Here is a 57,671-nt window from a genome sequence, read left to right as displayed (position 1 = left end):
AAAAGATCACAGCCTGCGCCAGAGCGCCTGCGCTGGGCAGGCCACATTGGGAAATGTGCCGATACCAATGACCGGGCGAGGCTGGCAAACTGTGGCATCGCTAGGGCGGAGTCAAACATGAAAGACTGGCTGGACGAAATCAAATGGGACAACGATGGCCTGGTGCCGGCGATTGCCCAAGACTACAAAACCGGGCGCGTGCTGATGATGGCGTGGATGAACCGCGAGGCCCTGAGCCTGACGGCGACCGAGAATCGTGCCATTTACTGGTCACGCTCGCGTGGCAAACTGTGGCGCAAGGGTGAAGAATCAGGCCACGTGCAAAAACTGCATGAAATGCGCCTGGACTGTGACGCTGACGTCATCATCCTCATGGTTGAGCAAATCGGTGACATCGCTTGCCATACCGGCCGTCAGAGCTGCTTCTACCGCGTGTACGAAAACGCCGAGTGGAAGACCGTTGATCCAGTGCTTAAAGACCCGAACGCCATTTACCACGCAGGCCATTCTCATGACTGACACCCTAAGCCGCGTCGCTCAAGTGCTCGAAGAGCGCAAAGGCGCCTCGCCAGACAGCTCCTATGTCGCCAGCCTGTACCACAAGGGCCTGAACAAGATTCTGGAGAAAGTCGGCGAAGAGTCGGTCGAAACCATCATCGCCGCCAAAGATGCCGCCATCAGTGGTGATTGCAGCGATGTGATTTATGAAACAGCTGACTTATGGTTCCACAGCATGATCATGCTCGCCCAGTTGGGTCAGCATCCTCAGGCCGTACTGGATGAACTGGAACGCCGCATCGGCACCTCCGGACACGTGGAAAAGGCCTCGCGGCCGTCCGCCTAACCCTTTTTCAAGGAGCACAGCATGGGCATTTTTGACTGGAAACACTGGATCGTCATTCTGGTAGTCGTGGTCCTGGTCTTCGGCACCAAAAAACTGAAAAACCTGGGCACTGACGTCGGCGAATCGATCAAGGGCTTTCGCAAAGCCATGAACGACGACGAAAAGCCTGCAGAGCCTGTGGTTCCACCTGCACAGCCGACTGCTGCGCCAACCCCGCACACCACATCGACCCTGAATGAGCCGCACACGATCGACGTGCAGGCACAAAAAGTCGAAGAGCCAACCCGTAAAGACGTGTGAGCCAAAACTAATGTTCGGTATCAGCTTCGGTGAACTGCTACTCGTCGGCCTGGTGGCGCTGCTGGTGCTCGGCCCCGAGCGCCTGCCCGGCGCTGCGCGTACGGCGGGCCTGTGGATCGGGCGCTTGAAACGCAGTTTCAATGCGATCAAACAGGAAGTTGAACGTGAAATCGGCGCAGACGAAATACGTCGCCAGTTGCACAACGAACACATCTTGTCGATGGAAGAGGAGGCCAAGAAGATCCTGGCCCCGCTCCAGCCGCCTGTGCCGCCCGTGGTGCCGACAGAGCCCGTGATCGCGCCTGAGGTTACGCCTGTAACCCCACCGCCGCCTGCAGAGCCTGCCAGCCCTGCACCGATCAGCCTGAGCAAGACCGAGTCCGAGCCTGCGCCTCAACCGCCAGCGCCACACGACCCAACCCTGCCCCCGCGAGCCCCTTAAGCGCATGAGCGAATCCTCCCGAAACGAGCAGCCCGAACACGACCAGCCCATGCCGCTGGTTTCGCATCTCACCGAGCTGCGCACCCGCTTGTTGCGCTGTATTGCGGCGATCTTTCTGATCTTCGTCGCCTTGTTTTCCTTCACGCAGCAGATCTACACCCTGGTCTCCACGCCGCTGCGCGAATACCTGCCGGTGGGCGCCACGATGATCGCCACCGACGTGGCCTCGCCGTTCCTTACCCCGCTCAAGCTGACGATGATGGTCTCGCTGTTTATTGCGATCCCGGTGATCCTGCACCAGATCTGGGGGTTCATTGCACCCGGCCTGTACAAGCACGAAAAGCGCATTGCCGTGCCGCTGCTGATCTCCAGCATCTTTCTGTTCTACGCCGGTATGGCCTTCGCCTATTTCCTGGTGTTCCCGCTGGTGTTCAAGTTCTTCGCCGCCGCCACCCCCGAAGGCGTGGCGATGATGACCGACATCAGCAGCTACCTTGATTTCGTCATGACCCTGTTCTTCGCCTTTGGCGTGGCCTTTGAAATTCCGGTGGCGGTGGTGCTGCTGGTCTGGATCGGCATCGTCGACGTCAAATACCTGCGCAAGATTCGCCCCTATGTGATCATCGGCTGCTTCGTGGTCGGCATGATCCTGACCCCGCCGGACATCTTCTCGCAGACCCTGCTGGCCGTTCCGATGTGGATGCTGTTCGAAATCGGCATTTTGTTTGGCAGCCTGATCACCAAAAACAAACGCAGCGATCATGAAGAACCGGCTGACAGTGACTCCAACGCTCAACCGCCAGCACCTCAAGCATGAACCTGCTGCTCCTCGAAGAGGCTGACTTCATAGCTGCCGACCGCGTGATCCTGCGCGACCGGCGCCTGACGCACATGCAGGACGTACACCGCGCAGCCGTAGGCGACAGCCTGCGGGTGGGGCGCATTGGCGGGTTGATGGGCACTGCAGAACTGGTGCGCCTTGAGGCCAAAGAGGCTGAACTGGTGATCCACAGCCTCGACCAGCCACCGCCGGAAAAACTTCCGCTGACCCTGCTGCTGGCCCTGCCGCGTCCGAAAATGCTGCGCCGGGTGCTGCAAACCGTGGCGTCGATGGGCGTGCCCAAAGTGGTGCTGGTCAACAGTTACCGAGTTGAAAAAAGTTTCTGGCAGACACCCTTTCTGGAACCCGACGCGATTCGCGAGCAGCTTGTGCTGGGCTTGGAGCAAGCCCGCGACAGCGTACTGCCTGAAATCATCATCGAAAAACGTTTCAAACCGTTTGTCGAAGACCGCCTGCCAGCCATGGTCGAGGGCACCCTGGGTCTGGTCGGCCACCCCGGCGATTATCCGGGCTGCCCTCGCGGCCTCAACGAAGCTGTGACGCTGGCCATCGGCCCGGAAGGTGGCTGGATTCCTTACGAAATCGACCTGCTGGCCAAGGCGGGCCTGCAACCGGTGCAACTCGGCGCTCGCATACTGCGGGTCGAAACTGCCGTCACCGCCCTTCTCGCTCGCCTGTTCTAAGCGCCAGAAGCTCGCGATTTCTTAAAGATCAAAAGATCGCAGCCTGCGCCAGCTCCCACGGGAGCGTGTGGCCCCCAAGGCTTAGCGCCCCCCTTCAGGGTTGTATAGATACCTATGCCCTACAGTGGTTGAGGCAACTTCCTGCGACCTGCGTCACACATTCGACGAGTGCCCTTCAGTTCTCTCCTATGACGCCGATGCTCTTTTAATCCATGAGCACCGCAAAGCAATGGACCGCTTTCGCCTAGCGACCCGCGTCAATAAAGGAGCAACACCATGTACCGTCGTTTAGCCCAACTACTCGGCAATATCAGCGTCAATCGCAAACTCGGGTTGGGCTTCGGCCTGGTATTGGTCCTGACACTGCTGATCGCTGCCACCGGCTGGAATGGCTTGGTTTCAGTCATTGATCGAGGCGACAAGCTGGCCAACATTTCAAAGATCATCGGGCAGACCAAAGACTTGCGCATTGCCCGGCTCGACTATCAGACAAGCCAGTCCGATAACGACTACCGCGAAGTCAATGAGCGACTGGCCGATCTGGACGCCTCGCTGGAGCTCTCGCGCAAAACACTGACTGCCCCCAATGATCTGGCCTTGGTCGATCAGCAACTCAAGGCGGCGGCTGAGTACAAACAGGTTTTCACTGACCTCACCCAAACCAGCCAAGGGCACGAGCAAGCGTTGCAGCGCCTGCACGTTCTAGGCAATGACCTGATCGAACTCAGCCAAAAATTGTCGTCGATACAAACCGCCAAACGTGACCAAGACAGCCAGCACGCGAAGGTGCTACTGGTCAGTTGCGCCCTGCTGGCACTGGTGATCGGAATCATCGCCGCCTGGATCATTACCCGTCAGATCGTTATCCCACTGCAACGCTCGCTTAAAACCGTTGAGCTGGTCGCCGCAGGTGATCTGACCCGTAACATCCAGACGGATCGCCGTGATGAATTGGGCCAACTGCAAACAGCCATCCACAGGATGACCGAGGGCCTGCGCGAGTTGATTGGCGGGATCAGCGAGGGCGTGACCCAAATCGCCAGTGCCGCCGAGGAGCTTTCGGCGGTCACCGAGCAAACCAGCGCCGGGGTCAACAATCAGAAAGTCGAAACCGATCAGGTAGCCACAGCCATGAACGAAATGGCCGCGACCGTGCAAGAAGTCGCACGTAATGCCGAAGAAGCGTCCGAAGCCGCAGCCGCGGCTGACCAGCAAGCCCGCGAAGGCGATAACGTGGTCGCCCAGGCTATCGCACAGATTGAAAAACTGGCGGTTGAGGTCGGCCACTCCACCGAGGCCATGGGCCATCTCAAGCGTGAAAGCGACAAGATTGGCAGCGTGCTCGACGTGATCAAATCCGTGGCCCAACAAACCAACCTGCTAGCGCTCAACGCCGCGATTGAGGCCGCTCGAGCCGGTGAAGCCGGACGGGGTTTTGCCGTAGTGGCCGATGAAGTGCGCAGCCTTGCCCAGCGTACGCAAAAATCCACGGAAGAAATCGAAGAGCTGATAGCCGGCCTGCAAAGCGGCACCTTGCAAGTGTCCAGCAGCATGGACAGCAGCCGCACCCTGACTGACAGCAGCGTCGACCTGACGCGTCGCGCAGGCGAGTCATTGGGCAATATTACCCGCACCGTGTCCACCATTCAGGCCATGAACCAACAAATCGCGGCGGCGGCCGAGCAACAAAGCGCCGTGGCCGAGGAGATCAACCGCAGCGTACTGAACGTGCGTGATGTGTCGGAGCAAACGGCCGCTGCCAGCGAAGAAACAGCAGCGTCGAGCATTGAGCTGGCGCGACTGGGCACGCACCTGCAAACGTTAGTGGGACGGTTTCGGGTTTAGGGACAGCGGCAAGCGGCAAGCGGCAAGCTCAGAGCAAACGCAGATCGGCTCCAGCTTGCGGCTGCCTCTTGCAACGGCTCCTCTACAACACCTGACGCAAGAACGCTTGGGCGCGCAGGTCTTTAGGCGAGTTGAAGAAGTCCTCAGGGGCCGAATCTTCCAGCAATTTGCCATGATCGAAGAACAGCACCCGGTTGGCCACTTCTCGGGCAAAGCCCATTTCATGAGTTACGCAGACCATGGTCATGCCTTCCTGCGCCAGGGTCTTCATCACGTCCAGCACTTCGCCGACCATCTCCGGGTCGAGCGCCGAAGTCGGCTCATCGAACAACATGACCTTGGGGTCCATCGCCAGCGCACGGGCAATGGCCACGCGCTGTTGCTGGCCGCCCGAAAGGCGCGAGGGGTACTCGTTGGCCTTTTGCCCGATCCCGACCTTCTCCAGCAACTCACGGGCCTTGGCCTCGCGCTCGGCCTTGCCACGCTTGCGCACGACTTTCTGCGCCAGGCACAGGTTTTCGAGCACGGTCATATGCGGGAACAAGTTGAAATGCTGGAACACCATGCCGACTTCACGCCGGTAAGCATTAACGTCCGTTCTGGGGTTGGCCAAATCCACGCCATCGATGCTGACCGAACCGGAGTCGAATTCTTCCAGGCCGTTGAGGCAACGCAGAAAGGTCGACTTGCCGGAACCGGACGGGCCGATTACCACCAACACTTCGCCCTTGGCAACCTGGGTGGTCACGTTATCGACCGCACGCACGATGTGCCCGCGAGTATCGAAGACTTTTACCAGTTTGCGAACTTCAATCACTTTGCGCGAGCCTCCGCTCAAGCCGGCTGGCCAAATGCGACAGCGGCAGGTTGATCAACAAGTACAGGCCCGCCACACAGAACAGAATTTCGAACGGCGAGAACGAGGTGGTGATGACTTCACGGCCACTTTTAAGCAGCTCGGTAATGGCAATCACCGACACCAGCGAGGTGTCTTTGACCAGGCTGATAAATTGCCCGGCCAAAGGCGGCAGTACCCGTTTGAAGGCTTGCGGCAGTACCACGTGGCGCATCGACTGGCTGGCATTGAGGCCCAGCGAGCGTGCTGCTTCACTCTGTCCACGGGCGATGGACTGTACGCCCGAACGCACAATTTCGGCCACGTACGCACCGGTGAACAACGACAAGGCGGCAATGCCGGCAAATTCGCGAGACAGGTTGAGTACGGTGCCAATAAAGAAGTAGAAGATGAAAATCTGTACCAGCAGCGGCGTACCGCGCACCAGTTCGACATACAGGGTCGAGAGGTCGCGCAAGGTCGGGTTATTCGACAGCCGGCACAGCCCGGTGGCCAGTCCGATTATCAAGCCCAGCACGCCAGACACCAGGGACAGCCAAACGGTAGTCCACAAGCCCAGAAGCAGCGGACCTGCTGCCCAATGGCGGTTGACACCGACCACATCGCCTTCGGCCACATCGTCGCCTTCGGCCAGTTGCAGGCTGTTGTCAGCCACGGTCAGACGCTGTTCGGCGCCATCGTCGCCGCGCAGCACGACTTCGGCCTTACCGCCGTTACGTATCACTTCAATGACGGTCGAGGTTTCAGCGGCTCGTTGAGCTTCTTCTGCCTGATAGGCGAAGTACTGAGGGACTCGGTTCCAGCGCCACTCGTAGGACATCAGCGAAGTGGCGTAATACAACGCACCCGCCAGACCGATGAGTATCAGCACGGTTAATACGTGCCAGGGCCACTGGGCTTTTTTCTGTTTGATCACTTTGCAATATTTCCGTCAGGGTCACGCGGTCAGCTTTTTTGTAGCCGCTGCCGAAGGCTGCGATGGGCTGCAGAGCAGCCCTGAAATCCTGAAGCCCCTTCGGGGCTTATCGCAGCCTGCGTCAGCGGCTACAAGGAATCGCGCTTATTCCATGTCTTTGAGCCAAGCAGTGTCTTTGAACCACTTGTCATGGATGCGATCGTAGGTGCCGTCTTCGTGGATCTGGTGCAGGAAGTTGTTGATGAAGTTAATGCTGTCGTAGTCGCCTTTCTTCAGACCAAAGGCCAACGGCTCGTAGGTGAACGGCTTGTCGAGGAATTCCAGCTTGCCGTTGCCGAACTTGTTGACCGCCACAACGTTGTAAGGCGCGTCGTAGATAAAGGCATCAGCTTTGCCGTTAACCACGTCAAGAACGGCTTCAGGCTCGTTGTCATAACCGTGGTACTGGGCTTTGGACATCAGCTTGCGAGCAACGATTTCACCTGTAGTACCGATTTTCGAGGTCAGGCGGTATTGCGGGTCGTTAAGGTCCTTGTAGGACTTGATCTTGTCTGCCAGTTCCTTGCGAATCAGCAGGGTCTGGCCGACCACGATGAAGGGTTCGCTGAAGTTCAGGCGCAGGTTGCGCTCCTGAGTCAGGGTCATGCCGCTGCCGATCATGTCGAATTTGTTGGTCATCAAGGCCGGGATGATGCCGTCGTAGCCAGTGGACACCAGCTCAAGCTTGACGCCCATGGACTTGGCCATGGCTTTGAGTAAGTCGACTTCAAAGCCAATGATCTGACCGCGCTTGTTGGTCATTTCGAAAGGCATGTATGTCGGATCCATGCCCACTTTCAATGTGCCGCGCTTGACCGCGTCTTCAATGGCGCCGGCATGGGCTGCGCTTACCGCCAATAATGCAGCGACGCCGCACAGCAGTTTCGAGACAAACTTCTTCATCATCCACTCCCCTCAACCTACTCAATAAAGGTGTTGGCCTGCGGCGGGCTCGATTCATAAAGCCAATAAAGCCGGGCACTCACCCATTCGGGGACGGATGCTAACTCACAGAAGGTTAGGAGACGAGTTTTGAGAGAGAAAAGCATGACAAGCGGGGTTTAACCTGTGGGAGCGGGCTGGCTCGAGATTAAAGCGACGCGGTGTATCAGAAGGGCCGAGGTGATGGCATCGCGAGCAAGCCCGCTCCCACAAAAGCAGAAGCGGGTTTCTCACGTCAGATCACGCCGCGGGTTGCAACGGCAGCAAAGGCGCGTGGGCCTGCGCCGCCATGGTTTCACGCCAGGCGTTGAGCCAGTCTTCGTGACCTTCACTCCACACCAGCGCATGCAGGCGGGCCAACGCCACAGGGTCGCTCAACAACGCCATACGCTCGTTGTTGCTCAGGCCTTGCGGGCCGACCTTGAGCGCCTGACGTACCCGTTCGGTACGCAGCCATTCAATCGGCTCGGCTTCACGGTGACGCGAAGTCGCCAAAGCACAGGCCAAAGCGTTCTGCTGCGGGTCGACCACGGCACGGATAAAGCCGTCGTTGAGCGCGTGGTAGCGGTTCTCGTGGGTGTACTCAGCGGTAGCCGACAATTCACGCGGCGGGGCGTACTCCTCAGGAATCAGGAACAGGCTTTCGTCACGAGATTTGAGGCCCAGCTTGACCCGGCTGGAGATCACCGATACCGGAATCGACAGCATCAGCGAACCGACAATCGGCACCAGCCACCACAGAAAGCTGGGGTTTAACCACAACACCAACGCCGCCCAGGCTGCACCCAGCAGGGTTTGCGGGCCGTGACGACGCACCGCTTCGCTCCACGGCGTGGAGTCGTCGTCACGTTGTGGCGAGTTCCAGGTCGCGGCCCAGCCGAGGAATGCGGCCAGTACGAAACGGGTGTGGAAGATCATGCGCACGGGTGCCAGCAGCATCGAAAAGAGCATTTCGAGCAGCATCGACAGCGTGACCTTGAACTTGCCACCGAACTCTTTCGCGCCCTTGGCCCAGATCAGGATAATGCTCAACAACTTAGGCAAGAACAGCAACACGATGGTGGTCGAGAACAACGCAACCGCTTTGTCCGGGTGCCATTGAGGCCACAGCGGATAGAGCTGGCGAGGTTCCATGAAGTACTGCGGCTCCATCAGCGTGTTGACCGCCAGCAAGGCCGTCGACAGCAGCAGGAAGAAGAACCACAAGGGCGCCGACAGGTACGACATCACGCCCGTCAGGAACACCGCACGGTGAACCGGGTGCATGCCTTTGACCAGGAACAGGCGGAAGTTCATCAAGTTGCCATGGCACCAACGACGGTCACGCTTGAGTTCGTCCAGCAAGTTGGGCGGCAGTTCTTCGTAGCTGCCCGGCAGATCGTAAGCAATCCACACGCCCCAACCGGCACGACGCATCAACGCCGCTTCGACGAAGTCGTGAGACAGGATCGCGCCCGCAAATGCGCCCTTACCCGGCAGCGGCGCCAAGGCGCAGTGCTCGATAAACGGCTTCATGCGGATGATTGCGTTGTGGCCCCAGTAGTGAGATTCACCCAACTGCCAGAAGTGCAAACCGGCGGTGAACAGCGGCCCGTAGACCCGCGTAGCAAACTGCTGCATGCGCGCATACAAAGTGTCCATACCCGACGCCCGGGGCGCGGTCTGGATGATGCCTGCGTCTGGCGTGGCTTCCATCAAGCGCACCAGGCTGGTCAGGCATTCGCCGCTCATGACGCTGTCAGCGTCAAGCACGACCATGTACTTGTAATCACCGCCCCAGCGACGGCAGAAGTCATCGAGGTTGCCGCTTTTACGCTTCACACGACGGCGGCGACGGCGATAGAAAATCCGCCCAAAGCCTTCTGTTTCGCGGCAAACATCCAACCAGGCCTGCTGTTCGGCAACGCAAATGTCAGGGTCGTTACTGTCGCTGAGGACGAAGAAGTCAAAGCGGTCCAGATCACCCGTGGCCGCAACCGATTCGTAAGTCGCGCGCAGGCCCGCAAACACACGGGTCACGTCTTCGTTACAGATCGGCATCACCAGCGCAGTACGCGCCTGCTCCGGGATCGGCTCACTGCCAGCGCTAGCGCCGGAAATGCGGTATTTGTCGTGCCCGGTCAGCAGCTCAAGGAAGCCCATGAGGGCGGTCCAGAACCCCGCCGAAACCCAGCAGAACAGAATCCCGAACAGAATCAGGATGCTGGTTTGCAAGGCATACGGCAGTACTTGCTGCGCGGTCTGCATCAGAGGCTGATGCATAACTTCGTCCAGATCAACGAACGACCAGCCCTGGTACGGCATGATGCCTTTCATGTACCAGCCAGCAACGATGGTTTGGCCGAGCATCAGAATGAGCAGGATGTAACGGCGGATAGAACCCACCGTCCGCCAGCGCGCTTTGGGCAACACTTTTTCGTCTTTTTTCGGCACCGCAGGGTTACTGCGCCCGGTGAGACGGCGCCAGCCACGAACCAGAATATTGGTGCGCCAGGGCTCGGGCACCACTTTGGTACGGCGAATCGGCGGCGTGGCCCTGAGCATCACCCGGCCACTGGCGTCGAGGGCGAGCATTTCTGCTTCCTCGAGTTCGGCAGCCGTGGTGAGGTTAAGACGCGTGCCCACCGAAGCCTGAGCGGCTTCGCCAGCATCGACGTCGGAACGCGCCGACAGACGCTCATGCAACTCGGCGAACGAGGTGCAGTTCGCCAAGTCGGCGCGCTGCTCCTCGCTCAGTGGCAAGTGTGCCAGGTACTCGTCCAGCGAGACCGGCTGAGAGTGAGCATTACTCATCGGCTGGCAACTGGTAGCTCCAGGTCTCGGTCAACACTTTTTCAGTCTTCACCGGTTCTGGGGTAGCGGGGGCAGCTTCGGCGGCAGGGGCTTTAGCACCCTTGGCGTCCTTGGCTTTATCTTCTTTGTGCTCTTTGGCCTCTTTCTTCTCGTGCGCTTTGGCTGCCACTTTCTCAGCCTTGGCCACGGTTGCAGGGGCTTGCTCAACGTCTTGAACCAGCGCAGCACGCAGCTCAGTGGACTTGCTTGGGTCTTTGACTTTCAGGCGCAAGGTCAAGCGCCAGCCCTTGGTTTCCGGGTTGTAGCGCAGATTGTTTTCAACCAGGTCAGCGTTGTCACCCACACTCACTTGGCTACGAACAGGCGCATCGGCTGGCAGTTTTTCCAGCGACGGGCCTTCAAAGTCAATCAGGTAGGCCACGCTGCCGTCAGGCTGACGGATAAGGTTGGATTGCTTGACGTCACCGGTCGAACGCAAGGTTTGTTTAACCCAGGCGCTGTCAGTCGGGTGCAGTGCCGCTTCGTCCAGGGTCCAGTGCAGGCGGTAGGCATAGTCAAACGGTTTGCCTGGCTCTGGCAGCGTGCCCGGGCTCCAGAACGCAACGATGTTGTCGTTGGTTTCGTCAGCCGTCGGGATTTCTACCAGGTCGACAGTCCCTTTACCCCAATCACCCTGTGGCTCGATCCACGCACTTGGGCGTTTGTCATAACGGTCATCGAGGTCTTCGTAGTGGCTGAAGTCACGGCCACGTTGCAGCAAGCCAAATCCACGCGGGTTTTCAACGGCAAAGTTACTCACCGCCAAGTGTTTCGGGTTGTTCAGCGGACGCCAGATCCACTCGCCGTTGCCGGCATGAATCGCCAGGCCCGACGAATCGTGCAGTTCGCGGCGGTAGTTCAGCACTTTGGACGGCTGGTTGGCGCCGAACAGGTACATGCTGGTCAGTGGAGCGATGCCCAGCTTGCCCACTTTGTCACGCAGGAACATTTGCGCTTTCACGTCGACCACCGTGTCTACGCCAGGACGCAGGATAAAGCGGTAGGCGCCGGTCGCACGCGGCGAATCCAGCAACGCGAAGATCACCAGGTGTTTGTCATTAGGTTTTGGACGTTCGATCCAGAACTCGGTGAAACGTGGGAACTCTTCACCCGATGGCAGCGCGGTATCAATCGCCATGCCACGTGCCGACAAGCCGTAGGTCTGGCCCTTGCCGATCACGCGGAAGTAGCTCGCGCCCAGCATGGTCATGATTTCGTCTTGCTTGTCCGCCTTGTTGATGGGGTACAACACGCGGAAACCCGCCCAGCCGAGGTTCTCGGTGGCTTTAGGGTCGAATTTGACATCGCCAAAATCAAAGCGACTCGCGTCGTACTTGATCTCTTCGACCTTGTCGGACGTCACTTCGTTGATTTTCACCGGCGTGTCGAAATGCATGCCCTGGTGATAGAAGGACAGTTTGAATGGGGTCTTGTCCCCAGCCCACTGGGCTTTTTCGCGGTTGAACTGAATTTTCTGGTAGTCCGCGAACTTCATGTCGCGGAACTCATTTGGCAAGTTGCTGCGTGGCGCTTGGTATTTCTGCTCGGCCAGGGTTTTAGCCTGCGCCGCCACGTCATCCAGACTGAATGCCCACAGTTGACCCGCACCGAACAAGCAAAGGAGCGCAGAGCCCGTCACCAGTGCGTTGCGTAACCGCTTGGCAGACATTTTTGGTGCATTAAATGGACTAACAATCACGAGCAAACCTCGCCGAAAACAGATGATGAAACCAACGGCCAGCGATCTACATGCCGGGTTGGCGAGCACTGTTCCGACCGTAAAAGGGAAAAATGATTCCCCAAGCACGTCGGATTAGTGTCTATGGTAGCGCGGGATTATCTAGTAGGCCGCGTTACAACGCATCTATTCTCAGCAAGTATTTCTCGCTCCCCCCCCCTGTTTTCAGACGAAAACTCGTTTTTTCAAGGTTTTAGATGTGTAACAGGAATGTCACAGGGCCATCATTGACCAAATGCACCTGCATTTCGGCGCCAAAACGTCCGGTTTCGACCGTCGGATGAAGCCGTTTTGCCTCTTCCAGCAAGTAATTGAAGAGGGTCTGGGCTAACGTAGGAGGTGCCGCTGTGGAAAAACTGGGGCGCAACCCACTTTTGGTGTCAGCGGCCAGGGTGAACTGCGACACCAGCAACAAACCGCCGCCGACATCGGCCAGCGACAGGTTCATTTTGCCGTCCACATCGCTGAACACCCGGTAATTGAGCAATTTATGCAACAGCTTGGCCGCATGGGCTTCTGTGTCCCCAGGTTCAACGGCCACCAGCACCAGCAAACCCTGATCAATTGAGCCTACAACCTCTTCGCCCACCTCTACCCGCGCGCCACTGACGCGTTGCAACAAGCCCTTCATGCTTCGTCGGGCTGCAGATTGAGCAGGCTGCTAGCCATTTGCTCGGTCGCACGCACCAGCGCATCGGTAATACCGGTTTCAGAGGCTGCGTGCCCCGCATCGCGTATCACTTGCAGTTCGCTGCCCGGCCAGTTCTGATGCAGTTCCCAGGCGTTATCCAGCGGGCAAATCACGTCATAGCGGCCATGCACGATCACCGCCGGCAAATGGGCGATCTTGTACATGTCGCGAATCAACTGATTAGGTTCAAGAAATGCACTGTTGGTGAAGTAGTGGCATTCGATACGGGCAATCGACAAGGCGCGATGCGGGTCGCAAAAACGCTCGACCACTTGCGGGTTGGGGCGCAGCGTCGCCGTGCGACCTTCCCACATCGACCAGGCCTTGGCCGCGTGCATTTGTGCGATCTGGTCATTGCCGGTCAGGCGCTTGTGGTACGCGGTGAGCAGATCGTCACGCTCCTCCGGTGGAATCGGCGCGATATAGTCCTGCCAGTAGTCCGGGAAGATTCGACTGGCGCCCGCCTGGTAGAACCATTCGATCTCTTGCGCACGCGCCAGGAAGATGCCGCGCAGAATCAGGCCATGCACACGGTCTGGATGGCTTTGCGCGTACGCCAGCGACAGGGTCGAACCCCAGGAGCCGCCAAACAGCACCCATTTGTCGATGCCCAGGAACAGACGAATCCGCTCCATGTCCGCCACCAGATCCCAGGTCGTGTTGTTATCAAGGCTGGCGTGCGGGGTTGAACGCCCGCAGCCGCGCTGATCGAAGGTGATGATGCGGTACACGCCCGGATCGAAGTAACAGCGGCTGTTGGCATCACAGCCCGAGCCGGGCCCCCCGTGGACAAACACCACCGGCAAACCGTCGGGGGTGCCACTTTCATCGACGTAAAGTACATGCGGCCCATCAACAGCAAGATCGTGCCGGGCGTAGGGTTTGATCTGCGGGAATAAGGTCTGCATTACACACTCCGTGAGAGGGTTGAGGTCATCCCAGATGAGGACTTCAAAAATAGTGCCGATTGGCATCATAAACCCGATTGGCGGAATGAGCATGGGGTTATATAGCCTCACCAAAGAGAGGCGTTTTAGGCGTAGCGCTCTTGCCCCCACGCAATCATCCGTGCCAGCAATTGCTTGAGCACCCCCTGCGTCGGGGCCGCCAAATCCTCGCGGTAGTTGAACGGTTCAAACTCGTCCATGTAGTTGCATTGCGCCAGTTCCAGTTGCACGGCGTGGATGTTATCCCCTGGGTTGCCGTAGTGGCGGGTGATGTGGCCGCCCTTGAAACGCCCGTTCAGGACATGGCTATAAGCTGAGTGTTCGGCGCAGATCGCTTCAAGATCACTCGCCAGCTGCGGATCACAACTGGCGCCGTTGAAGGTGCCAAGGTTGAAGTCCGGCAAGCGCCCTTCAAACAGGTGCGGCACTTGCGAGCGGATGGAGTGCGCGTCAAACAGCAGCGCGTAGCCAAACTCGTCCTTGAGGCGTTTTAGCGCTTGCTGCAAGGTCTGGTGGTAGGGCTGCCAGATGGTTTGCAGGTAGGTCGCACGCTCTTGCGCGCTCGGCACTTGCCCTTCGCGAAACAACGGTACGCCGTCAAACAGGGTGGCCGGAAATAATCCGGTGGTCGCGCCCGCGTACAGCGGGGCATCGTCTTCGGGGCGATTGAGGTCAATCACAAACCGCGAATACTGCGCGGCCAACGTGCTGGCCCCCAGCTCATCGGCAAAGGCGTAAAGCCTTGGGATGTGCCAATCGGTGTCCGGCAGGCTTTGCGCCTCGGGAATCAGCCCGGCCTCGACCGCAGGCGTCAGCTTTAACCCCGCGTGGGGCATGCTGATCAGCAAGGGCACGCGACCTTGTTTGAATGTCAGAACCTTATCCACAGCCTTTTCTCCTAAAGCGTGACGTCAACGCCATTGCGCACGACGCGTTTGTCCAGATCACCGCCCAGCCAGTACGCGAGGTCTGCCGGGCGATCAATGTTCCAGGCCACAAAATCAGCCACTTTGCCCGACTCCAGTGAGCCGTGGGTCGCGCCCATGCCCAAGGCCGTGGCAGCGTGCAGGGTGACGCCCGCCAAGGCTTCTTCTGGGGTCATGCGGAACAAGGTGCAGGCCATGTTCAGCATCAGACGCAGCGACAAGCCCGGCGAGGTACCCGGATTGAGGTCGCTGGCGATGGCGACCTTGACTCCATGCTTGCGCAGCGCGTCCATCGGCGGCAGTTGGGTTTCGCGCAAAAAGTAAAACGCACCCGGCAACAACACCGCCACGGTCCCGGATTGAGCCATGGCGATGGCGTCTTCTTCGGTCATGAACTCCAGGTGATCCGCCGACAACGCCTGATAACGCGCCGCCAGGCTTGAGCCGTGCAGCGAGGACAGTTGCTCGGCGTGCAATTTGACCGGCAACCCCAACTGCTGGGCCACCTTGAACACCCGCTCGACCTGCTCCGGCGAAAACGCCAGGTATTCGCAGAAGGCATCCACGGCATCCACCAGCCCTTCGGCCGCCAGCGCGGGCAGCATTTGCGTGCAGATGTGTTCGATGTAATCGTCGGCGCGATCCTTGTATTCCGGCGGCAACGCGTGCGCCGCCAGGCAGGTGCTGCGTACAGTGACCGGCAGTTCTTCGCCCAGACGACGAATCACCCGCAGGATTTTACGTTCGCTCTCCAGACTCAGGCCGTAGCCGGACTTGATCTCAACGCTGGTCACACCATCGCGCAGCAAACACAGCAAGCGCTGACGAGCACTGGCGAACAGTTCCTCTTCGCTGGCGGCGCGGGTCGCCCTTACGGTGCTGGCGATACCGCCACCCGCAGCGGCGATGTCGGCATAACTCACGCCTTGCAGGCGCTGTTCGAACTCGCCACTGCGATTGCCGCCAAACACCGCGTGGGTATGGCAATCGATCAACCCCGGCGTGACCCACGCGCCTTTCAGATCGAAGACTTGGCCCAAGAGTGGGTCGTATTGGTCTTTCGGCACGTGACGGCGTGGCCCGATCCAATCGATGTAGCCATCGCGGGTCACGATGGCCGCGTCTTCGATGACCGAGTACGTGCCATTGGCCATGGTCGCGACGTTGCAGTGTTGCCAAAGCGTTTTCATTCCATCACTCCGTCGATGCTTCACGCCAGGTAAGGCGACAATGACTGCAACCCGCGTGGGTCCTTGATAATAGCCGCGCTCTTGGCTATCTCCGGCGCCAGCCAGCGGTCCTGATCGTACGGCGCCACCTGCTCGCGCAGTAAGTGCCAGGCCAACTGCGTACCGTCACCAAAATGCTTGGCCTTGAGAAACTCGAACGCCTGGGCCGCCAACAGGTATTCAATGGCCAGAATCTGCGTGCAGTTTTCCAACACTTGCAGCAGCTTGAGCGCCGCATTGGTGCCCAGGCTCAAGTGGTCTTCCTGCAAGCCTGAGGTTACGTAGTTGTCGAGCACCGCCGGTTGCGCCAGTTGGCGGTTTTGCGCGCACAGCGAGGCCGCGACGTATTGCACGATCATCATCCCCGAGTTAACGCCCGGCTGACTCACCAGAAACGCAGGCAGGTCGCTGACATGCGGATTGATTAGACGGTCTAGTCGACGTTCGGCAATCGAACCGATCTCGGCCATCGCGATGGCCAAAATATCGGCCGCCAAGGCCACCGACTGGCCATGCGGGTTGGCTTGACTGACCACCCGATAGGCCTCGGGCGTGCCCAGCACCATCGGGTTGTCATTGACCGAGTTAAGCTCGGTTTCAATCTGCTCTGCGGCGTGTTTGAGCTGGTCGCGGGCGGCACCATGCACCTGCGCAATCGAGCGCAGGCTCAACGCATCCTGGGTACGCACGCCTTTGCTGCTGGCGATCACTTCACTGTCTGCCAGCAGGCGGCGCACATTGGCCCCCACTTGCTGCATGCCCGGATGCGGCTTGAGCGCCAAAATCTCCGGATCGAATGCATCAATCTGGCCACGCAGCGCCTCGAAGCTCATGGCGCCCGTTACGTCAGCCCACTGCAATAAGTGGGCGGCATCGGCCAGCGCCAGACAGCTCAGGCCAGTCATGCACGGCGTGCCATTGACCAGGCACAAGCCGTCTTTGGCCCCCAGTTGCACCGGGCCCAACCCCTCGGCGGCCAGGGCTTGCTGGGCTGGCACGACCTGACCCAGGTAGCTGACCTCGCCCACGCCCAGCAAGCTGATGCCGATATGTGCCATGTGGGTCAGATACCCCACCGAACCTTGAGAGGGCACCTGCGGGGTGATCTGGCGATTGAGCAAGGCCAGCAGCGCCTCGACCACTTGGCGGTGCAAGCCGGACTTGCCCTGGCTGTATTGAATGACCGCCGCGCAAATGATCGCTCGGGTTTGCTCATTGCTCAGCACAGGGCCCACGCCGCAGGCATGGCTGAGCAAGGTGTTGCGTGACAGTGCGCTCAATTGCTCATGCTGCAGCGAGACGTTGCTTAACCCGCCTAAGCCGGTGTTGATGCCATAGGCGCGTTCGCCGCTTTGCACAATGCGCTGCACGATGGCCTGCGCGTTGTCGATGCGGGCCCAGGCCTGCGCCGACAGTTCCAGCCGCGCACCATGCCGGGCAACGGCCACCACGTCCTGCCAGCGCATGCGCGTGTTATCGATCACCACTGCTTCAATCTGCACGTTACTCATTTCTCACCCTTGCACACCTAAACCGCCACGGCACGGCGCTGAACAAAACGATCCACATAGTCATCGGCCGGAGCATGCAGAATCTCCCTGGGCGTACCCACCTGGATCAGTCGACCGTCCTTGAGAATCGCAATCCGGTTGCCAATGCGCACCGCTTCATCGAGGTCATGGGTGATGAAAACGATGGTTTTGTGCAGGGTTTTTTGCAGTTCAAGCAACTGGTCCTGCATCTCGGCCCGGATCAGCGGGTCAAGGGCGCTGAAGGCTTCGTCCATCAGGATAATGTCGGTGTCAGCAGCCAGGGCGCGCGCCAGGCCGACGCGCTGGCGCATGCCGCCCGACAATTGATGCGGGTATTTGCTTTCGTAGCCCTTCAGGCCCACGGTGTTGATCCAGTGCAAGGCGCGCTCGGCGCACAAGGCTTTGCTTTCGCCGCGCACTTTGAGGCCGTAAGCCACGTTGTCGAGCACGCTTTTGTGCGGCAACAGGCCAAAGCTCTGGAACACCATGCTGATTTTATGGCGACGGAATTGGCGCAAGGCTTCCATGTCGTATTGGAGGATGTCTTCGCCATCGACCAGAATCGCGCCGCTGGTGGGGTCAATCAGGCGATTGAAGTGACGCACCAGCGTCGACTTGCCCGACCCCGACAAACCCATGATGACGAAAATCTCACCCGTGCCGATGTTCAGCGACAGGTTATTGACACCCACCACGCACCCTGTCGCGGCTAACACCTGATCTTTACTTTTGTCCTGCTGGATCATGGCCAGCGCTTCTTTGGAGCGGCTGCCAAAAATCTTGAACACGTTTTTGACTTCGATTTTAGAAGGCGTGGTCATTTGCTCACCTCATGCCGTGGTCGGCCATAAGCCTGGGTAATGCGGTCGATCACCACCGCCAGAATCACAATGGCCAAGCCTGCTTCCAGCCCGCGCCCAACGTTCAAGGTCTGGATGCCCACCAGCACGTCCTCGCCCAAGCCGCGTGCGCCGATCATCGAGGCGATCACCACCATCGACAGCGCCATCATCGTGGTCTGGTTGATCCCGGCCATGATGCTCGGCATCGCCAGCGGCAGTTGCACGCCGAACAGTTGTTGCCAGCGGTTGGCACCAAACGCGTTGATGGCTTCCATGACTTCGCTGTCGACCTGGCGAATGCCCAGGTCAGTCAGGCGGATCAGTGGCGGCGCTGCGTAGATCACGGTGGCGAAAATCGCGGGCACCTTGCCCAGCCCAAACAGCATCAGCACCGGGATGAGGTACACAAAGCTGGGCATGGTTTGCATGATGTCGAGCACCGGCATCAGCACCGCGCGCAAGCGGTTGCTGCGCGCCGACAAGATGCCCAGCGGCACGCCGATCAGTACCGAGATCACCGTGGCGACCATCATCAGCGCCAAGGTTTGCATCAGCTTGTCCCACAAGCCCACCGCGCCCACCAAAAACAGCAACCCGACGATCACCGCCGTGGTCAGCACTTTGCGTGTCGCGTGCCAGGTGATGCCCGCCACTATGGCCAGCATCAGCCACCACGGTGCCATGCGCAGCACGGTTTCGAGGTTGACGATGGCCCACAGCAAGGTGTCGGAAATATGCCGGAACACATCACCATAGTTGGTCACCAACACGTCAACCCAGCCGTTGACCCAATCCGCTATAGAAAATGTAAAACGTTCGGGAAACATAAGAACTCTCGATCAAATGAAAAGGACGTTAACCACAGACACAGCGTCCGTTTTCAAAGCGCCGCTTCGATTTTCTTGGCGGCGGCTTCATCGACCCAGGCGTGCCAGACTTGCGGGTGTTCCTTGAGGAAAATCTTCGCCAGTTGCGGCGACTCGATACGTTCGTGGGTCATGCGGGCCAGGTTCTGGTTGAGCAGGTCAATTGGCAGGTTGACCTTTTCCAGCACGGCGACCAGTTCCGGCGCCTGCTCACTGAAGACTTTCGACACGCCGACCTTGATGTCTACGTGCTTGTCGACACCGGCTTTTTCTTCGAGCTTGACCAGGTCAGCGCGGCCCATGAGCGGTGTTGGCGACCAGTAGTAAAACAGGATTGGCTCGCCACGCTTGTAGCTCGACAGCACGGCGGCATCCAGGGCCGGGCCGGTGCCTGGGCGGAAGTTGGTGTAGGTGTTTTCCAAGCCATAGCTTTTGAGCATTTCGGTGTTTTCAAGCTCACAGGTCCAACCCGCCGGGCAGTTGTAGAAGCGGCCCTTGGACGGTTCTTCCTGGTCTTTGAACACGGACGCGTACTGCGCCAGGTCCGAGATGGATTTGAGATTCGGTGCCTTGGCAGCGATGTTGCGGCTGGCATCGCCTTCGATCACATAGCGCGGCACGTACCACCCTTCAACAGCCCCCACCACTGGCGCGCCGACACCGATGACTTTGCCGGCCTTCTCAGCCTTGTTCCAGACGTCGCTGCGGCCCACCCACTCTTCGGCAAACACTTGAATATCGTTGCTGCCCAGCGCGTTTTCCATGGTGATGGAGTTGCCCGGCAAGCTGTCGGTTTTACAGCCGTAGCCTTTTTCCAGTACGAACTGCATCAGGTCCGTGAGGAGCATGCCGCTTTCCCAGTTGAGCCCGGCGAATTTCACCGGCTTGCCGGATTCGCACCAGGTGGCCGCCTGCGCAGCGCCTGCACCAGCCAACAGACTGATGGAAAGCAAGGGGGTCAGCAGAGTCTTGTAGAGGTTCATTGTGTGACGCTCCTAATCATTAAAAGGCCAAGGCGGATAGACGAGCTCGACGCCTACAGGCTCGGTAGGGTCTGGGGCACAATCAGTTCATTCAGGCAGCGCGACGCCAGCAATTGCAGGGCGGCGTCGATGTCCGGGGCGAAGAAACGGTCTTTTTCATAGAACGCCACACTGCTGCGTAGCGTGGTGCGGGCGATTTCGAGTTTGGACGAGGTTTTCAGACCGTTGCGCAGGTCCAGCCCCTGGCACGCGGCCAGCCATTCAACCGCGAGCACGCCGCGCACGTTTTCAGCCATTTCCCACAAACGTTTGCCCGCAGCCGGGGCCATCGACACGTGGTCCTCTTGGTTGGCTGAGGTCGGAATGCTGTCGACGCTGTGCGGGTGGGCCAGCGCCTTGTTCTCGCTGGCCAACGCGGCGGCCGTCACTTGCGCGATCATGAAGCCCGAGTTGACCCCGCCATTGGCCACCAGAAACGGCGGCAGTTGCGACATATGTTTGTCCATCATCAACGAGATGCGGCGCTCGCTCAGTGAGCCGATTTCGGCAATCGCCAAGGCCATGTTGTCGGCCGCCATGGCGACCGGCTCGGCGTGGAAGTTACCGCCGGAGATCACATCGCCCTGCTCGGCAAACACCAGCGGGTTATCCGAGACGGCGTTGGCTTCAATGCCCAACACTTCAGCGGCCTGACGGAACTGGGTCAGGCAGGCGCCCATCACTTGCGGCTGGCAGCGCAGGGAATACGGGTCTTGTACCTTGTCGCAGTTTTTGTGCGACGCCGACACCTCGCTGCTCGAGCCCAGCAAATCGCGGTACAGGGCGGCGGCATCGATTTGCCCACGCTGGCCGCGCGCGGCATGGATGCGCGGGTCAAACGGCGAGCGCGAACCCAGCACCGCTTCAACGGTCAGGCTGCCGCAGACCGTGGCGGCGGCAAACAAGTCTTCGCCTTCAAACAGCCCGCGCAAGGCAAAGGCGGTTGATACCTGAGTGCCGTTGAGCAAGGCCAGGCCTTCTTTGGCCGCCAGCGTCAGGGGGTGCAGACCGGCCTGTTTCAGCGCCGATACCGCATCCAGCCACTCACCTTTGTAGCGCGCCTTGCCTTCGCCCAGCAGCACCAGCGACATGTGCGCCAACGGCGCCAGATCACCCGATGCACCGACCGAACCCTTGAGCGGAATATGCGGATACACCTGAGCATTGATCAGGGCGATCAAGGCATCGATCACCACGCGGCGGATCCCGGAGAAACCACGGCTCAGGCTGTTGACCTTAAGCACCATGATCAGCCGCACCAGGTCATCGCTGATCGGCTCACCCACGCCCGCGGCATGCGACAGCACCAATGAACGCTGGAGGTTTTCCAGGTCCTGACTGGCGATTTTTGTCGAAGCCAGCAAACCAAAACCGGTGTTGATGCCATAGGTGGTGCGGTTTTCAGCAAGGATCTGCTCAACACACGCCACGCTGGCATCAATCTGCGCCGACGCGCTGTCGTCCAGACTGAGGGTCACCGGCTGCTGATAAATGTCACGCAGTTGGGCAAGGCTCAGTTGGCCGGGGATCAGGTTTAACAGGGTCACATTGATGCTCCTTGGAAAAGGCTCTTGGCCGCCAGTCGCTGTTTATGCGTTTTATTGAATGCAGACTAGATCGGTACGGGCACAACCGGCGGTATGACCGCCGCCATTTCAGACGCTGAACGCTCATCCGGCAGAATCAATTGAGCGGGCACCGGACGCGACCATTTCCTGGCCGCCCAGTAATACAAACCGGCGGGCACGAGCAGGCCGATGATCCACGAAATATCGGTGCCGCCCAGGCTGTCCACCAGCGCGCCGGTGTAGAAGTGAGTCGAGATAAACGGCATTTGAATCAGCACGCCCATCACATAAACGCTGAGGCCGATCCAGTTCCAGCGGCCATAACGCCCCTCGGGATTGGACAATGCCGGGATGTCGTAGCGCTCTTTGGTGATGCAGTAGAAATCCACCAGGTTGATCGCACTCCAGGGTGTGAAGAACGCCAGCAGAAACAGGATGAACGCGGAGAAATCCTTAAGGAACGAGTCCTTGCCCAACAGCGCCAGCGCGGTAGCCATGGCCACCATCGCGAAGATGTAGAGCAAACGCACGCCGCTGGGGATCCGGCGACTACCGCGAAAACCGCTGATGATGGTCGCGACGGACATAAAACTGCCGTAGGCATTGAGCGTGGTGATAGTTACCTTGCCGAAAGCCACGGCGAAGTACAGCAGCGCCGCCACAATGCCAGTGCCGCCCAGGCCCACGATAAAGGCCACTTCGTGGTGGGCAAATTGCGACCCCGCCAAGGCAGCGGCGAACACGCCGAACACCATCGCCGTTTGTGCGCCAATCACCGAACCCAGTCCAATCGCCCAGAAGGTCTTGGCGGGGGAAGTCTTGCTCGGTAGGTATCGCGAGTAATCCGCGACGTACGGGCCGAACGCAATTTGCCAGGATGCCGACAACGAGATCGCCAGCAAGAAGCTGCTGATCGAGAAATGCTTGTTGCCCAGCAAAGCGCCAATGTCGTTACCGGACAGCAGTTTGTAGAACAGGTAGATGAAGGCAATCACCCCCAGCACACTGGCGATGCGGCCAATGCCGTGGATCACCCGATAACCGAAAATGGTCAGGGCCACGATAAAACCGGCAAAGGCGACGATGCCGATCCAGTCTTCTACGTGCAGCAGTTGAGCAATCGCTTGCCCGGCCAGCAACGAGCCGCTGGCCGAAAAGCCGATGTACATCAGGCACACCAACACCAGCGGTACCACGGCGCCATAAACACCAAATTGCACGCGGCTGCTGATCATCTGCGGCAAGCCCAGTTGCGGGCCTTGAGCGCCGTGCAAAGCCATGACTGCACCGCCGAGCACTTGCCCGATGAACAGCCCGATCAGCGACCAGAACACATCGCCGCCCAAAACCACGGCCAGCGCCCCTGTCACGATCGCAGTGATTTGCAGATTGGCTCCCAGCCATAACGTGAACTGGCTGAACAGCCGCCCGTGTCGTTCTGACTCCGGGATGTAATCGATCGAGCGTTTCTCGATCACAGGTGTAGCGCCTGCACGATCATCATTAACAGCCATGTGCCCCACCTCAGATAAAGGAATACCGGGATTGCGCTTGCTGAAAAACTTCACATTTACCCGCAGGAGCGAACTTGCCTCGCGCTCTTTTGATCGTCTGAAAGATCGCCAGGCAAGCTCGCTCCTACAAGGCGTTGGTTAGCCGTTAACCATCGGCAGGTTCAGTCCCTGTTCGTTGGCGCAGTCAATGGCGATCTGATAACCCGCATCGGCATGGCGCATCACGCCAGTGGCCGGGTCGTTATGCAGCACGCGTGCAATGCGTTCTGCCGCTTCGTCGGTGCCGTCGCACACAATCACCATGCCCGAGTGCTGCGAGAAGCCCATGCCCACGCCGCCGCCGTGGTGCAACGAGACCCAGGTCGCGCCGCTGGCGGTGTTGAGCAATGCGTTGAGCAGTGGCCAATCGGAAACCGCGTCCGAGCCGTCTTGCATCGATTCGGTTTCACGGTTCGGGCTGGATACCGAGCCGGAGTCCAGGTGGTCACGACCAATCACAATCGGCGCTTTGAGTTCACCGCTGCGGACCATTTCGTTGAACGCCAGACCGAGCTTGGCGCGCTGGCCCAGACCCACCCAGCAAATACGTGCCGGCAAACCCTGGAAGCTGATGCGCTCGCGAGCCATGTCCAGCCAGTTGTGCAGATGGGCATCGTCGGCGATCAGCTCTTTGACCTTGGCGTCGGTCTTGTAGATGTCTTCTGGATCTCCCGACAGCGCCACCCAACGGAACGGACCGACACCCCGGCAGAACAATGGACGGATGTACGCCGGGACAAAGCCGGGGAAGTCGAATGCATGCTCGACACCCACTTCTTTGGCCATCTGACGAATGTTGTTGCCGTAGTCAAACGTTGGAATGCCCGCTTTCTGGAACGCCAACATGGCTTCAACGTGCTCGCCCATCGAGGCTTTGGCGGCTTTAACCACGCCCGCCGGGTCAGTCACAGCGCGGTCGCGGTACTGCTCCCACGTCCAGCCTTTTGGCAGGTAGCCATTGAGCGGATCATGGGCGCTGGTCTGATCGGTGACCATGTCCGGGCGCACGCCACGGCGCACCATTTCTGGCAGCAGTTCAGCGGCGTTGCCGCACAGGGCGATGGAAATCGCTTTGCCTTCGCCGGTGTATTGGGCGATGCGAGCCAGTGCGTCATCAAGATCGGTGGCTTGCTCGTCAACGTAGCGGGTGGCCAGACGGAAATCGATGCGGCTCTGCTGGCATTCGATGTTCAGCGAGCAGGCGCCCGCCAGGGTGGCAGCCAACGGTTGCGCGCCGCCCATGCCACCCAGACCTGCGGTCAGCACCCACTTACCGACCAGGCTACCGTTGTAATGCTGGCGACCGGCTTCAACGAAGGTTTCGTAGGTGCCTTGAACGATGCCTTGGCTGCCGATGTAGATCCAGCTGCCAGCTGTCATCTGGCCGTACATGGCCAAACCTTTGGCGTCGAGTTCGTTGAAGTGCTCCCATGTGGCCCAATGCGGCACCAGGTTGGAGTTGGCGATCAGCACCCGTGGCGCATTGCTGTGGGTTTTGAACACCCCGACCGGCTTGCCCGATTGCACCAACAGGGTTTCGTCGTCATTGAGGTTGGTCAGGCTTTCGACGATTTTGTCGTAGCACTCCCAGTTACGCGCCGCACGCCCAATACCGCCATACACCACCAGCTCAGTCGGGTTCTCGGCCACCTGCGGGTCGAGGTTGTTCATCAACATCCGCAACGGGGCTTCGGTCATCCAGCTTTTAGCCGTGAGCTGGGTGCCACGGGCAGCGCGGATCTCACCCTCACGGTGACGGGTAAAAGCAGCAGGCGATTTAGGGGTTGTTGAAGTCACGGGTAACTCCTCAGCGTTGGGCAGATGCACACTTATGTACTTGTACATACAAGCATATGCAAGTAAGCGGCCAACGTGAGATTGCCGTGGATGAAAAAATCTTGAATCGGCCTGAAAGGCCCGTAAATGAATGCGAAGAAGCGCGCAGGTGTTTTCTGTACGAGCGAACAAGGCAGTGCGTGAGGATGTTACTGGGAGGGGGAGTTGCGTCTTTTTGGGGCGTTAGGTAACAAGATGGGGCGCAGGCTGAATGCCTGCTTTTGCAGGAGCGAGCTTGCCTCGCGATCTTTTAAAAGATCAAAAGATCGCGAGGCAAGCTCGCTCAGGTTCGGTGTTAAACCGTGCTCAACTCAATCACGCAGCAGCGACCGGTGACGGCAAGGTCCAGCAGCCCACGATTACCGGTCAGTTGCAGGCAGTCGTAACGGCTCAGTTGTTCGTGAGGCGTGTTACCGAGTTCCACACGAACCTGCTGATCGGCGCTGAAGATCAATAACGTTTGCGCCGAACTGTAGAACCGACCGCCCACCTCCAGCCATTGCACGCGCGCGCTGTAACGATCCGCAGCGTAGATCAGGTTGAAATCGCGGATTGGCCCGTCAATCAAGGTGCAACTGACAACGCTTTCGCCTTTAAAGGCAAAGGCATCAAAAGGTAACAAGGCACGACTGCGCACCTCATCAACGTTCAGGTGCATGCCCGCGCCTTGCAGCACGCTGATCACCCGCTGGTAGCCGTCAAAGCGCGAAAAACCACCCGACTCGCCAATGTCAGCAATCGACAGGCGCCAGCCAAAGCCATCAAGGCCCTCGCCTGCATCGCGGGTGATTTCTTCAGTGCTGCCACCGCCGTTTTTCCACGGCATACGCGGGTAATCAGCGGCGCGTAAAACGGTGAGTTCACTCATTTGCTGAAACGTCCTTCCAGGCGATGACGGGAACCAGGGTGGATCAAGCGTGCAGCGGTCACCGGCTGGCGGCCCGACCAGGTGCGGCGACGAATCAGCAAGCACGGCTCGCTGGTTTCAATTTGCAGCAACTTGCACTCTTTGGGATCAGCCAGAATGGCTTCAACCACGTGCTCGCCTTCGGTCAGTGGTGCGACCTGAGACAGATAGGCGTAAGGCGTTTGCTGGGTGAAGTCTTGCTTGAGGTAGTCCGGCGCTACTAGCGCATTGACGAAGCGGTCTTCAATTTGCACGGCAATGCCGTTTTCGTAATGCACGATCAACGAGTGAAAGACTTTCTGCCCTTCGCGCATGTCCAGCACGGCAGCGCGTTCGGAACCGGCCAACTCTTCGCCCAGGCTGATTACTTTGCAGGTGTGTATGTGTCCGCGGGCGGCGATTTCGTCAGCGATGTTGTGGACTTCAAACAGCGCAGACTGGGTTTTTGGCTCGGCCACGAACGTGCCGACACCCTGCATGCGGACCAGCAAACCGTCGGCAGTCATCTCACGCAGCGCCCGGTTGATGGTCATGCGGCTGAAGCCCAATTGGGTGACCAGCTCGCTTTCGGACGGCACGCGGTAGTGCGGCGGCCAGTTTCCGCTCTGAATTTGCTGGGTGATCATCTGTTTTACGCGGGCATAAAGCGGGGCTGGACTGTCGCCCATGTGGGCGGCCAGCGAGGGCACGACAGGCGGAGTCGACACAGGCAATCCTTGTTCATGAGTTATGGGGGCGTAGCTTGCCGGAGTTTACCGAGCAGGCAAACGTCTGTATATGTATATACAAATTTCAAACGATGGGGTGCCGAACCGATGTCCGTCTTCTTTGCCGAACGTGCGCTGTTACCCACAGGCTGGGCTACCGATGTCCGCATCGAGGTTGGCGCCGATGGCTATCTGACCCGGATTAAAGCCGATTCCGACGCTCAAGGCGCCCAACGTCTGAACGGCCCGTTATTACCGGGCATGCCGAATCTGCACTCGCACGCGTTTCAGCGCGCCATGGCCGGCTTGGCCGAAGTGGCGGGCAACCCCAATGACAGTTTCTGGACGTGGCGCGACTTGATGTATCGGCTAGTGGGCAAAATCAGCCCAGAGCAACTCGGCGTCATCGCCCGCCAGTTGTACATCGAAATGCTCAAGGCCGGTTACACCTCGGTCGCTGAATTCCATTACGTGCACCACGACCTTTCGGGCCAGCCTTACGCCAACCCGGCTGAGCTGGCGCTGCGCATCAGCGAGGCCGCCCGCTCGGCCGGTATTGGCCTGACGCTGCTGCCGGTGCTGTATAGCCATGCCGGTTTTGGCGGCCAAACGCCGAACGACGGCCAGCGCCGCTTTATCAACAGCACCGAGCGCTACCTGACCTTGCAGCAACAGTTAAAGCCACTGCTGGCGCAACAACCTGCGCAGCAACTGGGCCTGTGCTTTCACTCGTTGCGGGCCGTTACGCCTGAACAAATCCACGAAGTCATGCGTGCCAGCGACACGACCTGCCCGGTGCATATCCACATCGCCGAGCAGCAAAAGGAAGTCGACGACTGCCTGAGCTGGAGCGGCAAGCGCCCTATCCAATGGCTCTATGACAACGTTGAAGTCGACGCCCGGTGGTGCCTGGTACACGCCACGCACGCCAATGCCGATGAAGTGCAGCGTATGGCCCAAAGCAAGGCCGTGGCCGGGCTGTGCCTGACCACCGAAGCCAACCTGGGTGACGGCATTTTTCCGGCCGTGGAGTACCTCGCTCAAGGCGGGCGTATGGGCATCGGCTCGGACAGCCACGTGTCGTTAAGCGTGGTCGAAGAACTGCGCTGGCTGGAATACGGCCAGCGCCTGCGCGATCAGCGGCGCAACCGGATGTACCGCAGCGATCAGCCGATGGTCGGGCGTACGTTGTACGACGCAGCCCTGGCCGGTGGCGCACAGGCGATGGGACAAGCGGTGGCAGGATTGGCCGTGGGCCAGCGCGCCGACTGGCTGGTGCTCGACGGCAACGACCCGTACCTGGCCACTGCGCAGGACGATGCGATTCTCAACCGCTGGTTGTTTGCCGGGGGGGATCGCCAAGTGCGCGATGTCATCGTTAACGGCCAATGGGTGGTGCGTGATGGCCGACATGCGGATGAGGAAGCCAGCAGCCGCGACTTCACCCGCGTGCTGAAGGATCTACTGGGGTAGTAAAACGGTTTGAATTGTGGGATCGGGCTTGCTGGCGATTCAGACGACTCGGTGTCTCAGGTACACCGCGTCGATGCTATCGCGGGCGAGCCCGCTCCCACAGGTTCAAAACTTCTCATCCGTCCTATGTTGCGTGGCCCAGTTGCGCACGTCGGCGTAGGGGTAATTTTCCAACGCCCCAAACCCCGGAATGGTCCGCGCCTTGATTTTGGTGAATAACGGCACGCTGATGCCGCACAGAAATCGAGTCAGGCGTTCCGGCGGGGGATAACTTCCTGCATATTCCTGATGCCTGTGGATAAATGCTGTGCACAGTGCTTCGAAGTTTTTATCCACAAGCGGCACCCGTGCAGGCGGTTCTGGCAACTGCGCGACCTGCCCCGCACACACCGAACAATGCCCGCACTGCTGCGGCGCCTGCTCATCACCAAAGTACTGCGCCAGTCGATAACTCAGGCAGGTGTCGCTGGCGAACAATGCCAACATCGCATGAATACGTTCGATCTCGCCGCGCTCATGGGCGGTGAAGTAGTGGTGCAGCTCAAGGCTCAGTGCTTGCGCATCCACCTCTGTCACCAACAGGTGGTAGACCTCGGTCATCTGCTTGCTTTCAAGCTCGATCCAGCCTTTCTCCTGGAAGTAATCCAGCGCCTTGACCACCCGATTGCGGTCCGCTTGATGCTGTTCGTAGAGGGTGTCGAAATTCACCGTGGCCCAGGTTCTGGCGCGCGGCGATGTCTGGATGATCGCCGAAACAAACTGTTGACGCTCGCCCTCAAACTTGGCGAGCAATGCCTCGGGCTCAATCAAATACTTGAAACGGTACTCGGCGAAATAGGCGTAACGCGGGGCAATCAAGCCGCGCAGCTCCAATTGCACCAACAAGGTTTTAAGCGGCAGTTGTCGGATATTGCTTTGATCGGACAGCGGCAACAGCATGAATTCCCACTGACCTTCAGCAATTGCCGCACAAAGCTCATCCAGTACACAGCGAATGCCTTGCAGCTCGGGCGTGTCGCCGTACACAAAGTTTTCCAAGACGTTGAGGCTGTCCCGGTTGGCCAGCACCAAGCAGTCGGATGACGCGCCATCGCGTCCGGCACGGCCGATTTCCTGGCTGTAGTTTTCGACCGACTTGGGCAGGTCGAAATGCACCACGTTACGAATGTCGCTCTTGTCGATGCCCATGCCGAACGCGATGGTGGCGACGATGCAATTGAGCTGCCCACCCATGAACTGTCGCTGGATGGCCTCACGTTGCTCGTGAGGTAAACCCGCGTGATAGGCGTTGGCGCTGATCCCGTTTGTGTTGAGGTGTTGAGCGATCAACTCGGCCGTTTTTTGCAGGGTGACATACACGATGCTCGGCTGGCCGATGCGCGCGCCCATCCACTGCACCAGTCGCTCACGCTTGGCCGCGCCAGTCACTGGCTCGACCCACAGATTAAGATTGGCGCGGTAAAAACCGGTGGTGATCACATCCGACTCGGCGATCGCAAATTTGCGTTGCATGTCGGCGATCACATTGGGCGTCGCCGTGGCCGTCAACAGCAATGCTTGCGGGATGTTGAACTGGCGCTGGTAGTCCGGCAGCTTCAAGTAATCCGGGCGGAAGTTATGCCCCCACTCCGAAATACAATGCGCCTCGTCCACCACCAGCAACGAAATCGGCACTTGCTGCAAAAAATGACGGAAGCGCTCGTTCTTCAGACGCTCGACCGAGATCATCAGAATCTTCAATTCGCCGGCTTTAGCTCGTGCCATGACGGCGCTTGCCTCATCGCGGCTTTGCGCCGAGTCGATACTGGCGGCGGCGATCCCGTGGCGCTGTAGAAACGCCAACTGGTCCTGCATCAGCGCCAACAGCGGCGACACCACCAAGGTGAGGTGCGGGAGCAGCAAGGCGGGCAATTGGTAGCACAACGACTTGCCCGACCCGGTCGGGAAAATCGCCGCCGCCGAACGCCCGGCCAACACCGCGCTGATCGCCGCCTCCTGGCCTGCGCGAAACTGTGGATAACCGAAAACCTGTTCCAGGGTGTTGTGCATCACTGTCACTCCATTGACCGCTGCAAAGCGCTGAACCGTAACCCAGGGTTTGCGGCGAATCGAGAAAAGGTCGGGGGCAAATTGAGAAAGGATGATACAGGGTCGGGCGCTCTGCGCTTTGCCTGGCTAAATTTGACCCAGCGACGCGGCTTGCAATGAAACGGGAACAGACCCTCGTCGCTGTCCAGAGCATTTTCTGGCAGCGGTCACCCTCAGGCATCCACCTAAAACCTGGGCACATCGATTTCTTATTTGGTTTATGGTGCTGGCGATGCGCCTGAAGTACTGTCTTGACTACCTCTCGGATTTTTCATCATGAAACTCGCCGCCACCCTCCCCGACACCCCAGCCCTGCGCGAGCTGATGCAGTTGCTGCATGAAGAAATCGGCCTGCCCGAACACAAAACCATAAGCCTCAAGACCTCAATCAACCTCGACCTTGGCTGCAACGGCAGTGACGCTCAGCATGTGATGGAAGCCCTCGAGGAGCGCTTCGGGCTGGCGTTGGCGGATTACGATGCATATCGCTATTTTCAGCCTGCGGGCAACGACCCGCACTTCAAGCGCAATGCCAAAGGCCGGGGTGCGAAAGTGCCGCTGACGATCGGCATGCTGTATGAAGCCATCACACTCGGGCATTGGGACACACAAGCCCTTGAAGCCTGAACAAGACCTGCAGGAGCGCGCTTGTCTCGCGATCTTTTAATCTTCAAGCACAAAAAAACCGCCCTTTCAGGCGGTTTTTTTGTGGATCAGTGTGATGACCGAATGCTTACAGCTTCGGGCCAGCCGCTTTGATCGCGTCGCTTACGTCGAACTTCTTGAAGTTCTCGACGAACAGGCCAGCCAAGGCTTTGGCTGCTTCGTCGTAGGCGGCTTTGTCAGCCCACGTGTTGCGTGGGTTCAGCAGAACAGTGTCAACGCCCGGTACGGCCAATGGCACGTCGAGGTTAATGGTGTCCAGGTGCTCGGTTTCTGCGCCAATCAGAGCACCGCTCTGGATCGCTGCAATCACGCCACGCGTGGTCGGGATGTTGAAACGCTTGCCAACGCCGTAACCGCCGCCAGTCCAGCCGGTGTTAACCAGATAAACCTTGGAGCCGAAACCGCGGATACGCTTGATCAGCAGTTCTGCGTATTCGCCAGCAGGACGCGGGAAGAATGGCGCGCCGAAGCAGGTGGAGAACGTCGACTTGATGCCGCTGCCCGAACCCATTTCAGTCGAACCGACCAGTGCGGTGTAACCCGACAGGAAGTGATAAGCCGCTTGTTCTTCGCTGAGGATCGACACCGGTGGCAGTACGCCGGTCAGGTCGCAAGTCAGGAAGATCACAGCGTTTGGCTCGCCACCGAGGTTTTTCGGTGCGCGCTTTTCGATCAGTTCACGCGGGTAAGCAGCGCGGCTGTTCTGAGTCAGGCTGTCGTCTGCGTAGTCAGCTTTTTTGGTGACTGGATCAATAACAACGTTTTCCAGTACCGCGCCGTGCTGGATGGCTTTCCAGATCACCGGCTCGTTTTTCTCGGACAGGTCGATGCACTTGGCATAGCAACCGCCTTCGATGTTGAACACAACGCCCACGCCCCAGCCGTGTTCGTCGTCACCGATCAGGTAACGGCTTTCGTCAGCCGACAGGGTGGTTTTACCGGTGCCCGACAGGCCGAAGAACAGGGTCACGTCGCCCTCTTCACCCATGTTGGCAGCACAGTGCATCGGCAGAACGTCAACCGCTGGCAGCAGGAAGTTCTGAACCGAGAACAGGGCTTTTTTCATTTCGCCGGCGTAACGCATGCCTGCGATGAGTACTTTTTTGGCGGCAAAGTTGATGATCACGCAACCGTCGGAGTTGGTGCCATCACGCTCTGGCTCGCACACGAAGTTCGGTGCGTTGATGACTTGCCACTCGTCTTTGCCCGCTGGGTTGTACTGTTCAGGGTTGATGAACAGGCAACGGCCAAACAGGTTGTGCCAGGCAGTCTCGGTGGTCATTTTGACGGGCAGGTAGTGCGCTGGATCAGAACCTACATGCACGTGGGAAACGAAACGCTCGCGCTCACCCAGGTAAGCGGCAACACGGTCCCACAATGCGTCGAACTTGTCAGCCGGGAACTTGCGGTTGATCGGGCCCCAAGCGATTGCGTCTTGGGTGGTCGGCTCTTCAACAATGAAGCGATCAGCAGGTGAACGGCCCGTGCGGTGGCCCGTTTTAACAACCAGTGCACCGTTGTCGGCAAGCTCGCCTTCACCACGGTTCAGGGCTTCTTTAACCAGATCGTTGATGCTCAGATCGGTGTACACGGCGTTATTAGCTTGCGTCATGAGGTTCCCCGTCGGCCATTGGCCGAGTGCGCCAAACGTTTTGTAGTAGAAAAGTTTGCACTACTACCGCGAAAAAAGTGGGCCGGATTATGCCAGAAAAGCCCAAAAATAGTAGGGCCCACCTGTCAGAACCGCGCAAGAACGGTATTTGACAGGTGTTTCACCTGCGCTGAAACGTTTTAGTGATGAGTGCCAGAAGGCGACTGAACTCCGGCACCGGAGAATAATTGGTCAACATCTGCCGCATCAAAGAGATAGCGCTGATTGCAGAACTGGCAATCAATCTCGATGTGCCCACCGTGTTCAGAAACCAGATCGAGCGCATCCTGGTGGCCCAGGCTGGTCAAGGCATTGCCGGAACGCTCACGCGAGCAGCTGCATTTGAACTCAACGGCTTCAAGGTCGAACAGACGCACTGTTTCTTCGTGGTACAGGCGATGCAAGATGGTTTCATTGTCCAGACCCAGCAGCTCTTCTGCTTTAAGCGTATCGCCCAGCACCAGCAGTTTTTCCCAGCTGTCGGCACGCTCGTCTTCGTCTTCGATGACGTCGGCAGGCAGTTGTTGCAAGAACATGCCACGTGCCCGCAGGCCATCAGCGACCAGCCAGAAACGGGTCGGTACTTGCTCGGACATGACGAAGTAGTTGGTGAAGCAATCAGCCAGGGTTTCACCGTTGAGATCAACGATGCCCTGGTAGCGCTTGCCAACCGTCGGGTCAACCGTAATGGCCAGTACACCATTGGGCAGCAGGTCAGCCAATGTGGCGTCCGGCGCAATGCTGTCAGCGTCAAAACGGGCCAGGCCGCGGATCTCACGCTCGCTGGTGCACTCGATCATCAGCAAAGGCACCGGCCCTTCGGAGCGGGCTTGCAAACTCAGCAAACCATCGATTTTCTGGTTGCCCACCAACAGTGCCGCGGCGGCCATCAATTCACCCAACAGCTGCTGGACCGGCTGTGGATAGGCATGCTTGGCCAGCACATCAGCGTAGCTGTGCTCCAGCGAAGCCAGCTCGCCACGGGCATCGCTGGTGTCGAACATGAAGCGTTGCGTGGCATCTTTTTTAAGTAGATCGGACATAAGAATAGGTTCTGAATTAGTTACTAAATGTGTTCGGGTCTTTGATACGGCGCATTGGCAATACGCTGACAGGCCACAAGCTGATGAGCTTATATGGCGCCTTACAGGGACGGTTACAAGTCATGCGCCCACAGCGGCGACATACGGCCTGTGAAAAAAACCGGAATGCTTCACTCCACGCCGCTCACATCATGAAACTGATGCAGTTGACGACGTTGCTTTTTGGTCGGTTTGCCATCGGTGCTGATCCCCATCGCGCCGGCCTTGCGCAAGGCGGCGGCGTTTTCACGCTTGGCGATGCTTTGTTCGGTTTCGGCGTACAGCGTCTGCGCTTCGGGGGCGCCGCGACGCACGACTGACAGAGCTTTGACTTCCACGGTGCGCTCTTCAAGCCCTACCCGGATTTGCAGCTCATCGCCGACGCGCGGCTCCTTGCTCGGCTTGCAGCGCTCACCCCGGCAATGAACCTTGCCACTTTCAATCGCGGCCTTGGCCAACGCTCGGGTCTTGTAAAAGCGTGCAGCCCATAGCCACTTATCCAAACGGATTTTGTCGTCCTCTGCTTGTTTCTGCGCCATTGGAGCACCTCGTCGCTTAAATACTCGGAACTGTACTACTACTTTTGATGAGCAAAGGAAGGAACCTGACCGATAGAATGCCGGCCTACTAAAGACTGCGGCATAAAACACCGCACAGAGTACACGTAGAAAACTGTCGCATTTACCGGATAATCTGCGTAAACACCGTGGGTAAGCATCAAATCGACACTCGTCGATGGCTTTATCTGCAGGATCTGCCCTGCGGCCTGAATACGTTAATCGCTGGTTACTTATATTGAAGACTTTTGATCATTTGACCGTTGTCGGTCTGCGCGAGTGGGTGGCGCTCCCCGATCTGGGAGTCGCAGGCCTGCGGGCGAAAATCGACACCGGCGCCAGTACCTCCAGTTTGCACGCCACTGAAATCGAGCCGTTTGAGCGCGACGGTGTCGAGTGGGTACGTTTCAATGCCCATTTGGGCACGCTGGTACAACTGCGTCATCGCCGCTGTGAAGCGCCACTGGTGGCGATAAAAACCATTAAAAGCTCTAACGGGCACACGCAAGTTCGTTATGTGATTCGTACCGGCCTGGCATTGGGTGATCGGGTATGGCCTGTGGAGTTCACCCTCGCCTGCCGCAAATCGATGCGTTACCGCCTGTTGCTGGGTTCCAAAGCGCTGGTCGACGGCCAATTGGTCGTTAACCCGGGGCTGAAATACGTACAAGACAAGCCGGTGTTTCCGGTCACCACTACCTCTGTCACAGGTGCTGCATGAAGATCGCTGTGCTGTCGCGCAACCCGCGTCTGTATTCCACTCGTCGTCTGGTCGAAGCCGGGACCGAACGAGGCCATCAAATGGTAGTGATCGATACCTTGCGCGCCTATATGAACATTGCCAGTCATAAGCCGCAGATCCACTATCGCGGCAAGCCGTTGGAAGGCTTTGACGCGGTAATCCCTCGCATTGGGGCCTCCGTGACGTTCTACGGCTGTGCGGTGTTGCGCCAGTTCGAAATGATGGGCGTATTCCCGCTCAATGAATCGGTCGCTATCGCTCGCTCGCGAGACAAGCTGCGCTCACTGCAACTGCTGTCGCGTCGCGGGCTGGGCTTGCCGGTGACCGGTTTTGCGCACTCGCCTGACGATATTCCTGACTTGATCGAAATGGTTAACGGCGCGCCGCTGGTGATCAAGGTGCTGGAAGGCACACAAGGCATTGGCGTGGTGTTGTGTGAAACGGCCACGGCGGCCGAATCGGTGATCGAAGCCTTTATGGGCCTCAAACAAAACATCATGGTGCAGGAGTACATCAAGGAAGCGGGTGGTGCTGACATCCGCTGCTTCGTGGTGGGTGACAAGGTGATCGCGGCCATGAAGCGTCAGGCCAAGCCGGGAGAGTTCCGCTCCAACCTGCATCGTGGCGGCAGCGCCAGCCTGATCAAAATCACCCCGGAAGAACGCATGACGGCCATTCGTGCGGCCAAAGTCATGGGATTGAGCGTGGCAGGGGTCGATATTTTACGCTCCAACCACGGCCCGCTGGTGCTGGAGGTCAACTCTTCGCCGGGGCTTGAAGGTATCGAAACCACCACTGGCAAGGACGTGGCGGGGATCATCATTGAGCATCTGGAAAAAAACAGCAGCCCGCACATGACGCGGACTAAAGGGAAGGGTTAAGCGCTTGTGTAGCCGCTGCAGCAGACTGCTATAAGGGCCACAGGACCTTCAACAACAGGGTCGCTGTGCACCCCATCGCAGCCTGTGGCAGCGACTACAAACGTTCAAAAGATCGCGAGGCAAGCTCGCGCCTACACGGCGCCTCTTGGCAACATCAAGCCCAGTGGCAGTCGAACTCGTGCCTCAAGTCCCCCCCCCGCACGGTTACGCAGCTCAACATTGCCGCCATGCATGGAGGCGATGCGTTTTACGATCGCCAGCCCCAACCCCGTCCCCTTGCCGCCGCGAGCGCGATCACCGCGGATGAACGGGTTGAAGATGTCTTCAAGCTCGGACGGATCAATACCTGCCCCCCGGTCCAGCACACTCAGCACAACGTAAGGCGCGCTGGTGTCTCCAGAAACATAGGCCGCCACTTCAACGTCATCACCCGCATGGTGCAAGGCGTTGCCAATCAAGTTATTGAGCAAGCGTTTCATCGAGACCCGACGCAGCGCAAATGGCTGAATCGGCTGTAAGCGCAAGCGCACTTGTTCTTCGTTCTGGTTATAGGGCGCCACGACTTCGCGGATCAATTCACACAGGTCAACTTCTTCGACCGGCTCATCGCGACCGTCCCGAATAAACGCCAGGAACTGATCGAGAATGGCATCCATGTCTTCAATGTCGCGCACCATGTCATCTGTCAGGTCAGTGTGGTTGCCCATCAGTTCCAGAGACAAACGCAGCCGGGTCAGAGGTGTTCGCAAGTCATGAGACACACCAGCCAGCATCAACTCACGCTCGCGGCCTGCCTGTTCCACGTCTTCAGCCATTTGGTTAAAAGCGCTGTACACCTCCGTCATTTCGCTCGGTGTATCACTGATCGGCAAACGCACGCTGCGCCCCTGTCCTAACTGCCTGGCCGCATAGACCAAACGCTTGAGTGGTTGATTGAGCTGGCTGACGAAAATCCACGCTGACGCGGTAGATAACAATCCAATGGCCAGGAACCAGCCCAGCACACTCCATATTTTCTGCCCACGCAGCGGATGCGGATACAGCGGTACCTTCAGCCAACCATCGCCCAGGCTCGGGGCGCGGACCCACAAGGCCGGCGGTGAGTGCATGCGTAAACGAACTTCGGTGTCGGCACCCAGTTCGGCCTGCATCTGACGTTCGTAGATCTCACTGTAAGGCCAGTGTTGCTCGCCTTCAGGCACGCCACCGCCAACCACGCGGGTCAGCGTTGCCGCATCGGCAATTTTTTCCCTGTTTTCTTCATCGGCCGCCCAATAGGCGCGCAATACCAGGCCCACGCCGTGACTGTATTGGCGATCAACCAGCATGTCTTCGTTCATCAGCAGATAGACCAGCGTCAGTGCCTTGGAGAACAGCACGACGATAAGCACCAACCAAAGCGTGCGGGAGAAGAAACTTTGGGGGAACCACAGAGGGGTTTTCATAAGCGGTGTATACACTTTGCAGGAGCGAGTACCAGGACCCGCAAGAAAATGGATCGCGAGCCACTGGGCTACCTAAAGGCAACGGCGTGACTCGCTCCTACAAATGACCCATCACTTGGATGCGTTGCCATCCGGCACAAACACGTAACCCACGCCCCAGACAGTCTGGATATAGCGTGGTTTGGAAGGATCCGGCTCGATCATGCGGCGCAGCCGGGAGATTTGAACGTCGATTGAACGCTCCAGTGCATCCCATTCACGGCCACGGGCCAGGTTCATCAGCTTATCGCGGGTCAAAGGCTCGCGGGCGTGCATGACCAAGGCTTTAAGCACTGCAAACTCACCGGTGGTGAGCATGTGCACTTCATCACCACGCTTGAGTTCGCGGGTGGCTAATGACAACTCGTAATCCCCAAAGGTAACGCTTTCGTCTTCGCTGCCCGGTGCGCCTGGCACAGGGGCAGCCTGACGACGCAACACGGCGCGCACGCGCGCCATCAGTTCATCCGGGTTGAAGGGTTTGGCCAGGTAATCGTCGGCGCCCAGTTCCAGGCCCTTGATGCGGCTCAGTTCGTCACCTTTGGCGGTGAGCATGATGATCGGTACCCGATTACCGGCTGCACGCAAGCGGCGGCACGCAGACAGCCCGTCTTCGCCGGGCAGCATCAGGTCCAGTACCACCAGGTTAAATACCTCACGAGCCAGCAAACGGTCCATTTGCTCGACGTTCGGCACAGCACGGGCGCGGTAGCCCTTGCTGACGAAGAAACGCTCCAGCAGGCTGCTCAGCCCTGGATCGTCATCAACGATGAGAATTTTTTCGCCTTCAGCAGATTGTGGAATGCTGCTCATTAGATACTCCTGTGATCTCGGCGCGCATTATGGCTTAGCTGCTGTTATACGCATCGTATGCATTGTTAGCAGATTTTTCCTTCGCGGCTAGTAAAGCGATCATAGCGGGCGCAGCGTGCAATCCCCCGAATCCGGGAACGCTGGTTATAATGCGCCGCCTTTTGTGTCGGGCAACCTCGGATTTTCAAACATTGCGCCAGCATTTATTTTTTCAACGGATGGCGTAATTTGCTGATTTCACGGGTCAACAGGCTGCCCTTTTGGCCCAGGTAGCGGCGCCCTCCGGGCCGCTCAACCAGCCTCGCAGGCTTTACAGAACGGGCCTGCGAGCCTGCATCACAATTTGTCAGGTGGTTTATGGACAGCATCAACAGCCGCATCGCCGAAGAACTTGGCGTGCGCCCGCAGCAGGTCGAAGCGGCCGTCGCTCTTCTGGATGAAGGCTCCACCGTACCCTTCATCTCTCGCTATCGTAAGGAAGTGACAGGCAGCCTGGATGACACCCAATTACGTCATCTGGAAGAACGCCTGCGCTACTTGCGTGAACTCGACGAACGGCGCATCAGCATCCTCGCCAGCATCGAAGAACAAGGCAAATTGACCCCTGAGTTGGCACGCGACATCAAACTCGCCGACACCAAGACCCGCCTCGAAGACTTGTACCTGCCCTACAAGCAAAAGCGTCGCACCAAGGGCCAGATCGCCCTGGAAGCCGGTCTCGGCGAACTGGCTGATGGCCTGTTCAACGACCCGAACCTGAACCCGGAAACCGAAGCCGCCCGTTTTGTTGACGCCGCAAAAGGCTTCGCAGACGTCAAGGCCGCTCTGGATGGTGCCAAGTACATCCTCATGGAGCGCTTCGCTGAAGACGCCAGCCTGCTGGATAAACTGCGCAGCTTCTTGAAGCAGGAAGCGACCCTCAGCGCCCGGGTCATCCCAGGCAAAGAAGAAGAAGGCGCCAAGTTCCGCGATTATTTCGAACACGACGAGCCGCTCAAAAGCATGCCGTCGCACCGTGCACTGGCGATTTTCCGTGGCCGCAATGAAGGCATTCTCAGCTCTTCGCTCAAGGTTGGTGAAGAACTGCCGGGCACCCTGCACCCTGGCGAAATGATGATCAGCGAACGTTTTGGCCTGCAAAACCAGAACCGCCCGGCTGATAAATGGCTCGCTGAAGTGGTGCGCTGGACCTGGAAGGTCAAGCTCTACACGCACCTCGAAACCGACCTGCTGGGTGAACTGCGCGACGCCGCCGAAACCGAAGCCATCAACGTGTTCGCCCACAACCTGCACGACCTGCTGCTGGCCGCCCCTGCTGGCCCGCGCGCCACCTTGGGTCTGGACCCGGGCCTGCGCACCGGCTGCAAAATCGCCGTGGTCGATGCCACTGGCAAACTGCTCGAACACGCCACCGTGTACCCGCACGTGCCGCACAACAAATGGGACCAGACCATCGCCGTCATGGCCGCCCTGTGCGCCAAACATTCGGTCGAACTGGTCGCCATCGGCAACGGAACCGCCAGCCGCGAAAGCGACAAGCTGGTGATTGACCTGATCAAAAAATACCCAGCGCTGAAAATCACCAAGGTGATGGTCTCCGAGGCAGGCGCTTCGGTGTACTCGGCCTCTGAACTGGCGGCCAAGGAATTCCCGGACCTCGATGTGTCGATCCGGGGCGCTGTGTCGATTGCCCGCCGCCTGCAAGATCCACTGGCCGAGTTGGTAAAAATCGATCCTAAGTCGATTGGTGTCGGCCAATACCAGCACGACGTGTCCCAGCTCAAACTGGCACGCGGCCTGGACGCGGTGGTTGAAGACTGCGTAAACGCCGTGGGCGTGGACGTGAACACCGCTTCGGTGGCGCTGCTGGCCCGTATTTCCGGTCTCAATGCAACCTTGGCGCAAAACATCGTCAGCCATCGCGATGAAAACGGCGCGTTCAAAACCCGTGCTGCACTGAAAAAAGTCAGCCGTCTGGGCGAAAAAACCTTCGAACAGGCCGCCGGTTTCTTGCGTGTAATGAACGGCGACAACCCGCTCGACGCCTCGGCCGTTCACCCTGAAGCCTACCCGCTGGTCAAACGCATAGCCTCGGACACCGAGCGCGACATTCGCTCGCTGATCGGTGACGCAGGCTTCCTCAAGCGTCTGGATCCGAAGAAGTTCACCGACGAAACCTTCGGCCTGCCGACCGTTACCGACATTCTGCAAGAGCTGGAAAAACCGGGCCGTGACCCGCGTCCAGAGTTCAAGACCGCCGAGTTCCAGGAAGGCGTCGAAGACCTCAAAGACCTGCAACTGGGCATGATCCTCGAAGGCGTCGTCACCAACGTCACCAACTTCGGGGCCTTCGTCGATATCGGCGTGCACCAGGACGGCTTGGTGCACATCTCGGCATTGTCCGAGAAGTTCATCAAAGACCCGCGTGAAGCGGTCAAAGCGGGTGACGTGGTTAAGGTCAAAGTCATGGAAATCGACATCCCGCGCAAACGCGTGGGTCTGTCGATGCGCATGAGCGATACCCCCGGCGAGAAAATCGACGGCGCTCGCGGCGCACGCCCAGGCTCAGCCCCACGCCAGCAAAACACCGCACCGCGCAAAGAGACCGTTGCCGCTGCACCCAGCAATAACGCGATGGCTTCGCTGTTTGCCAACGCCAAACAGTTGAAGAAACGCTAATGGCGATCCCTGACGGCTTGGCCGAAAGTGCCTTCAGCAACTTGCTTGGCTGCCGCGTGAAGTCTGTGGAAGAAGGCATAGCGCACGTTGCGCTTAGCCTGGAACCGCACCTGCGCAATCGCGGCGGAAAAATGCACGGCGGGGCTTTGTTCAGCCTGGTCGACATCACCATGGGCCTGGCCTGTTCCGGCACCCATGGTTTTGACCAACAGAGCGTAACCATCGAGTGCAAAATCAACTACTTGAGGTCTGTGTCGCAAGGCGAAGTGCTGTGCATCGCCAAAGTCATTCACCCCGGTCGACGTACGTTTGTCGTCGAAGCTGACGTGATGCAAGGCGACAAACTGGTCGCAAAAGCGCAAGGCACGTTCGCTCTCCTGTAGCGGTCATCAGGCCATTTGAGTTAATTTCGGCACTGCGCACGCAGTGCCGAAATGCGCTTGGAGCGCCAAAAACCGAGGCAGGGACGAAGCCAAGCAATACCTACAAAGCCAGGCGACCACGCCAGTTTCAACTTCACCCTTGTAGACCGTCCTGACCACCCCCATATTGGGGCGACTGACGCGTGAAGGAATCCAACTTGAGCGAACTTCTCAACCGCCGCCTGGCTCTGCTCGGCGAGCGCGCCAACCTCACTCTGCTCGAGCAGTGCCTGCACGGTATCGAGCGCGAATGCCTGCGCGTCACGGGCGATGCACGCCTGGCGCAGACACCGCACCCCGAAGAGCTGGGTTCGGCCCTGACCAACGACCAAATCACCACCGACTATTCCGAGTCGCTGCTGGAGTTTATTACCCCGGCCCTGCCCGACCCTGCGGACACGCTGGCCAGCCTCGACAAGATTCATCGTTTTGCCTACAGCAAACTCGGCAACGAGTACCTGTGGAGCCCTTCGATGCCGTGCCCGTTGCCGGCCGAAGAAGACATCCCGATTGCCTATTACGGCACGTCCAACATTGGCCAGCTCAAGTACGTGTACCGTAAAGGCCTGGCCCTGCGTTACGGCAAGAGCATGCAGTGCATCGCCGGGATCCACTACAACTTCTCCCTGCCCGAAACCTTGTGGCCTGTGCTCAAGCAAGCTGAAGGCTTTGTCGGCACCGACCGCGATTACCAATCAGACGCCTACATCGCACTGATCCGTAACTTCCGTCGCTACAGCTGGTTACTGATGTACCTGTTCGGCGCGTCACCTGCGCTGGATGCCGGTTTCTTGCGTGGTCGTTCGCACCAGTTGGAGCAACTGGACGCCGAGACGCTCTACCTACCGTATGCCACCAGCCTGCGCATGAGCGACCTGGGCTACCAGAGCAATGCCCAGGCCGGACTGACGCCGTGCTACAACAACCTCGACAGCTACACCGACAGCCTACGCAAAGCGGTGGCCACGCCCTACCCGCCGTATGTCGAAATCGGCACGCACAAAGATGGCGAGTGGGTGCAGTTGAACACCAACATCCTGCAAATCGAAAACGAGTACTACTCCAACATCCGCCCCAAGCGCGTGACCTACACCGGCGAGCGCCCGATTCAGGCGTTGGTGGCGCGCGGGGTGCAGTACGTTGAAGTGCGCTTGCTGGACATCAACCCGTTTCTGCCGGTGGGTATCGACCTGCCTGAAGCGCGTTTTCTGGATGCGTTCCTGCTGTACTGCGCCTTCAATGACAGCCCGCAGTTCGATAACGCTGAGTGCAGCAGTTGCACCTCCAACTTCGCGAGCGTGGTCAAAGAAGGTCGCCGTCCGGGCCTGCAACTGCAACGCGACGGCCAGGCGGTCGACATGAAGGAATGGGCAGCAGAAATGCTGGAGCAGATTGCGCCACTGGCGGCCTTGCTTGACCAGAGCCACGGCGGCGATGCCCATAGCAAAGCGTTGGACGAGCAATTGGCCAAGGTCAAGGATGTGTCCCTGACACCGTCCGCCAAGGTATTGGCCAGCATGACCGAGCATAAAGAAAGCTTCGCCCAGTTCTCGATGCGTCAAAGCTTGGCCCATGCCGAATACTTTCGCAGTGTGCCGTTGAGTGCAGAAGAGCAGGCGGCGTTCGAAGAAAAGGCGCGCACGTCATTGCAAGAACAGACGGAAACCGAGCAAATCGAACAGGGCGATTTCGATCAGTTTGTGGCCTCGTATCAGGCGAGTATTTTGGCAATCAGTAACTGAGGTGTGTCGCAGGCGCTGGTTTTTTCCAGCGTCTGATTCGCTCTCAGTTGCTCTAAAGCTTCAGTTGGAAGACCTTCCGGGCGATTGAAGTTTTCTTGCGCCGTTAAATGATAAGCCTGCGCGCTCCCGTGACATAACAATGTTGACTCTCACGCCTTACATAGAAGACATAGCGACGTTCCAAAGAACGTGATCCTGTGCGTTTTAAACGCCTCGTTGAATCCTATAACTATAGGCTTATGCCATTCTCCGGGCAGACTTACGTCCAGGAGAATGCGTAGCATTCTTTCAGAATCTTCCTACGAACATTATCTCCTCCAACGAAACATCATCCTATAAATTACATAGCCTGACACAGACCAATGGGCGAGCCTATTACACGGCTGTAGAGCCAAGTTCCACACGCTCGCTCACCAACTAAAATATTCACAACGCTCAGGTATTTATAACATGAACAAGACACGCTTAAAGGGCAGCATGCACAGCTTACTACTATGGATTACCCTTCTTTTATTTATAGCCTGCACCAACGCATTGATATATGCCTCATCGCTCTTAAATTTCAGAGAAAGCTCACAACTCATATTTGTTTTCAGTTTCTATCTTTTTGCTTATTTGGGTGCTTTGTTTTTGTTAATCCAACTATGGAATTTCGCGCATAAATTCTTAGCACCCAAGCCACTCCCAGGCCAAAAAATAGTGGTGACCTACGAAGTAACGCTAGAAGAATATGAAAAAATAAAAACCTTTCTGACTGACATTAGAATTTAACGATCATTATTTTAAATAACAAATATCCATCCCTTTATGGATGGGGTCGCTGCGATTCAAAACACCCCTACTGCTCTCTGCGACAGTTCCAACGTTTGCTGGAAGGACGTAGCGCATGGACTTACACATTTGTAGGAGCGAGCGTGCTCGCTCCTACAGTTGACCGTGCCCAGCCTTGAGCGCTAACGTTTATAGTTAAACGAAACTTGGTAATCGAATTCATTCAAGTCTATGCGATGCACAAACAAGGGCTGCAACGTTGTGAGCCATTCACGCCCCACATCAAAGCAACCGTTATTGACATTTTTTTTTATTGATAGGCCTAGCGTCTCAACGATAGTGCAATCGTTACCGAAATCTTCAGACGTTTCGTCTTCAACAATAAATTCCGTTTTTTTGTCATACCATGAAAGTTTGACTGTTAAGCCCATCACTCACCTCACAGATATTTTTTGATATTTCTATTTTTTATGGGGGGCCGCATCTGCTGCCCCGTTGTAGGATCGAAAGCTCCTAAATGACTGCCGTCACTTGTTCGATACACTTCGAGCTCTCCATGCCGATAATCCCACTCATAAACTCTCCTCCCCTTAGAATCTATCCAGCGAGCACGAGTACCACCATCCACTTTAGGCGTCTTCCCCTTTACTTGGGTGAGACCTTGGAAACCACTAATCGCTGCGGTCTCAGGGGGCAAATGATACGAATGATCGGGCTCGGTCACGCCCTTGCGCGGCACATTCAACACAATATAAAGCGGTGACACCCCCGAATCAGCCGGGAACACCAGAATGAAGTCCTTGTAGTCCGGCGGGTAGATCGGGTTGACGATGATGCTGTCGGCGTTTTTGGTCGGTGGGAAGATCCAAATATGCGGGGTGTGTGGCGCGCCTTTTAGCGGTGGAATGCCGAGCGTGTCTGTGGGATCAATCGCAGGCGTCCAGATCAACTCGACGCCGTCACCAAAATCCGCCACTTGTTGCGAGCCACGCTGGCTGAACTGGATGACGTCGATCATTTCCCATTCGGGTTTTGAGCCGGTGTAGAAGCCGTAACCCTTAAGCGAGCCATCTGCCTGTTGCTCGACGTACAAGCGCATGCGGGTCCGGGCTTGTTTGAGTGAGCGCAGTTGGTCTTCGGTGTACAACGCGCTGTCGCCCATTGACGACGGCCAGAACAAGGCGATGAGGCCAGTCACAAGCCCCGCGCCCAGCGTGCCAGTGGCGGCGAGCGGAGCAACAAGCGGAGCAGCGATCAACGCGGTTCGACCGAGCGCCAGGCCACCCAGACCCGCTGGCACCGCGCCACTGATTTTTTCCAGTGGCACTAATCCGGAACTGTCTGCCTGACGGGCTCCCAAAATCGCGAAATGGCCATAATCGCTCAGGCTGTCGACGGGCACGAAGCCCGTGGGGTCGGTGTAGTTGATAACGGCATCGGGCAGTTTGTTGCACTTGGCAAACACACACCCCCGGCGCTCGGGCTTCTGATGGTGTTGCTGTGCAGCAGCTTCAGCCCGGCGCCGCTCCATGTGAGCTTCTTGCCGGGCCTCAATGGCCTCGTAGGCTTTTATGCCGGCCTCACGCTCTTTGAGCTCGGCAGGAGTCATATCATCGAAATAAGACGCGCCTTGGCCACCATCGCCCCCGACATGTCGTCGTGTTTGGATGACGCCTTTCTGACTGGCCATATGACGCTTTCCTAGGGGAGAGCGCCGCACGTTATCGGCATAAAAAACGGGCCGAAATCAGCTGAGTCCGTAGCTTTTGTAGGGCAGTGGAGTTTTTATTGAGTGATTTGTATAAGGCGCGAATTGAGATACGCGCACACAAAAGCGCAGCCTCCTACACGAACTGCGGCAATGGACGGCTTCAGGGGTTTAAACGCAGGCGTACTGTGCACTGTCACTGAAATAAACAGTGGTCGGGCTTGAGAATCCGAGAAAGAATAGCGACCTGAACGCCACCCATCCCACGATAGATGGCGTTTTTATGTGCCAGCTCACCCTGTTATGGCGGCTGTGCGCGGGGGGCCTTCGTGCCTGCCGGGGTTCCTATTGTCCCGATTCTCAGCCCGCGTACGGCTGCCACCTTTAGGCCTGAGAACCAAAAGTGGCAGCTCTTAAACCCAATAGGAGTATGCCCAATGACCATCCAATCCCCGATCAAAACCCTCGGCGCCGTCACCTTCGGCCCTTGCAGCACAGATAACCACGAACTCTTTCGCGTTAACCCTGATGTCCCTCTGCGCCAAGCGCTGGAGCAGGTTTCGGCACTGTTGTATTGCGCCAAAAAGCTGGCTCTGGATGCCGCGCTGGATAAAGACAGCGAACGCCAGGCCTGGGCCTCGCACTACTTGTGCGACATGGGCAAGGCGGTGATTGATGATTTGTGTTTGCGGGCGTTTTAGGGCGGGCTGCTGATAGTGCGTAGCCGCTGAAGAGGCTCGAGCCTCTTCAGCGGCTACAAGGCTTACGTTCGTTACAGCGCCTTTTCAAAGATCTTGGAGTTGCGCTGGAAGTTGTACAGCGACGCGCGTGCTGCCGGTAGACGCTCTACGCTGCTCGGCTCAAAGCCGCGCTCGCGGAACCAGTGCGCCGTACGGGTCGTCAGCACGAACAAGGTTTTGAGACCCTGCGCCCGCGCACGGTTTTCGATACGTTCCAGCAGTTCATCGCCCCGGCGACCATGACGGTACTCCGGGTTGACCGCCAGACACGCCAGCTCACCCGCGTCCGAATCGGCAATTTGATACAGCGCCGCGCAGGCGATGATCATGCCTTCGCGCTCGACCACGCTGAATTGTTCTATCTCGCGCTCCAGCACTTCACGCGAACGGCGCACAAGAATGCCCTGCTCTTCCAGCGGGCTGATCAGTTCGAGCAACCCACCCACGTCTTCAATCGCGGCTTCGCGGGTGACTTCGAATTGCTCTTGGGCAACCAGCGTTCCGCCACCGTGACGGGTAAACAATTCGGTCAGCAGCGCGCCATCTTCGGCGTAGCTGACGATGTGGCTGCGTGCCACGCCGCCGCTGCACGCCTCGGCCGCCGCTTCGAGCAGTTCGGCCTGATAATCGCTGCCCAGACGTTTCATGTGCGCGGGCACTTGTTGCGGCCGCAACTCACGGACCAACCGCCCGTTTTCATCGAGCAAACCGGATTCGGCGCCGAACAGCAGCAGTTTGTCCGCCGCCAGGTCGATGGCGGCACGGGTGGCGACGTCTTCGCAGGCCAGGTTGAAGATTTCTCCGGTCGGCGAGTAGCCCAAAGGCGACAGCAGCACGATGGAACGCTCGTCCAGCAGGCGATTGATACCTTTGCGGTCGACCCGGCGTACTTCGCCGGTGTGGTGATAGTCCACGCCATCGAGCACGCCAATCGGCCGCGCCGTGACCAGGTTGCCGCTGGCCACCCGCAGGCGCGAGCCCTGCATGGGCGACGAGGCCATGTCCATCGACAAACGCGCTTCAATCGCAATGCGCAATTGGCCCACGGCGTCGATCACACACTCCAGCGTCGGCGCGTCCGTGATGCGCATGCCTTTGTGATAATGCGGCACCAGGCCACGCGCTTCGAGGCGACTTTCGATTTGCGGACGCGACCCGTGAACCAGTACCAGGCGCACCCCCAAGCTGTGCAACAGCACCAGGTCGTGGACGATGTTGCCGAAATTGGGGTGCGCTACGCCGTCGCCAGGGAGCATGACGACGAAGGTGCAGTCGCGGTGAGCATTGATGTAAGGAGAAGCATGACGCAGCCAGTTAACGTAATCGTGCATAACCAAAGCCTGTAAAAAATGAGCCGCCTAAAAAGGGCAAAAACAGCAAACGCACAGCAGGCTGATAGTTATCGTCGAAACAAACTTGGCAACACGCGTGCTCTCCTTGTGTGTACGGGTTGAGCCTGCGGCACTTTACTGGGCCGGGGTCAGGCAATAGTGTTCGATCAGTTGGCTTAATAGACGCACTGTCGGCTGCAAACGTGACATTTCGAGGTGTTCACCTGGCTGATGCGCGCACGTGATGTCGCCAGGGCCCAGCACGATGGTCTCGCAGCCAAGCTGCTGAAGATAAGGCGCTTCAGTGCCAAACGCTACTGCTTCGGCGCGATGGCCGGTAAGTCGTTCAGCCACTCGCACCAATTCGCTGTCAGCGGCCTGTTCGAAGGGCGCCACACCCGCCGCGATCGGGGCGAAGTCGATCTTGACCTGATGCCGCTCAGCCAAGGGGTTGAGCTTGCTGCGAATGATTGCACGCAATGCGTTCGGGTCCATGCCCGGCAAAGGTCGCAGGTCGAATTCCAGTGAGCATTGGCCGCAGATCCGGTTCGGGTTGTCGCCGCCATGAATGCAGCCAAAGTTGAGGGTCGGTTGCGGCACGCTGAACTGCGGGTTGCGGTACTCGGTCAGCCATTGCTGACGCAGGCCTTTAAGCTCGGTGATCGCGTCGTGCATGGCGTCCAGGGCGCTGTGACCCAGGTTTGGGTCAGAGGAATGGCCGCTGCGACCCAGAATGTCGATGCGCTCCATCATCACGCCTTTGTGCATGCGGATCGGCTTGAGCCCGGTCGGCTCACCAATCACCGCAGCGCGGCCCAATGGTCGCCCGGCCTCAACCAGTGCTCGGGCACCGGCCATGGAAGTTTCTTCATCGCAGGTGGCCAAAATCAGCAAGGGCTGTTTGAACGGCTGATCGAGCAACGGGCGCACCGCTTCGATGATCAATGCGAAAAAGCCTTTCATGTCGCAACTGCCAAGGCCGACCCAGCGGTTATCCACTTCAGTGAGTTTGAGTGGATCGGTCTGCCACAGCGCTTCATCGTAGGGCACCGTGTCACTGTGGCCTGCCAGTACCAACCCGCCGGGGCCGCTGCCGAAACTGGCGAGCAAGTTGAACTTGCCGGGGCTGACCTGCTGAATATCGCAGTTAAACCCCAGATCACCGAGCCACGTGGCCAGTAAGTCGATCACGGCACGATTGGATTGATCCAAATGAGGCTGGGTACAACTGACCGACGGTGTGCCGATCAACGCAGCGAATTGCTCTTTGAGGGAAGGTAAGGGCATGCGCTGACTTCCTGTTGGCTGGGCGAGGCCCATCATAGAGCTATCTGCGCCCTAGAATAAACCCGCGCGGCGCGCCGCAGCGACGAGTCCTGTACACTGCACGGCCTTGGCAGCCACACTTTCCCCGGCTGCGCACCGTTCCTGGATTTTCCGGCCATGCAGAAAGAAACCGAAATCAAACTCCGCGTCAGCCGCGAAACCCTCGCCGCTTTGCGCGAGCATCCTTTATTGAAGAAGCGCAACAAAAGTGGCTGGGAAAGCCGTGAGTTGTTAAACCAGTATTTCGACACGCCTGAGCGCGATCTGGCCAAGGCCAAGGTTGCCCTGCGCTTGCGTCGCGACGGTGAAGAGGTGATTCAAACCCTCAAGACCCGCGGCCAAAGCATTGCCGGGCTGTCGGAGCGCAACGAATACGACTGGCACCTGCCAAAAGCCAAGCTCGATATTAAAAAGCTCGAAGGCGAATGCTGGCCGGATGAGTTGGCCGAGCTGGACAAAAAGACCCTGAAGCCAATCTTCACCACCGATTTTGTTCGCGAGCGCGCTGAAATCTCGTGGGGCCGCGGCAAAGCCAAAGTGGTGATCGAAGCCGCTCTGGACCTGGGCCACGTGATTGCCGGCAAGCAGAAAGAAGAAATCTGCGAGCTGGAGCTGGAATTGCGCGAAGGCGAACCAGCTGCCTTGCTGGAATTGGCCGCCGAACTGGCTGAAAAACTGGCCCTGATGCCGTGTGACATCAGCAAGGCTGAGCGCGGTTATCGCCTGTTTGATGCCAACAGCTACGCCGTCAGCCTGCCCGCCCCGGAACTGACTCCTGAAACGCCGCTGGACGACGCCTTTGCCGCACTGGCCTGGCACCTGCTGGGCAGCAGCCAGCGTCTGGCCGAGCAGTACCGTTTCAATGGCCACTGGCGCTTGCTGCAAGACTGGGTTCAGCAGTTGATTGACCTGCGTGCGCTGGTCAGCAGCCTCGGTCAGGCCGCGCCTCGCCCTTCGACCCACGACTTGCGCGCTCAACTGGACGCCTTGCTCGAAGACTGGCGCCCGATGGTGCAAGCTGGTCAAGACGATGAAGACGTGCGTAAAGCCGCCCCTGAGCAGTTCCTGGAAGAGTTGGAAGACCCGCGTTGGGGCCAGTTCTCGCTGAACACTTCGCGCTGGTTGCTGGCACGTAGCTGGACCATCGACCGTGGCACCACCCGTGGCAATCGCCAGGGCGCTGCACAACTGGCGAGCTGGTTGCCGCGTCTGCTGTCAGATGAGGCCATTGCGCTGCGTCTGAACCGTTACCAGCAGCAACCCGAAGACCTGGCCGAGCAACTGCCGCGCATCGAGCGCATTCAGGCATGGTTGCGTCTGGCGCGCGGCGTGCTGGAGATTCCGGAAGTGGACCGCTTGTATGGCGAAATGAACAAGTTGCAAGACTTGGCCAACCTGCCCATCACTGACGACGCAGAAAGCAATGACCTGCTGCTCAACGCACGCAAGCAACAAGCCATTGCCGTGTATCAGAATCGCGCATGGAAGACGCTGTTGCGCGCTTAAGCTGGCATCGTTGCTGTGCTTGCTCGCGATTTTTTGAAAATCAAAAGATCGCGAGCAAGCTCGCTCCTACAGAGTAAAGGGGTATTGCACCCTTTAATTCTTAGGCATGTCTGCATCAGGCGTTCGCCAGATCAACCGTGTGGTGTCATAGCCCTGTTGCTGAGCCTTGCTGAGCAGTTCGTCGCGGGTTTGCTGATCGATCTGCGGCTTGCGCGACAGCAGCCATAGGTAGCGTCGATCCGGGTTACCGACCAGCGCGGTACTGTAGTCGTCGCCCAAGTACAGCACCCAATAATCACCCTTGGTCACACCCGGCAATAACGTCGACACCCAGTTATCGAACTCGACCCACAACTTGTCGGTTTTACCCGGCACTTGCGGGCTGGCCGTACCCTTGGCCTCTTCCCACTTGCCCTCTGCGGTCTGGCAGCGGTTCAACACTGCCACGTTGCCATCAGGCTTTAGCGTGTACTGAGCCTCGGATTGCGCGCAGTTGCGCTGGAAGAACATCGGCAACCGAGCCTGTTCATACCACGTGCCCTGATAGCGTTTCAGGTCGACGCTTTCGACCGTTTTCGGTGCCATCGCATCGTTGCTCGACGTGGAGCATCCCGCCAGCACCAGCGCCGCTCCCAGAGAGGCTAAAAGACGTTTCATCGTTAACGCTCCTGTGTCGTTTTACTTCAAACCCTGACCCGAGAAAATAAGCACTTTATCGCCTGCGTACTGCACGCTGATAAAGCTGTTTTTATCGCCCCAGGTGCAGCTCGACATGCCCAGCGCGCCCGAACAATCAGTCGGGCTGCCCAGCAGTTTTTCGACTTCGGCCTTGGACATACCCGCAGCCAGTTTGGAGTAGTTCTCTTGATTGACCTTGCTGCAAGCCGCCAGCAGCACACAGAACGTCAACAACGCCAAAGAACGCAACTTCATGGAATAGCTCCTGAATAAGAAAGTCGGCATCGCTGCCTGCTGCAAGCTTAGAAGAGAAAAGCGCGGGGTGGTTCCCGTGAATTGTCAGAGAGGCAAAACAACTGTGGGAGCGGGCTTGCTCGCGATGCATACAACTCGGTGATTAGCCGTGTCGATGCTGTCGCGAGCAAGCCCGCTCCCACAGGGGTGAAGGCGTAAAGCGGGGGGGCTTACTCTTTGTGGTACGCGGTCACACGCGCCACTTCTTCTTTGGAACCCAGGAATACGGCGACACGCTGGTGCAGGCCTTCTGGCTGGATGTCGAGGATACGCTGGTGGCCGTCAGTCGAAGTGCCGCCCGCCTGTTCCACGAGGAACGACATCGGGTTGGCTTCGTACATCAGGCGCAGTTTGCCCGGCTTGGAAGGCTCGCGGCTGTCGCGTGGGTACATGAACAGGCCACCACGGGTCAGGATGCGGTGTACGTCGGCAACCATCGCGGCCACCCAACGCATGTTGTAGTTCTTGTTCAGCGGGCCTTCTTCGCCAGCCAGCAACTCGTCAACATAGCGCTGTACCGGCGCTTCCCAGTGGCGCTGGTTGGACATGTTGATGGCGAATTCCTGAGTGCTTTCAGGAATGGTGATGTCTTCGTGAGTCAGCACGAAGCTGCCCATTTCGCGGTCCAGGGTGAAGCCTTTGACGCCGTCGCCCAGGGTCAGTACCAGCATGGTCTGCGGGCCGTAGATGGCATAACCGGCTGCCACTTGCTGAGTGCCTGGCTGCAGGAAGGCCTTTTCGTTCAATGGTTCGTTCTGGGTCAGGTACTCATTCGGGCAACGCAGTACCGAGAAGATCGTGCCGACCGGGGCGTTGATGTCAATGTTCGATGAGCCGTCCAGTGGGTCGAATACCAACAGGTAGGCGCCTTTCGGGTATTTGCCCGGGATCTGATAGGCATTGTCCATTTCTTCGGACGCCATGCCGGCCAGGTGACCGCCCCACTCGTTGGCTTCGAGCAGGATTTCGTTGGAAATCACGTCGAGCTTCTTCTGCACTTCACCTTGTACGTTTTCAGTGCCCATGCTGCCCAAAACACCGCCCAGGGCGCCTTTGGACACAGCGTGGCTGATCTCTTTGCAAGCACGCGCCACCACTTCGATGAGGAAACGCAAATCAGCAGGGGTGTTGTTGCTGCGGGTCTGCTCGATCAGATAGCGACTCAGGGTAACGCGGGACATGTAAGGCTCCGAACAATGGGGAGGGGGCGAAAAACCCGCGCAGTTTAACGCGTGTTGGCGTGCAAATCTTCTAATCAGACTGAGAACCGACAGAGAGGGTTCCTTCAGGGCACGAAACCAAACCTGCACACACCGTGGGGGCGGGCTTGCTCGCGATGGTATCGACACGGTCAATCCGTTAGACCGAGTTGCATGCATCGCGAGCAAGCCCGCCCCCACAAGGTTATGCACAGCCGTTTAAATCCGGTGTCACAACGCTTTCCAGATATCTGTCGCGTACTCACGAATGGTCCGGTCAGATGAGAACCAGCCCGTGCGCGCCGTGTTCAACACGGCCTTGCGCCACCATTCATCCTTGTCGTGCCACAGGTGTTCAACGCGCATTTGCGCATCCCAGTAAGCATCAAAGTCGGCACACACCAAAAAGCGGTCGTAGTCGATCAGTGAGTCGACAAACCCGGTGTAGCGCGCCGGGTCATCGTGGGAGAACACCCCGCCACGAATAGCCTGTAACACATCATTCAGCCGATGCGAAGCCGCCACATCCGCCGCCGCATGGAACTCGCCATTGAGCTTTCGGGCTTCGACCTGTTGGGAGGTAAGGCCGAAAATAAACATATTTTCCGCGCCGATCCGCTCGCACATTTCGACGTTGGCACCGTCCATTGTGCCAATGGTCAGCGCACCATTAAGGCCAAACTTCATGTTGCTGGTGCCCGATGCTTCGTAGCCAGCTGTGGATATTTGTTCCGACAAGTCCGCCGCCGGGATGATGTTCTCGGCCAGGCTGACGTTGTAGTTGGGGATAAACACCACTTTGAGCAGGCCGCGCACCGTCGGATCGTTGTTGACGGTACGGGCAATGTCGTTGGCCAGCTTGATAATGAGTTTGGCCTGGGTATAACTGGCTGCCGCCTTGCCTGCAAAGATCTTGACCCGAGGCACCCAGTTGTTGCCCGGCTCAGCACGAATGGCCTGATACAAGGCGACGGTGTGCAGTAAGTTAAGCAACTGACGCTTGTACTCGTGGATCCGCTTGATCTGCACATCAAACATTGCTTCAGGGCTGACCACGATACCCAGCCGTTCGTAGATCAGCCCTGCCAAGGTGCATTTGCTCTGCAAGCGCTGCTCGGCAAATTGCTTGCGGAAATCTGCGCGCTCGGCAAAAGGCTCCAGCTTGATCAGTTTGTGCTCTGTTTCATCGAGCACGTCCTCACCCAGCGCGTTTACCAGCATCGCTGTTAACGGCGGGTTGGCCTGGAACAGCCAGCGGCGGAAGGTCACGCCGTTGGTTTTGTTGTTGATGCGGTCGGGGTAGAGCTTGTGCAGATCGGCAAACACCGTGCTGCGCATCAGTTGGGTGTGCAAACCCGAAACGCCGTTCACGCTATGAGAACCCAAAAACGCCAGGTTACCCATGCGCACGCGACGGCCGTTGTCTTCTTCGATCAGTGAGACAGCACGCAGCACGTCAAAATCATGCACGCCTTTTTCACGCAGCGAGTCGATGTGATAGCCGTTGATCAGGTAGATGATCTGCATATGACGCGGCAGTAAGCGCTCCATCAAGCCGACCGGCCAAGTCTCCAGCGCCTCAGGCAGCAAGGTGTGGTTGGTGTACGACAGCGTGTCGACGGTGACTTTCCACGCCGTGGCCCACTCGATGCTGTGTTCATCAACCAGGATGCGCATCAGCTCGGCAACGGCAATCGAGGGGTGAGTATCGTTGAGCTGGATAGAAACGTGCTCGGCCAGGTTCAGCAGGGTGTCGTGCACATTCAAGTGCCTACGCAGCAAATCTTGCAGCGAGGCGGATACAAAGAAGAATTCCTGGCGCAAACGCAGCTCTTGGCCAGCTTCGTTACTGTCTGCCGGATACAGCACGCGAGAAATGCTCTCTGCGCGCACGACTTCGGCCACAGCGCCCAAATGATCTCCGGCGTTGAAGCGCCCCAGGTTCAAGTCGTGCAGCGCCCTCGCCCGCCACAGGCGCAAGGTGTTGACGCTGGCACCGCGCCAGCCTACGACAGGCGTGTCATAGGCGATGGCACGTACCGTTTCGTTCGGCCACCAGATTTGTCGTGATTGGCCCTGCTCGTCCTGCTTGGTTTCAACCGAGCCGCCAAAGCCGATCGAGTAAAGCACTTCGGCGCGCTCGAACTCCCAGGGGTTGCCGAAATCAAGCCAGTTCTCGGTTTGTTCCTGTTGCCAGCCGTCAACGATGCTTTGGCGGAACAGCCCGTGTTCGTAGCGAATGCCATAGCCGTGGGCAGCGATGCCCAGGGTCGACATGCTTTCCATAAAGCAGGCGGCGAGTCGCCCCAAACCACCGTTACCCAGCGCAGCATCAGGCTCCAGCAGGCGGATGCGCTCCAGATCCACCCCAAGCTCGGTTAAGGCCTCGCGTGCGACCTCCAGCAAGCCGAGGTTGCTCAGGCTGTCGTACAGCAGACGACCGATCAAAAATTCCAGCGACAGGTAATACACCCGCTTCTGGTCTTTGCGATAAATCTGCCGGGTGTGGTCCATCCAGTGTTCGACCATATGGTCGCGGGCGGCCAGCGCAATGGCTTCAAACCAGTCATGGTCAAACGCGTGATCCGGGTCTTTACCCACCGCGTAAGTCAGTTTGGCTAATACGGCGGCACGAAAATCCGCCACCTGCGCGTCACGAACAAGCGGTTCCTGGGGCATCGATACAACCTCTAGCGAGATGGAGCGATTTGGAGAACGAATGGTGTCAGCCTAGACGCTTCGACAGAAAGAAAGCGCGTTGATTCGTGCTTTTTTTTAAAAAAAACGGACGAAGTGAAAACCGCCCCATAACGATGCACACCTTGAGCTAAACGCCTTAAATCATCGCTTTGTACAAAAAACCGGCAAATGGTTGTTCACTCATTCATCAACCCCGGTATGATCGCGCGCCCTGATGCATGCTGGAATACAAGCCTGATGAAGTCCAACCTGATCGCCGCCGCGGAAATCGACCGTCTCGATACCTGGGCCAAATACTCCGCGCCCATGTGCGGCTCCTGCATTTCCAGCTGCTGCACCTTGCCGGTTGAGGTCAAGATCAAAGACTTGATCCGCATTGGCCTGGTCGATGAGTTCGAACTCGGCGACCCGCCGAAGAACATCGCCAAGCGCCTGCAAAAAGAAGGGATTGTTGAGCGTTTCAACCAGAAGTCGGGGATTTTCACCCTGCAGCGCATGAGCAATAACGATTGCCTGTACCTGGATCGCAAGTCGCGCATGTGCACCATCTATGAAAAGCGCCCGGACACCTGCCGTAACCACCCGCGTGTGGGCCCGCGCCCAGGTTATTGCGCGTATGTGCCTAAAGCTGTTGAGCGTAAAAACAGCAGCGAGAAGCTGATGATTTTTTAAAGACTCAACGCCCGGACATAAAAAAACGCCCCCGACCGCAAGGTCGGGGGCGTTTTTGTAACCGCTAACTAAGTGACTTAGTTTTTGGCTTTTTTGGCAGCGCGGGTACGCTCGCCTTCGTCCAGGATCTTCTTACGAAGACGGATGGACTTAGGAGTCACTTCGCACAGCTCGTCGTCCTGGATGAATTCCAGAGCTTGTTCCAGAGTGAACTTCACTGGTGGAACCAGAGCGATGGTTTCGTCTTTACCCGAAGCACGCATGTTGTCGAGCTTCTTGCCCTTGGTAGGGTTAACGCCCATGTCAGTGTCACGGCTGTTCAGACCAACGATCTGACCGTTGTAGATCTCTTGACCGTGCTCAACAAACAGCTTGCCGCGTGCTTGCAGAGTTTCCAGGGAGTAGGTCAGAGCCTTGCCAGTTTCAACCGAAACCAGTACGCCGTTCTGACGGCCGGACATTTGGCCCGACTTCATCACGTCGTAACGGTCGAAGATCGAGGTCAGGATGCCAGCGCCGTTGGTCAGGGTCAGGAACTGGTTACGGAAACCGATCAGACCACGAGCAGGGATGTTGTATTCCAGACGAACACGGCCTTTGCCATCCGGCACCATGTTGGTCAGGTCGCCCTTACGCAGACCCATCTCTTCCATCACCTTGCCCTGAGATTCTTCAGGGGTGTCGATGGTGACGTTTTCGAACGGTTCGTGCTTAACGCCGTCAACCAGACGAATGATTACTTCTGGACGACCAACGCCCATTTCGAAACCTTCACGACGCATGGTTTCGATCAGTACCGACAAGTGCAGCTCGCCACGGCCAGATACTTTGAACTTGTCAGCCGAGTCGCCTTCTTCAACGCGCAGTGCAACGTTGTAAAGCAGCTCTTTGTCCAGACGTTCCTTGATGTTACGGGAAGTCACGAACTTGCCTTCTTTACCGCAGAATGGCGAGTCGTTTACCTGGAAGGTCATGGAAACGGTTGGCTCGTCAACGGTCAACGGCTTCATCGCTTCAACGTTCATCGGATCACACAGGGTGTCGGAGATGAACAGCGAATCCATACCGCTGATGCAAACGATGTCGCCTGCCGAAGCTTCTTCAACGTCTACACGGTGCAGACCGTGGTGACCCATCAGCTTCAGGATACGGCCGTTACGGCGCTTGCCGTCAGCATCGATCGCCACAACCGGAGTGTTCGGCTTGACGCGACCACGAGCGATACGACCAACACCGATAATGCCCAGGAAGCTGTTGTAGTCCAGTGCCGAGATTTGCATCTGGAACGGACCATCACGGTCAACTTTTGGAGCCGGTACGTTGTCGACGATCGACTGGTACAGCGGGGTCATGTCTTCAGCCATTTCGGTGTGGTCAAGACCCGCAATACCGTTCAGGGCAGAGGCGTAAACCACTTTGAAGTCCAGCTGTTCTTCGGTAGCACCCAGGTTGTCGAACAGGTCGAAGATCTGGTCCAGAACCCAGTCCGGACGTGCGCCTGGACGGTCAACCTTGTTGATAACCACGATTGGACGCAGGCCGGCTTCGAAAGCCTTCGGGGT

50 protein-coding genes are annotated in these 57,671 nt (G+C 58.1%); 17 read left to right on the top strand and 33 right to left on the bottom strand.

Going from position 1 to position 57,671, the window contains the following annotated elements; all coding sequences use genetic code 11:
* Positions 1-117: 117 nt before the first annotated feature.
* From hisI to ACIQYF_RS01100, 7 genes are all read left to right on the top strand, one after another.
* The gene (gene hisI / locus ACIQYF_RS01130) at positions 118-519 is read left to right on the top strand and encodes a phosphoribosyl-AMP cyclohydrolase (RefSeq protein ID WP_402855613.1); all 402 of its coding nucleotides are present in this window, start codon (positions 118-120) and stop codon (positions 517-519) included.
* Entirely contained in the window at positions 512-844 is a 333-nt protein-coding gene (locus ACIQYF_RS01125; protein ID WP_322235858.1) for a phosphoribosyl-ATP diphosphatase, read from the top strand. The genes hisI and ACIQYF_RS01125 overlap by 8 nt, the downstream gene beginning before the upstream one ends.
* A gap of 21 nt (positions 845-865) precedes the next feature.
* Complete coding sequence (locus ACIQYF_RS01120; RefSeq protein WP_048366734.1) at positions 866-1,144, top strand: twin-arginine translocase TatA/TatE family subunit; 279 nt, start codon at positions 866-868, stop codon at positions 1,142-1,144.
* A 10-nt stretch (positions 1,145-1,154) separates the two neighbouring features.
* The gene (tatB, locus tag ACIQYF_RS01115; RefSeq protein ID WP_402855608.1) at positions 1,155-1,586 is read left to right on the top strand and encodes a Sec-independent protein translocase protein TatB; all 432 of its coding nucleotides are present in this window, start codon (positions 1,155-1,157) and stop codon (positions 1,584-1,586) included.
* A gap of 4 nt (positions 1,587-1,590) precedes the next feature.
* Positions 1,591-2,403, top strand: coding sequence for a twin-arginine translocase subunit TatC (gene tatC, locus ACIQYF_RS01110; RefSeq protein ID WP_402855605.1), 813 nt, complete (start codon positions 1,591-1,593; stop codon positions 2,401-2,403).
* Positions 2,400-3,110 carry a 16S rRNA (uracil(1498)-N(3))-methyltransferase gene (locus ACIQYF_RS01105; protein WP_402855602.1) on the top strand — a complete coding sequence of 237 codons (711 nt, stop codon included), beginning with the start codon at positions 2,400-2,402 and terminating at the stop codon, positions 3,108-3,110. Before tatC ends, ACIQYF_RS01105 begins: the two co-directional genes overlap by 4 nt.
* A 276-nt stretch (positions 3,111-3,386) precedes the next feature.
* Positions 3,387-4,955: a methyl-accepting chemotaxis protein gene (locus ACIQYF_RS01100; RefSeq protein WP_402855599.1), complete on the top strand. Its 1,569-nt coding sequence runs from the start codon at positions 3,387-3,389 to the stop codon at positions 4,953-4,955.
* A gap of 82 nt (positions 4,956-5,037) precedes the next feature.
* Here the strand turns inward: ACIQYF_RS01100 and ACIQYF_RS01095 are convergent, their stop codons facing one another.
* The 18 genes from ACIQYF_RS01095 to hutC form a co-directional block, all read right to left on the bottom strand.
* Positions 5,038-5,772, bottom strand: a complete 735-nt coding sequence (locus ACIQYF_RS01095; protein WP_402855596.1) for an amino acid ABC transporter ATP-binding protein — start codon at positions 5,770-5,772, stop codon at positions 5,038-5,040.
* The gene (locus tag ACIQYF_RS01090) at positions 5,765-6,724 is read right to left on the bottom strand and encodes an amino acid ABC transporter permease (RefSeq protein ID WP_402856172.1); all 960 of its coding nucleotides are present in this window, start codon (positions 6,722-6,724) and stop codon (positions 5,765-5,767) included. Before ACIQYF_RS01090 ends, ACIQYF_RS01095 begins: the two co-directional genes overlap by 8 nt.
* Positions 6,725-6,871: 147 nt before the next feature.
* Positions 6,872-7,669 (bottom strand): transporter substrate-binding domain-containing protein, encoded by a 798-nt coding sequence (locus tag ACIQYF_RS01085; protein WP_402855593.1) that lies wholly within the window; start codon positions 7,667-7,669, stop codon positions 6,872-6,874.
* A 279-nt stretch (positions 7,670-7,948) separates the two neighbouring features.
* Complete coding sequence (mdoH, locus tag ACIQYF_RS01080) at positions 7,949-10,501, bottom strand: glucans biosynthesis glucosyltransferase MdoH (RefSeq protein ID WP_402855590.1); 2,553 nt, start codon at positions 10,499-10,501, stop codon at positions 7,949-7,951.
* A complete protein-coding gene (locus tag ACIQYF_RS01075) occupies positions 10,494-12,239 on the bottom strand; it encodes a glucan biosynthesis protein G (protein ID WP_402855587.1) in 1,746 nt (581 codons plus the stop codon). The genes mdoH and ACIQYF_RS01075 overlap by 8 nt, the downstream gene beginning before the upstream one ends.
* A gap of 232 nt (positions 12,240-12,471) precedes the next feature.
* On the bottom strand, positions 12,472-12,909 hold the full coding sequence (gene dtd / locus ACIQYF_RS01070) for a D-aminoacyl-tRNA deacylase (RefSeq protein ID WP_402855584.1): 438 nt from the start codon (positions 12,907-12,909) through the stop codon (positions 12,472-12,474).
* Positions 12,906-13,877, bottom strand: a complete 972-nt coding sequence (gene pip / locus ACIQYF_RS01065) for a prolyl aminopeptidase (RefSeq protein ID WP_402855580.1) — start codon at positions 13,875-13,877, stop codon at positions 12,906-12,908. Before pip ends, dtd begins: the two co-directional genes overlap by 4 nt.
* 125 nt (positions 13,878-14,002) lie before the next feature.
* On the bottom strand, positions 14,003-14,803 hold the full coding sequence (hutG, locus tag ACIQYF_RS01060) for an N-formylglutamate deformylase (protein WP_402855577.1): 801 nt from the start codon (positions 14,801-14,803) through the stop codon (positions 14,003-14,005).
* An 11-nt stretch (positions 14,804-14,814) separates the two neighbouring features.
* Positions 14,815-16,032, bottom strand: coding sequence for an imidazolonepropionase (hutI, locus tag ACIQYF_RS01055; protein WP_402855574.1), 1,218 nt, complete (start codon positions 16,030-16,032; stop codon positions 14,815-14,817).
* A 20-nt stretch (positions 16,033-16,052) separates the two neighbouring features.
* The gene (hutH, locus tag ACIQYF_RS01050) at positions 16,053-17,582 is read right to left on the bottom strand and encodes a histidine ammonia-lyase (RefSeq protein ID WP_402855571.1); all 1,530 of its coding nucleotides are present in this window, start codon (positions 17,580-17,582) and stop codon (positions 16,053-16,055) included.
* A 17-nt stretch (positions 17,583-17,599) separates the two neighbouring features.
* Positions 17,600-18,424 (bottom strand): glycine betaine/L-proline ABC transporter ATP-binding protein, encoded by an 825-nt coding sequence (locus ACIQYF_RS01045; protein ID WP_402855568.1) that lies wholly within the window; start codon positions 18,422-18,424, stop codon positions 17,600-17,602.
* Positions 18,421-19,272 carry an ABC transporter permease gene (locus ACIQYF_RS01040; RefSeq protein ID WP_402855565.1) on the bottom strand — a complete coding sequence of 284 codons (852 nt, stop codon included), beginning with the start codon at positions 19,270-19,272 and terminating at the stop codon, positions 18,421-18,423. Before ACIQYF_RS01040 ends, ACIQYF_RS01045 begins: the two co-directional genes overlap by 4 nt.
* A gap of 53 nt (positions 19,273-19,325) precedes the next feature.
* Positions 19,326-20,294: an ABC transporter substrate-binding protein gene (locus ACIQYF_RS01035; RefSeq protein WP_402855562.1), complete on the bottom strand. Its 969-nt coding sequence runs from the start codon at positions 20,292-20,294 to the stop codon at positions 19,326-19,328.
* Positions 20,295-20,347: 53 nt separating this feature from the next.
* Positions 20,348-21,880: a histidine ammonia-lyase gene (gene hutH, locus ACIQYF_RS01030; protein WP_402855559.1), complete on the bottom strand. Its 1,533-nt coding sequence runs from the start codon at positions 21,878-21,880 to the stop codon at positions 20,348-20,350.
* Between the two features lie 65 nt (positions 21,881-21,945).
* Positions 21,946-23,415: a purine-cytosine permease family protein gene (locus tag ACIQYF_RS01025; RefSeq protein WP_402855556.1), complete on the bottom strand. Its 1,470-nt coding sequence runs from the start codon at positions 23,413-23,415 to the stop codon at positions 21,946-21,948.
* A gap of 138 nt (positions 23,416-23,553) precedes the next feature.
* Positions 23,554-25,251 carry a urocanate hydratase gene (hutU, locus tag ACIQYF_RS01020; protein ID WP_402855553.1) on the bottom strand — a complete coding sequence of 566 codons (1,698 nt, stop codon included), beginning with the start codon at positions 25,249-25,251 and terminating at the stop codon, positions 23,554-23,556.
* A gap of 334 nt (positions 25,252-25,585) precedes the next feature.
* On the bottom strand, positions 25,586-26,158 hold the full coding sequence (locus ACIQYF_RS01015) for a HutD family protein (protein WP_402855550.1): 573 nt from the start codon (positions 26,156-26,158) through the stop codon (positions 25,586-25,588).
* Positions 26,155-26,865, bottom strand: coding sequence for a histidine utilization repressor (gene hutC, locus ACIQYF_RS01010; RefSeq protein WP_402856169.1), 711 nt, complete (start codon positions 26,863-26,865; stop codon positions 26,155-26,157). The genes ACIQYF_RS01015 and hutC overlap by 4 nt, the downstream gene beginning before the upstream one ends.
* A gap of 147 nt (positions 26,866-27,012) precedes the next feature.
* On the opposite strand from hutC, the gene ACIQYF_RS01005 reads away from it, so the two are divergent.
* The gene (locus ACIQYF_RS01005; RefSeq protein WP_402855547.1) at positions 27,013-28,377 is read left to right on the top strand and encodes a formimidoylglutamate deiminase; all 1,365 of its coding nucleotides are present in this window, start codon (positions 27,013-27,015) and stop codon (positions 28,375-28,377) included.
* 105 nt (positions 28,378-28,482) lie between these two features.
* Here ACIQYF_RS01005 and ACIQYF_RS01000 read toward each other — a convergent pair whose 3' ends face one another.
* Positions 28,483-30,426: an ATP-dependent DNA helicase RecQ gene (locus ACIQYF_RS01000; protein ID WP_402855544.1), complete on the bottom strand. Its 1,944-nt coding sequence runs from the start codon at positions 30,424-30,426 to the stop codon at positions 28,483-28,485.
* A gap of 315 nt (positions 30,427-30,741) precedes the next feature.
* Here ACIQYF_RS01000 and ACIQYF_RS00995 point away from each other — a divergent pair, with 315 nt between their 5' ends.
* Entirely contained in the window at positions 30,742-31,092 is a 351-nt protein-coding gene (locus ACIQYF_RS00995; protein WP_402855541.1) for a DUF1493 family protein, read from the top strand.
* 106 nt (positions 31,093-31,198) lie between these two features.
* On the opposite strand, the gene ACIQYF_RS00990 is transcribed toward ACIQYF_RS00995, so the two are convergent.
* The 3 genes from ACIQYF_RS00990 to ACIQYF_RS00980 form a co-directional block, all read right to left on the bottom strand.
* Positions 31,199-32,743 (bottom strand): phosphoenolpyruvate carboxykinase, encoded by a 1,545-nt coding sequence (locus ACIQYF_RS00990; protein ID WP_402855538.1) that lies wholly within the window; start codon positions 32,741-32,743, stop codon positions 31,199-31,201.
* A 179-nt stretch (positions 32,744-32,922) separates the two neighbouring features.
* A complete protein-coding gene (hslO, locus tag ACIQYF_RS00985; RefSeq protein ID WP_402855535.1) occupies positions 32,923-33,825 on the bottom strand; it encodes an Hsp33 family molecular chaperone HslO in 903 nt (300 codons plus the stop codon).
* 170 nt (positions 33,826-33,995) lie between these two features.
* A complete protein-coding gene (locus tag ACIQYF_RS00980) occupies positions 33,996-34,403 on the bottom strand; it encodes an RNA-binding S4 domain-containing protein (protein ID WP_402855532.1) in 408 nt (135 codons plus the stop codon).
* 256 nt (positions 34,404-34,659) lie between these two features.
* Between ACIQYF_RS00980 and ACIQYF_RS00975 the strand changes: the two genes are divergently transcribed.
* Together ACIQYF_RS00975 and rimK are read left to right on the top strand one after the other, a co-directional pair.
* Positions 34,660-35,142 (top strand): ATP-dependent zinc protease, encoded by a 483-nt coding sequence (locus ACIQYF_RS00975; RefSeq protein WP_026014396.1) that lies wholly within the window; start codon positions 34,660-34,662, stop codon positions 35,140-35,142.
* A complete protein-coding gene (rimK, locus tag ACIQYF_RS00970) occupies positions 35,139-36,044 on the top strand; it encodes a 30S ribosomal protein S6--L-glutamate ligase (protein ID WP_402855528.1) in 906 nt (301 codons plus the stop codon). The genes ACIQYF_RS00975 and rimK overlap by 4 nt, the downstream gene beginning before the upstream one ends.
* A gap of 131 nt (positions 36,045-36,175) precedes the next feature.
* Here rimK and ACIQYF_RS00965 read toward each other — a convergent pair whose 3' ends face one another.
* Positions 36,176-37,489 (bottom strand): ATP-binding protein, encoded by a 1,314-nt coding sequence (locus ACIQYF_RS00965; protein ID WP_402855525.1) that lies wholly within the window; start codon positions 37,487-37,489, stop codon positions 36,176-36,178.
* Between the two features lie 111 nt (positions 37,490-37,600).
* Entirely contained in the window at positions 37,601-38,341 is a 741-nt protein-coding gene (gene ompR / locus ACIQYF_RS00960; protein ID WP_402855522.1) for a two-component system response regulator OmpR, read from the bottom strand.
* 357 nt (positions 38,342-38,698) lie between these two features.
* Between ompR and ACIQYF_RS00955 the strand changes: the two genes are divergently transcribed.
* The 3 genes from ACIQYF_RS00955 to gshA all read left to right on the top strand — a co-directional run bounded on the left by ACIQYF_RS00955 (position 38,699) and on the right by gshA (position 43,184).
* Positions 38,699-41,020 (top strand): Tex family protein, encoded by a 2,322-nt coding sequence (locus tag ACIQYF_RS00955; RefSeq protein WP_402855519.1) that lies wholly within the window; start codon positions 38,699-38,701, stop codon positions 41,018-41,020.
* Positions 41,020-41,403 carry a PaaI family thioesterase gene (locus ACIQYF_RS00950; RefSeq protein ID WP_402855516.1) on the top strand — a complete coding sequence of 128 codons (384 nt, stop codon included), beginning with the start codon at positions 41,020-41,022 and terminating at the stop codon, positions 41,401-41,403. Before ACIQYF_RS00955 ends, ACIQYF_RS00950 begins: the two co-directional genes overlap by 1 nt.
* Before the next feature lie 197 nt (positions 41,404-41,600).
* The gene (gshA, locus tag ACIQYF_RS00945; RefSeq protein WP_402855514.1) at positions 41,601-43,184 is read left to right on the top strand and encodes a glutamate--cysteine ligase; all 1,584 of its coding nucleotides are present in this window, start codon (positions 41,601-41,603) and stop codon (positions 43,182-43,184) included.
* Positions 43,185-44,137: 953 nt separating this feature from the next.
* Here gshA and ACIQYF_RS00940 read toward each other — a convergent pair.
* Both ACIQYF_RS00940 and ACIQYF_RS00935 read right to left on the bottom strand, forming a co-directional pair.
* A complete protein-coding gene (locus ACIQYF_RS00940; protein WP_402855512.1) occupies positions 44,138-44,386 on the bottom strand; it encodes a colicin E3-like toxin immunity protein in 249 nt (82 codons plus the stop codon).
* 8 nt (positions 44,387-44,394) lie between these two features.
* Positions 44,395-45,645, bottom strand: a complete 1,251-nt coding sequence (locus tag ACIQYF_RS00935; protein WP_402855509.1) for an S-type pyocin domain-containing protein — start codon at positions 45,643-45,645, stop codon at positions 44,395-44,397.
* 455 nt (positions 45,646-46,100) lie between these two features.
* Between ACIQYF_RS00935 and ACIQYF_RS00930 the strand changes: the two genes are divergently transcribed.
* Positions 46,101-46,364 (top strand): DUF3077 domain-containing protein, encoded by a 264-nt coding sequence (locus ACIQYF_RS00930; RefSeq protein WP_402855506.1) that lies wholly within the window; start codon positions 46,101-46,103, stop codon positions 46,362-46,364.
* Positions 46,365-46,435: 71 nt separating this feature from the next.
* Here ACIQYF_RS00930 and argA read toward each other — a convergent pair whose 3' ends face one another.
* Both argA and argE read right to left on the bottom strand, forming a co-directional pair.
* Entirely contained in the window at positions 46,436-47,734 is a 1,299-nt protein-coding gene (gene argA, locus ACIQYF_RS00925) for an amino-acid N-acetyltransferase (protein WP_402855503.1), read from the bottom strand.
* 135 nt (positions 47,735-47,869) lie between these two features.
* On the bottom strand, positions 47,870-49,021 hold the full coding sequence (gene argE / locus ACIQYF_RS00920) for an acetylornithine deacetylase (protein WP_402855500.1): 1,152 nt from the start codon (positions 49,019-49,021) through the stop codon (positions 47,870-47,872).
* Positions 49,022-49,177: 156 nt separating this feature from the next.
* Here argE and ACIQYF_RS00915 point away from each other — a divergent pair, with 156 nt between their 5' ends.
* Complete coding sequence (locus tag ACIQYF_RS00915; protein ID WP_019411730.1) at positions 49,178-50,566, top strand: inorganic triphosphatase; 1,389 nt, start codon at positions 49,178-49,180, stop codon at positions 50,564-50,566.
* A gap of 93 nt (positions 50,567-50,659) precedes the next feature.
* On the opposite strand, the gene ACIQYF_RS00910 is transcribed toward ACIQYF_RS00915, so the two are convergent.
* The 4 genes from ACIQYF_RS00910 to ACIQYF_RS00895 form a co-directional block, all read right to left on the bottom strand.
* Positions 50,660-51,223 (bottom strand): lipocalin family protein, encoded by a 564-nt coding sequence (locus tag ACIQYF_RS00910; RefSeq protein WP_402855496.1) that lies wholly within the window; start codon positions 51,221-51,223, stop codon positions 50,660-50,662.
* 21 nt (positions 51,224-51,244) lie between these two features.
* Entirely contained in the window at positions 51,245-51,499 is a 255-nt protein-coding gene (bamE, locus tag ACIQYF_RS00905) for an outer membrane protein assembly factor BamE (protein ID WP_402855494.1), read from the bottom strand.
* Between the two features lie 209 nt (positions 51,500-51,708).
* Entirely contained in the window at positions 51,709-52,719 is a 1,011-nt protein-coding gene (locus tag ACIQYF_RS00900) for a class 1 fructose-bisphosphatase (RefSeq protein ID WP_402855492.1), read from the bottom strand.
* Positions 52,720-52,968: 249 nt separating this feature from the next.
* Positions 52,969-55,416 (bottom strand): glycogen/starch/alpha-glucan phosphorylase, encoded by a 2,448-nt coding sequence (locus ACIQYF_RS00895; protein WP_402855489.1) that lies wholly within the window; start codon positions 55,414-55,416, stop codon positions 52,969-52,971.
* A gap of 255 nt (positions 55,417-55,671) precedes the next feature.
* Between ACIQYF_RS00895 and ACIQYF_RS00890 the strand changes: the two genes are divergently transcribed.
* Positions 55,672-56,109, top strand: coding sequence for a YkgJ family cysteine cluster protein (locus ACIQYF_RS00890; protein WP_402856166.1), 438 nt, complete (start codon positions 55,672-55,674; stop codon positions 56,107-56,109).
* A 77-nt stretch (positions 56,110-56,186) separates the two neighbouring features.
* Here the strand turns inward: ACIQYF_RS00890 and ACIQYF_RS00885 are convergent.
* A partial coding sequence (locus ACIQYF_RS00885) for a GTP-binding protein TypA/BipA (protein WP_402855486.1) occupies positions 56,187-57,671 on the bottom strand: 1,485 nt, incomplete at its 5' end.

Source organism: Pseudomonas sp. NPDC096917 (assembly GCF_044762555.1).
GTDB lineage: Bacteria > Pseudomonadota > Gammaproteobacteria > Pseudomonadales > Pseudomonadaceae > Aquipseudomonas.
The sequence above is the reverse complement of the archived record's forward strand: the minus strand, read 5'-3'. Positions and strand labels throughout refer to the sequence as shown.

Coding starts and splice junctions, on each gene's coding strand:
- hisI (WP_402855613.1), top strand. CDS start 118: ATGAAAGACTGGCTGGACGAAATCAAATGGGACAACGATGGCCTGGTG.
- ACIQYF_RS01125 (WP_322235858.1), top strand. CDS start 512: ATGACTGACACCCTAAGCCGCGTCGCTCAAGTGCTCGAAGAGCGCAAA.
- ACIQYF_RS01120 (WP_048366734.1), top strand. CDS start 866: ATGGGCATTTTTGACTGGAAACACTGGATCGTCATTCTGGTAGTCGTG.
- tatB (WP_402855608.1), top strand. CDS start 1,155: ATGTTCGGTATCAGCTTCGGTGAACTGCTACTCGTCGGCCTGGTGGCG.
- tatC (WP_402855605.1), top strand. CDS start 1,591: ATGAGCGAATCCTCCCGAAACGAGCAGCCCGAACACGACCAGCCCATG.
- ACIQYF_RS01105 (WP_402855602.1), top strand. CDS start 2,400: ATGAACCTGCTGCTCCTCGAAGAGGCTGACTTCATAGCTGCCGACCGC.
- ACIQYF_RS01100 (WP_402855599.1), top strand. CDS start 3,387: ATGTACCGTCGTTTAGCCCAACTACTCGGCAATATCAGCGTCAATCGC.
- ACIQYF_RS01085 (WP_402855593.1), bottom strand. CDS start 7,669: ATGAAGAAGTTTGTCTCGAAACTGCTGTGCGGCGTCGCTGCATTATTG.
- mdoH (WP_402855590.1), bottom strand. CDS start 10,501: ATGAGTAATGCTCACTCTCAGCCGGTCTCGCTGGACGAGTACCTGGCA.
- dtd (WP_402855584.1), bottom strand. CDS start 12,909: ATGAAGGGCTTGTTGCAACGCGTCAGTGGCGCGCGGGTAGAGGTGGGC.
- pip (WP_402855580.1), bottom strand. CDS start 13,877: ATGCAGACCTTATTCCCGCAGATCAAACCCTACGCCCGGCACGATCTT.
- hutI (WP_402855574.1), bottom strand. CDS start 16,032: ATGAAAACGCTTTGGCAACACTGCAACGTCGCGACCATGGCCAATGGC.
- hutH (WP_402855571.1), bottom strand. CDS start 17,582: ATGAGTAACGTGCAGATTGAAGCAGTGGTGATCGATAACACGCGCATG.
- ACIQYF_RS01045 (WP_402855568.1), bottom strand. CDS start 18,424: ATGACCACGCCTTCTAAAATCGAAGTCAAAAACGTGTTCAAGATTTTT.
- ACIQYF_RS01040 (WP_402855565.1), bottom strand. CDS start 19,272: ATGTTTCCCGAACGTTTTACATTTTCTATAGCGGATTGGGTCAACGGC.
- ACIQYF_RS01035 (WP_402855562.1), bottom strand. CDS start 20,294: ATGAACCTCTACAAGACTCTGCTGACCCCCTTGCTTTCCATCAGTCTG.
- ACIQYF_RS01025 (WP_402855556.1), bottom strand. CDS start 23,415: ATGGCTGTTAATGATGATCGTGCAGGCGCTACACCTGTGATCGAGAAA.
- ACIQYF_RS01015 (WP_402855550.1), bottom strand. CDS start 26,158: ATGAGTGAACTCACCGTTTTACGCGCCGCTGATTACCCGCGTATGCCG.
- hutC (WP_402856169.1), bottom strand. CDS start 26,865: ATGGGCGACAGTCCAGCCCCGCTTTATGCCCGCGTAAAACAGATGATC.
- ACIQYF_RS01005 (WP_402855547.1), top strand. CDS start 27,013: ATGTCCGTCTTCTTTGCCGAACGTGCGCTGTTACCCACAGGCTGGGCT.
- ACIQYF_RS01000 (WP_402855544.1), bottom strand. CDS start 30,426: ATGCACAACACCCTGGAACAGGTTTTCGGTTATCCACAGTTTCGCGCA.
- ACIQYF_RS00995 (WP_402855541.1), top strand. CDS start 30,742: ATGAAACTCGCCGCCACCCTCCCCGACACCCCAGCCCTGCGCGAGCTG.
- ACIQYF_RS00990 (WP_402855538.1), bottom strand. CDS start 32,743: ATGACGCAAGCTAATAACGCCGTGTACACCGATCTGAGCATCAACGAT.
- hslO (WP_402855535.1), bottom strand. CDS start 33,825: ATGTCCGATCTACTTAAAAAAGATGCCACGCAACGCTTCATGTTCGAC.
- ACIQYF_RS00980 (WP_402855532.1), bottom strand. CDS start 34,403: ATGGCGCAGAAACAAGCAGAGGACGACAAAATCCGTTTGGATAAGTGG.
- rimK (WP_402855528.1), top strand. CDS start 35,139: ATGAAGATCGCTGTGCTGTCGCGCAACCCGCGTCTGTATTCCACTCGT.
- ACIQYF_RS00965 (WP_402855525.1), bottom strand. CDS start 37,489: ATGAAAACCCCTCTGTGGTTCCCCCAAAGTTTCTTCTCCCGCACGCTT.
- ompR (WP_402855522.1), bottom strand. CDS start 38,341: ATGAGCAGCATTCCACAATCTGCTGAAGGCGAAAAAATTCTCATCGTT.
- ACIQYF_RS00955 (WP_402855519.1), top strand. CDS start 38,699: ATGGACAGCATCAACAGCCGCATCGCCGAAGAACTTGGCGTGCGCCCG.
- ACIQYF_RS00950 (WP_402855516.1), top strand. CDS start 41,020: ATGGCGATCCCTGACGGCTTGGCCGAAAGTGCCTTCAGCAACTTGCTT.
- ACIQYF_RS00940 (WP_402855512.1), bottom strand. CDS start 44,386: ATGGGCTTAACAGTCAAACTTTCATGGTATGACAAAAAAACGGAATTT.
- ACIQYF_RS00935 (WP_402855509.1), bottom strand. CDS start 45,645: ATGGCCAGTCAGAAAGGCGTCATCCAAACACGACGACATGTCGGGGGC.
- ACIQYF_RS00930 (WP_402855506.1), top strand. CDS start 46,101: ATGACCATCCAATCCCCGATCAAAACCCTCGGCGCCGTCACCTTCGGC.
- argA (WP_402855503.1), bottom strand. CDS start 47,734: ATGCACGATTACGTTAACTGGCTGCGTCATGCTTCTCCTTACATCAAT.
- argE (WP_402855500.1), bottom strand. CDS start 49,021: ATGCCCTTACCTTCCCTCAAAGAGCAATTCGCTGCGTTGATCGGCACA.
- ACIQYF_RS00915 (WP_019411730.1), top strand. CDS start 49,178: ATGCAGAAAGAAACCGAAATCAAACTCCGCGTCAGCCGCGAAACCCTC.
- ACIQYF_RS00910 (WP_402855496.1), bottom strand. CDS start 51,223: ATGAAACGTCTTTTAGCCTCTCTGGGAGCGGCGCTGGTGCTGGCGGGA.
- bamE (WP_402855494.1), bottom strand. CDS start 51,499: ATGAAGTTGCGTTCTTTGGCGTTGTTGACGTTCTGTGTGCTGCTGGCG.
- ACIQYF_RS00900 (WP_402855492.1), bottom strand. CDS start 52,719: ATGTCCCGCGTTACCCTGAGTCGCTATCTGATCGAGCAGACCCGCAGC.
- ACIQYF_RS00895 (WP_402855489.1), bottom strand. CDS start 55,416: ATGCCCCAGGAACCGCTTGTTCGTGACGCGCAGGTGGCGGATTTTCGT.